At 72.4% G+C, this 57,671-nt stretch carries 51 protein-coding genes and 4 tRNA genes; 36 read left to right on the top strand and 19 right to left on the bottom strand.

Annotated features, from left to right (window positions below; all coding sequences use genetic code 11):
• Nucleotides 1-108: 108 nt before the first annotated feature.
• Entirely contained in the window at nt 109-2,016 is a 1,908-nt protein-coding gene (locus IE99_RS0116530; RefSeq protein ID WP_030170933.1) for a PhoX family protein, read from the top strand.
• Nucleotides 2,017-2,088: 72 nt separating this feature from the next.
• Here IE99_RS0116530 and IE99_RS0116525 read toward each other — a convergent pair.
• Nucleotides 2,089-2,159, bottom strand: a tRNA-Gly gene (locus IE99_RS0116525).
• A gap of 114 nt (nt 2,160-2,273) precedes the next feature.
• Between IE99_RS0116525 and IE99_RS0116520 the strand changes: the two genes are divergently transcribed.
• Nucleotides 2,274-2,347 (top strand) — tRNA-Pro (locus tag IE99_RS0116520).
• Between the two features lie 37 nt (nt 2,348-2,384).
• On the opposite strand, the gene IE99_RS0116515 is transcribed toward IE99_RS0116520, so the two are convergent.
• The 4 genes from IE99_RS0116515 to IE99_RS0116500 all read right to left on the bottom strand — a co-directional run bounded on the left by IE99_RS0116515 (nt 2,385) and on the right by IE99_RS0116500 (nt 6,142).
• On the bottom strand, nt 2,385-2,888 hold the full coding sequence (locus IE99_RS0116515) for a hypothetical protein (protein WP_030170930.1): 504 nt from the start codon (nt 2,886-2,888) through the stop codon (nt 2,385-2,387).
• A 43-nt stretch (nt 2,889-2,931) separates the two neighbouring features.
• A complete protein-coding gene (locus IE99_RS0116510) occupies nt 2,932-3,615 on the bottom strand; it encodes an HAD family hydrolase (protein WP_030170927.1) in 684 nt (227 codons plus the stop codon).
• A gap of 55 nt (nt 3,616-3,670) precedes the next feature.
• Nucleotides 3,671-5,497 (bottom strand): glycosyl hydrolase family 18 protein, encoded by a 1,827-nt coding sequence (locus tag IE99_RS0116505; protein ID WP_030170924.1) that lies wholly within the window; start codon nt 5,495-5,497, stop codon nt 3,671-3,673.
• 174 nt (nt 5,498-5,671) lie between these two features.
• Nucleotides 5,672-6,142, bottom strand: a complete 471-nt coding sequence (locus IE99_RS0116500; protein WP_030170922.1) for a MarR family winged helix-turn-helix transcriptional regulator — start codon at nt 6,140-6,142, stop codon at nt 5,672-5,674.
• A 61-nt stretch (nt 6,143-6,203) separates the two neighbouring features.
• Between IE99_RS0116500 and IE99_RS0116495 the strand changes: the two genes are divergently transcribed.
• Nucleotides 6,204-6,617: a cupin domain-containing protein gene (locus IE99_RS0116495; protein WP_030170918.1), complete on the top strand. Its 414-nt coding sequence runs from the start codon at nt 6,204-6,206 to the stop codon at nt 6,615-6,617.
• A 26-nt stretch (nt 6,618-6,643) separates the two neighbouring features.
• On the opposite strand, the gene IE99_RS0116490 is transcribed toward IE99_RS0116495, so the two are convergent.
• Entirely contained in the window at nt 6,644-7,288 is a 645-nt protein-coding gene (locus IE99_RS0116490; protein ID WP_030170916.1) for a LuxR C-terminal-related transcriptional regulator, read from the bottom strand.
• Complete coding sequence (locus IE99_RS0116485) at nt 7,240-8,538, bottom strand: sensor histidine kinase (RefSeq protein ID WP_245623232.1); 1,299 nt, start codon at nt 8,536-8,538, stop codon at nt 7,240-7,242. The genes IE99_RS0116490 and IE99_RS0116485 overlap by 49 nt, the downstream gene beginning before the upstream one ends.
• Nucleotides 8,539-8,724: 186 nt before the next feature.
• Between IE99_RS0116485 and IE99_RS0116480 the strand changes: the two genes are divergently transcribed.
• Nucleotides 8,725-11,214: a Tex family protein gene (locus IE99_RS0116480; RefSeq protein WP_030170901.1), complete on the top strand. Its 2,490-nt coding sequence runs from the start codon at nt 8,725-8,727 to the stop codon at nt 11,212-11,214.
• 22 nt (nt 11,215-11,236) lie between these two features.
• On the opposite strand, the gene IE99_RS0116475 is transcribed toward IE99_RS0116480, so the two are convergent.
• Entirely contained in the window at nt 11,237-12,394 is a 1,158-nt protein-coding gene (locus tag IE99_RS0116475; RefSeq protein WP_030170898.1) for a DMT family transporter, read from the bottom strand.
• Between the two features lie 276 nt (nt 12,395-12,670).
• Here IE99_RS0116475 and tig point away from each other — a divergent pair, with 276 nt between their 5' ends.
• The 6 genes from tig (at nt 12,671) to IE99_RS0116445 (ending at nt 18,151) form a co-directional block, all read left to right on the top strand.
• Nucleotides 12,671-14,104 (top strand): trigger factor, encoded by a 1,434-nt coding sequence (gene tig / locus IE99_RS0116470; protein WP_030170895.1) that lies wholly within the window; start codon nt 12,671-12,673, stop codon nt 14,102-14,104.
• A 212-nt stretch (nt 14,105-14,316) separates the two neighbouring features.
• Nucleotides 14,317-14,949: a ClpP family protease gene (locus IE99_RS0116465; RefSeq protein ID WP_084219548.1), complete on the top strand. Its 633-nt coding sequence runs from the start codon at nt 14,317-14,319 to the stop codon at nt 14,947-14,949.
• 63 nt (nt 14,950-15,012) lie between these two features.
• Nucleotides 15,013-15,675, top strand: coding sequence for an ATP-dependent Clp protease proteolytic subunit (locus IE99_RS0116460; protein ID WP_084219567.1), 663 nt, complete (start codon nt 15,013-15,015; stop codon nt 15,673-15,675).
• A 178-nt stretch (nt 15,676-15,853) separates the two neighbouring features.
• The gene (clpX, locus tag IE99_RS0116455) at nt 15,854-17,128 is read left to right on the top strand and encodes an ATP-dependent Clp protease ATP-binding subunit ClpX (RefSeq protein WP_030170887.1); all 1,275 of its coding nucleotides are present in this window, start codon (nt 15,854-15,856) and stop codon (nt 17,126-17,128) included.
• Between the two features lie 160 nt (nt 17,129-17,288).
• Nucleotides 17,289-17,681: a helix-turn-helix domain-containing protein gene (locus tag IE99_RS0116450; protein WP_030170885.1), complete on the top strand. Its 393-nt coding sequence runs from the start codon at nt 17,289-17,291 to the stop codon at nt 17,679-17,681.
• Between the two features lie 59 nt (nt 17,682-17,740).
• The gene (locus IE99_RS0116445) at nt 17,741-18,151 is read left to right on the top strand and encodes a VOC family protein (protein WP_030170883.1); all 411 of its coding nucleotides are present in this window, start codon (nt 17,741-17,743) and stop codon (nt 18,149-18,151) included.
• Here the strand turns inward: IE99_RS0116445 and IE99_RS0116440 are convergent.
• Nucleotides 18,132-19,301, bottom strand: coding sequence for an MFS transporter (locus IE99_RS0116440; RefSeq protein ID WP_030170881.1), 1,170 nt, complete (start codon nt 19,299-19,301; stop codon nt 18,132-18,134). The two genes, IE99_RS0116445 and IE99_RS0116440, sit on opposite strands and share 20 nt — an antisense overlap.
• Nucleotides 19,302-19,360: 59 nt before the next feature.
• Between IE99_RS0116440 and IE99_RS0116435 the strand changes: the two genes are divergently transcribed.
• Nucleotides 19,361-20,353: a helix-turn-helix domain-containing protein gene (locus IE99_RS0116435; protein ID WP_030170879.1), complete on the top strand. Its 993-nt coding sequence runs from the start codon at nt 19,361-19,363 to the stop codon at nt 20,351-20,353.
• Here IE99_RS0116435 and IE99_RS0116430 read toward each other — a convergent pair.
• From IE99_RS0116430 to IE99_RS0116415, 4 genes are read right to left on the bottom strand one after another with little or no spacing between them, the layout of a single operon-like run.
• On the bottom strand, nt 20,337-20,642 hold the full coding sequence (locus IE99_RS0116430; protein ID WP_030170877.1) for a DUF6191 domain-containing protein: 306 nt from the start codon (nt 20,640-20,642) through the stop codon (nt 20,337-20,339). The genes IE99_RS0116435 and IE99_RS0116430 overlap by 17 nt on opposite strands.
• 18 nt (nt 20,643-20,660) lie before the next feature.
• Entirely contained in the window at nt 20,661-21,515 is an 855-nt protein-coding gene (locus IE99_RS0116425) for an SCO6745 family protein (RefSeq protein ID WP_030170875.1), read from the bottom strand.
• 40 nt (nt 21,516-21,555) lie between these two features.
• A complete protein-coding gene (locus IE99_RS0116420; RefSeq protein ID WP_030170872.1) occupies nt 21,556-22,209 on the bottom strand; it encodes a response regulator transcription factor in 654 nt (217 codons plus the stop codon).
• Nucleotides 22,206-22,991, bottom strand: a complete 786-nt coding sequence (locus IE99_RS0116415) for a sensor histidine kinase (RefSeq protein WP_051712581.1) — start codon at nt 22,989-22,991, stop codon at nt 22,206-22,208. The genes IE99_RS0116420 and IE99_RS0116415 overlap by 4 nt, the downstream gene beginning before the upstream one ends.
• A 190-nt stretch (nt 22,992-23,181) precedes the next feature.
• On the opposite strand from IE99_RS0116415, the gene IE99_RS0116410 reads away from it, so the two are divergent.
• Entirely contained in the window at nt 23,182-25,800 is a 2,619-nt protein-coding gene (locus tag IE99_RS0116410) for a valine--tRNA ligase (RefSeq protein ID WP_030170865.1), read from the top strand.
• 83 nt (nt 25,801-25,883) lie between these two features.
• Nucleotides 25,884-26,777: a hypothetical protein gene (locus IE99_RS0116405; RefSeq protein ID WP_030170863.1), complete on the top strand. Its 894-nt coding sequence runs from the start codon at nt 25,884-25,886 to the stop codon at nt 26,775-26,777.
• Here the strand turns inward: IE99_RS0116405 and IE99_RS0116400 are convergent.
• Nucleotides 26,734-27,945 (bottom strand): folylpolyglutamate synthase/dihydrofolate synthase family protein, encoded by a 1,212-nt coding sequence (locus tag IE99_RS0116400; protein ID WP_030170860.1) that lies wholly within the window; start codon nt 27,943-27,945, stop codon nt 26,734-26,736. The genes IE99_RS0116405 and IE99_RS0116400 overlap by 44 nt on opposite strands.
• Before the next feature lie 115 nt (nt 27,946-28,060).
• On the opposite strand from IE99_RS0116400, the gene IE99_RS0116395 reads away from it, so the two are divergent.
• The 18 genes from IE99_RS0116395 to IE99_RS0116310 all read left to right on the top strand — a co-directional run bounded on the left by IE99_RS0116395 (nt 28,061) and on the right by IE99_RS0116310 (nt 50,774).
• Nucleotides 28,061-29,434, top strand: coding sequence for a bifunctional folylpolyglutamate synthase/dihydrofolate synthase (locus IE99_RS0116395; protein ID WP_051712628.1), 1,374 nt, complete (start codon nt 28,061-28,063; stop codon nt 29,432-29,434).
• Nucleotides 29,431-29,781, top strand: a complete 351-nt coding sequence (locus IE99_RS0116390; protein ID WP_030170853.1) for a DUF4233 domain-containing protein — start codon at nt 29,431-29,433, stop codon at nt 29,779-29,781. Before IE99_RS0116395 ends, IE99_RS0116390 begins: the two co-directional genes overlap by 4 nt.
• Before the next feature lie 54 nt (nt 29,782-29,835).
• Entirely contained in the window at nt 29,836-31,233 is a 1,398-nt protein-coding gene (locus tag IE99_RS29280; protein ID WP_037559570.1) for a hypothetical protein, read from the top strand.
• A gap of 108 nt (nt 31,234-31,341) precedes the next feature.
• Complete coding sequence (gene ndk / locus IE99_RS0116380) at nt 31,342-31,752, top strand: nucleoside-diphosphate kinase (protein WP_030170851.1); 411 nt, start codon at nt 31,342-31,344, stop codon at nt 31,750-31,752.
• A gap of 184 nt (nt 31,753-31,936) precedes the next feature.
• On the top strand, nt 31,937-32,971 hold the full coding sequence (locus IE99_RS0116375; RefSeq protein ID WP_030170848.1) for a rod shape-determining protein: 1,035 nt from the start codon (nt 31,937-31,939) through the stop codon (nt 32,969-32,971).
• 36 nt (nt 32,972-33,007) lie between these two features.
• Entirely contained in the window at nt 33,008-33,958 is a 951-nt protein-coding gene (mreC, locus tag IE99_RS0116370; protein ID WP_030170845.1) for a rod shape-determining protein MreC, read from the top strand.
• 1 nt (nt 33,959) lies between these two features.
• Nucleotides 33,960-34,559: a rod shape-determining protein MreD gene (gene mreD, locus IE99_RS0116365; RefSeq protein ID WP_030170842.1), complete on the top strand. Its 600-nt coding sequence runs from the start codon at nt 33,960-33,962 to the stop codon at nt 34,557-34,559.
• Nucleotides 34,556-36,628 carry a penicillin-binding protein 2 gene (gene mrdA, locus IE99_RS0116360; RefSeq protein WP_030170839.1) on the top strand — a complete coding sequence of 691 codons (2,073 nt, stop codon included), beginning with the start codon at nt 34,556-34,558 and terminating at the stop codon, nt 36,626-36,628. The genes mreD and mrdA overlap by 4 nt, the downstream gene beginning before the upstream one ends.
• Entirely contained in the window at nt 36,625-37,791 is a 1,167-nt protein-coding gene (gene rodA / locus IE99_RS0116355) for a rod shape-determining protein RodA (protein ID WP_030170825.1), read from the top strand. The genes mrdA and rodA overlap by 4 nt, the downstream gene beginning before the upstream one ends.
• 55 nt (nt 37,792-37,846) lie before the next feature.
• The gene (locus IE99_RS0116350; protein WP_030170822.1) at nt 37,847-39,769 is read left to right on the top strand and encodes a TIGR03960 family B12-binding radical SAM protein; all 1,923 of its coding nucleotides are present in this window, start codon (nt 37,847-37,849) and stop codon (nt 39,767-39,769) included.
• Between the two features lie 150 nt (nt 39,770-39,919).
• Nucleotides 39,920-40,780, top strand: a complete 861-nt coding sequence (locus IE99_RS0116345; protein ID WP_157610346.1) for a TIGR03936 family radical SAM-associated protein — start codon at nt 39,920-39,922, stop codon at nt 40,778-40,780.
• Nucleotides 40,781-40,988: 208 nt separating this feature from the next.
• Nucleotides 40,989-44,108, top strand: coding sequence for an Rne/Rng family ribonuclease (locus IE99_RS0116340; protein WP_030170817.1), 3,120 nt, complete (start codon nt 40,989-40,991; stop codon nt 44,106-44,108).
• A 293-nt stretch (nt 44,109-44,401) separates the two neighbouring features.
• Nucleotides 44,402-44,716 (top strand): 50S ribosomal protein L21, encoded by a 315-nt coding sequence (rplU, locus tag IE99_RS0116335; protein WP_030170815.1) that lies wholly within the window; start codon nt 44,402-44,404, stop codon nt 44,714-44,716.
• Nucleotides 44,717-44,728: 12 nt separating this feature from the next.
• The gene (gene rpmA, locus IE99_RS0116330; RefSeq protein ID WP_030170813.1) at nt 44,729-44,986 is read left to right on the top strand and encodes a 50S ribosomal protein L27; all 258 of its coding nucleotides are present in this window, start codon (nt 44,729-44,731) and stop codon (nt 44,984-44,986) included.
• Between the two features lie 94 nt (nt 44,987-45,080).
• Nucleotides 45,081-46,478, top strand: coding sequence for a GTPase ObgE (obgE, locus tag IE99_RS0116325; protein ID WP_037559567.1), 1,398 nt, complete (start codon nt 45,081-45,083; stop codon nt 46,476-46,478).
• Between the two features lie 35 nt (nt 46,479-46,513).
• Nucleotides 46,514-47,638: a glutamate 5-kinase gene (gene proB / locus IE99_RS0116320; RefSeq protein ID WP_030170809.1), complete on the top strand. Its 1,125-nt coding sequence runs from the start codon at nt 46,514-46,516 to the stop codon at nt 47,636-47,638.
• Nucleotides 47,635-48,903 (top strand): glutamate-5-semialdehyde dehydrogenase, encoded by a 1,269-nt coding sequence (locus IE99_RS0116315; protein WP_030170806.1) that lies wholly within the window; start codon nt 47,635-47,637, stop codon nt 48,901-48,903. Before proB ends, IE99_RS0116315 begins: the two co-directional genes overlap by 4 nt.
• A gap of 107 nt (nt 48,904-49,010) precedes the next feature.
• Nucleotides 49,011-50,774 carry a TIGR03767 family metallophosphoesterase gene (locus IE99_RS0116310; protein WP_030170804.1) on the top strand — a complete coding sequence of 588 codons (1,764 nt, stop codon included), beginning with the start codon at nt 49,011-49,013 and terminating at the stop codon, nt 50,772-50,774.
• 63 nt (nt 50,775-50,837) lie between these two features.
• Here the strand turns inward: IE99_RS0116310 and IE99_RS0116305 are convergent, their stop codons facing one another.
• Nucleotides 50,838-51,875: a M48 family metallopeptidase gene (locus IE99_RS0116305; protein WP_037559607.1), complete on the bottom strand. Its 1,038-nt coding sequence runs from the start codon at nt 51,873-51,875 to the stop codon at nt 50,838-50,840.
• Between the two features lie 74 nt (nt 51,876-51,949).
• On the opposite strand from IE99_RS0116305, the gene nadD reads away from it, so the two are divergent.
• The 5 genes from nadD (at nt 51,950) to IE99_RS0116280 (ending at nt 54,294) form a co-directional block, all read left to right on the top strand.
• Complete coding sequence (gene nadD / locus IE99_RS0116300) at nt 51,950-52,552, top strand: nicotinate-nucleotide adenylyltransferase (protein WP_030170798.1); 603 nt, start codon at nt 51,950-51,952, stop codon at nt 52,550-52,552.
• Nucleotides 52,553-52,713: 161 nt separating this feature from the next.
• The gene (gene rsfS, locus IE99_RS0116295) at nt 52,714-53,127 is read left to right on the top strand and encodes a ribosome silencing factor (protein ID WP_030170796.1); all 414 of its coding nucleotides are present in this window, start codon (nt 52,714-52,716) and stop codon (nt 53,125-53,127) included.
• Complete coding sequence (locus tag IE99_RS0116290; RefSeq protein WP_030170794.1) at nt 53,120-53,788, top strand: histidine phosphatase family protein; 669 nt, start codon at nt 53,120-53,122, stop codon at nt 53,786-53,788. Before rsfS ends, IE99_RS0116290 begins: the two co-directional genes overlap by 8 nt.
• Nucleotides 53,789-53,877: 89 nt before the next feature.
• Nucleotides 53,878-53,950: transfer RNA gene (locus tag IE99_RS0116285), tRNA-Ala, on the top strand.
• A 271-nt stretch (nt 53,951-54,221) separates the two neighbouring features.
• A tRNA-Ala gene (locus IE99_RS0116280) sits at nt 54,222-54,294 on the top strand.
• 63 nt (nt 54,295-54,357) lie between these two features.
• Here the strand turns inward: IE99_RS0116280 and IE99_RS0116275 are convergent.
• The 4 genes from IE99_RS0116275 to IE99_RS0116260 are packed head-to-tail and all read right to left on the bottom strand — an operon-like array spanning nt 54,358 to nt 57,074.
• Nucleotides 54,358-55,461 (bottom strand): baeRF2 domain-containing protein, encoded by a 1,104-nt coding sequence (locus tag IE99_RS0116275; protein ID WP_030170792.1) that lies wholly within the window; start codon nt 55,459-55,461, stop codon nt 54,358-54,360.
• Between the two features lie 58 nt (nt 55,462-55,519).
• The gene (locus IE99_RS0116270; protein ID WP_030170790.1) at nt 55,520-56,029 is read right to left on the bottom strand and encodes a DUF1360 domain-containing protein; all 510 of its coding nucleotides are present in this window, start codon (nt 56,027-56,029) and stop codon (nt 55,520-55,522) included.
• A gap of 19 nt (nt 56,030-56,048) precedes the next feature.
• A complete protein-coding gene (locus IE99_RS0116265) occupies nt 56,049-56,306 on the bottom strand; it encodes a DUF7218 family protein (protein WP_030170788.1) in 258 nt (85 codons plus the stop codon).
• 9 nt (nt 56,307-56,315) lie between these two features.
• Nucleotides 56,316-57,074, bottom strand: a complete 759-nt coding sequence (locus IE99_RS0116260) for an MBL fold metallo-hydrolase (RefSeq protein WP_084219546.1) — start codon at nt 57,072-57,074, stop codon at nt 56,316-56,318.
• Nucleotides 57,075-57,671: the final 597 nt, after the last annotated feature.

The raw sequence follows: 57,671 nt of genomic DNA, 5'->3' as shown, positions 1-57,671 counted from the left end.
ACTGTTCACCTTCCTGACCTCGTGGCACCCACCTCGGGGCTCCAGACTGTCGGGCGGTCCGGTCCGGCGTCCGCCGGGTCCGGTTCTTGTCGTGAACGAGGTCCAGACATGTCCGAAACGTTCGTCGCCGATCCCGACGACCAGAGCTCGAACCCCTCGAAGAACGAGGCCTTCCAGCAGATCCTCGAGCGGAGGATGTCGCGGCGCGGCGTCCTCCGCGGCGGCACCGTCGCCGCGGCCGCGGGCTTCCTCGGCACGGCGGCCGGCGGCACCGCGTCCGCCGCGGCGTCCCCCGCCAGGCCGGGGCGCCGCCCGCTGCTCGGGTTCAAGGCGGTGCCGACCAGCACGGACGACACGCTGACGGTGCCCGAGGGCTACACCGCCCAGGTGCTGATCCCGTGGGGCACGCCGATCCGCTCCAGCGGGCCCGCATGGAAGAAGGACGCCTCCAACTCCGCCAAGGAGCAGGAGCAGCAGATCGGCATGCACCACGACGGGATGCACCTGTTCCCGATGGGCCGCGGCGACACCGGGCTGCTGGTGCTCAACCACGAGTACACCGACAACACGCTGCTCTACACCGACGGCAACGCGACGGTCACCCGGGAGAAGGTCGACAAGGCGCTCGCCGCGCACGGCGTGAGCGTCGTGAAGGTGGCCCGGACCAAATCCGGCTGGCAGCGGGTCGACTCCAGGTACAACCGCCGGATCACCGGCAACACCCCGGTGACCTTCTCGGGCCCGGTCAAGCCCGGTCACCCGGAACTGGCCGCGAAGGGCCCGGCGCGGGGCACCCTCAACAACTGCTCCAGCGGGTACACCCCCTGGGGGACGTACATCACCTGCGAGGAGAACTTCAACGGCTACTTCGGCACCGCCGACCCCTCCTGGAAGCCGTCCACCGAGGAGGCCCGCTACGGGATCGGCGCGTCGGGCGGCGACTACAGATGGCACACGGCGGACCCGCGCTTCGACGTGGCGGCCAACCCCAAGGAGGCCAACCGCTTCGGCTGGGTCGTCGAGATCGACCCGTTCTCTCCGCACGGCACCCCGGTGAAGCGCACCGCGCTCGGACGGTTCAAGCACGAGAGCGCGACGGTCACCGAGTCCCGAGGCCGCGTCGTCGTCTACAGCGGCGACGACCAGGACGGCGAGTACGTCTACAAGTTCGTCGGCGACGGCAACTGGCGCCTGCTGCGGGCCCTCGGCAGGAGCCCTTTGGACCACGGCACCCTGTACGTCGCCAAGTTCAACGACGACGGTTCGGGAACCTGGCTGCCGCTGAAGTTCGGCACCGGCCCGCTGACGGCGGCCAACGGCTGGAAGGACCAGGCCGACGTGCTGCTGCGCACCCGCACGGCGGCCGACGCCGTGGGCGCCACCAAGCTCGACCGCCCCGAATGGGTCGCGGTCAACCCCGGCAACAAGGACGTCTACCTGACGCTGACCAACGGCGGTGGCAACGGGGGCAAGGTCAACCCCCGCAAGCCCAACCCGTACGGGCACATCGTCCGCTGGCGCGAGAAGCGGGGCGACAACACCGCCCTGACGTTCGAGTGGGACATCTTCGTCCTGGCCGGCGACCCCGCCTACGACCCGCAGGTCGAACTCGGCCCGGACAACATCTTCGGCTCGCCCGACGGCATCGGCTTCGACAGGGCGGGCCGCCTGTGGATCCAGACCGACATCTCCAACTCGTCGCAGGCCCTGGCGAGCAAGGGCTACGACAACATCGCCAACAACGCGCTGCTCGCGGCCGACCCCCGTACCGGTGAGATCCGCCGCTTCCTGGTCGGGCCGCGCGGCTCCGAGGTCACCGGCTTCACTCTGGCCCCCGACCAGCGGACGCTGTTCATCAACATCCAGCACCCGGGCGAGAGCAGCGCCGCCTGGGGCACCCCGACCCCGCAGAACCCGCGGGCGGTCAGCAACTGGCCGGAGTTCGACCCCAATGGCCGTCCCCGGGCCGCGACCGTAGCCATCCGCCGCAAGGACGGCGGCATCATCGGCACCTGACCCACAGTCAGGCCGGGGCCCCGGGCCCCGGCCTGACCACAGCCGAAGACCACGACCCATTTCCCAAACCGGAGCGGGCGACGGGAATCGAACCCGCGTAGCCAGTTTGGAAGACTGGGGCTCTACCATTGAGCTACGCCCGCGAGCGATCGAGCGCGTCGATCGTCAGGGGTAGCGTACAGGCTTCCGCGTGTGGTCGTGGCGGCGAGCCGGGCTGATCGGGTCTAGACTTCACGAGTCGCCCGCTGGGTGATGTGCGGGCTGTGGCGCAGTTTGGTAGCGCACCGGCTTTGGGTGCCGGGGGCCGTGGGTTCAAATCCCGCCAGCCCGACGTGACGGCCGTCCCGGGTTTCCTGGGGCGGCCTTTCTCAGTTCGGCTCGCGGGCGAGGACGCCCGCGCGGACGTCGCCGAGGACGGTCGTGACCGTGTCGACGAGGTCGGGGGCGGCGTCGCGGATCGCGGTGGCCGCCGGGTCGTGGGGGTCGTCGACGCCGGCGGCCTTGAGGAGGGGCCGGACGTCGGTGAGCCGGCGTTCCAGCCAACCCATGGGGTCGGCGGTGAGGTCGGGGTCGAAGACGCGGCGGCCGGGTTCGTTGTCGGCCATGCCCGGGTGGTGGTGCATCCGGTCCTTGCTGCCGGGGCCGCCGGCGACGGATTCGAGGAAGTCGGCGCGCCAGACGGCACGGTCGACGACGACGGGCTGGGACGCGTTCGGGCTGCCCCGGTGGGGGCGGGGGTCCAGAAGGCGCAGTTCGACGCGGACGCCGCGTTCGTGGCCGCCTCGGTCGGGGTCGGGGTCGGGGTCGGGGTCGACAAGGTAGAGGTCCTCGACGGTGATGCCGAGGGTGGTGAAACAGAACACGCGCAGCACGGCCGCTCCCGTCTGTGGTCCTGTTCCAGCTATACGTCGGGATTCACCGCCGGGCAAGGACGGGTGGCAGCGCGCGCAGGGTCGTGATGCGCGGGACGTCCCGGGGATCGGGGCCGGTGCCGGGGCGGTCCAGCCATATGCCGGTCAGCCCGGCGGACGCGGCGGCCCGTGCGTCGGTGGCGAGGCGGTCGCCCACGTAGGCGACGGTCTCCGGGGCGAGGCCGAGGGCGTCGCAGGCGGTGTGGAAGATGGCGGCGGACGGTTTCGCCGCGGCCGCTTCGCTGGACGCCAGGACGTAGGGGAGGAGCTCGGTCAGCCCCAGGCGTGCGATCTTCGCGCGCTGCTGCGCGGCCTGGCCGTTCGTGATCACGCCCAGGCGGACGCCCGAGGCTGCCAGGGTTCGCAGGGTGCCGAAGGCGTCCGGGTAGGGGCGCCAGGCGTCCTCGTAGCGGCGGACGTAGTCCGCGATCCAGGCGTCGGCGCGGGTGGCGTCCCAGGTGCCGAGGCCCAGTTCCCGCGCCAGCGGGACGATCCGGGCGCGGCGCTGGCCGGTGAAGTCCAGCTCACCGGCGAGGTAGCGGTCGACGGCTTCCTCCGACAGTTCCGCCCAGCGGTGGACGAGCCATTCCGGATCCGCGTCGGGAAAGGACGCCACAATCGCCTCTGAGCAGGCGGTGTCGTGGTCGAGGAGTGTTCCGTCCAGGTCGAAGAGCACGGCGGAGGGCACATGGGGATTACAGCAGACGGGTCCCCGTCCGGAGGCGGGGACCCGTCGCGGAACGTCAGCCGAGGCCGTTCCTGACCGCGGTGATCAGCTCACCGCCGGTCGTGTCGCCGCTCAGCTCCCAGAAGAAGGCGCCGGCGAGGCCCTGGTCCCTGGCGTAGCCCATCTTCCCGCCGATCGTGGCGGGGGTGTCGTAGCTCCACCATTCGGCGCCGCACTTCGCGTACGCCGTTCCGGCGACGGTGCCGGTCGCGGGGCACTTCGACTTGAGGACCTTGTAGTCCTCTATGCCCGCCTCGTACGTGCCGGGCGCGGCGCCGGTGGCGGCGCCGCCCGGTTCGGACTGTGTGACGCCCGTCCAGCCGCGGCCGTAGAACCCGATCCCGAGGAGCAGCTTGCTCGCCGGGATGCCCTTGGCCTTGAGCTTGGCGATGGTCGCGGCCGAGTTGTAGCCGTCCTGGGGGATGCCGGGGTAGGACGTCAGCGGCGAGTGCGGGGCCGTCGGGCCCTTCGCCGCCCAGGCGCCGAAGAAGTCGTACGTCATGGGGTTGTACCAGTCGACGTACTGGGCCGCGCCGCCGTAGTCGGCCGCGTCGATCTTGCCGCCGGACGAGGCGTCCGCCGGGATCGCCGCGGTGACGAGGGCTCCGCCGCCGAAGCGCGCGCGGACGGCCGACATCAGGTTCCGGTATCCGGCGAACCCGCTGGTGTCGCAGGTGAGACCGCAGGCGTTCGGGTACTCCCAGTCGATGTCGATGCCGTCGAACACGTCCGCCCAGCGGGGGTCCTCGACGAGCCGGTGGCAGGACTCGGCGAACGCGGCCGGATTCGCGGCGGCCTGGGAGAAGCCGCCCGACCACGTCCAGCCGCCGAACGACCACAGGATCTTCAGGTGCGGGTGCTTCTTCTTCAGCTTGCGGAGCTGGTTGAAGCTGCCGCGCAGCGCGCCGGTGTCCCACGTGTCGGCGACGCCGTCGACGCTTTCGGCGGCGCTGTAGAAGCGGTCGTAGTCGGCGTAGCTGTCGCCGATGGTGCACTGCCCGTTCTGGACGTTCCCGAACGCGTAGTTGATGTGGGTGAGCTTGGCGGCCGACCCGCTCGTGTCGATGTTCTTGACGTGGTATCCGCGCTGGTAGACGCCCCACTGCGCGAAGTAGCCGATGACCTTGCCGCCGCTCGTGCCGCCTCCCTCGTCGGTGGTGACGGAGACGGGGCCGGACGCGCCGGAGGTGTTGCCCGCCGCGTCGCGCGCCTTGACGGTGAACGTGTAGGCGGTCCTGGGGGACAGGCCGGAGACGGTCGCCGATGTTCCCGTGACCGTGTCCGCCTTGGTGGAGCCGGTGTAGACGTCGTATCCGGTGACGCCGACGTTGTCGCTGGATGCGGTCCAGGAGAGCGTCACGGAGGTGGCCGTCTTACCGGTGGACTTCAGCCCGGACGGGGCGGTGGGAGCCTGCGTGTCGTCCGGGGGAGTGCCGGTGCCGTCGCAGGCGGCGCCGTTGACCTTGCAGCCGGTGAGCCAGCCGGGTCCGGTGCCGCCGAACCCGAACGAGGCGCTGGCGCCGGCGGCGAGCGCGCCGTTCCAGCCGACGTCGGTGAAGGTGTAGTGGCCGCCCAAGACGGTCTTCACCGCGTCCCAGGTGGCGCCGATGGACGTGCCGGACGGGAGGTCGCCCTCGACCTTCCAGCCGTTCACGGCCGCGGCCGTGCCGTTGGTGATCGTGCATTTGCCCTCGAAGCCGGTGCCCCAGTCCGAGGTCTTGGCGCAGGTCGCGGTGAGGGAGCCCGCCGAGGACGCCGGGGGCGCCGCGAGGAGGGTGGTGGCCACCGCGAGGGTCGCCGCGCCGGCGAGCGCGATGGCCCGCCGTCCGCCGGTTCCGGTCATTGATTCTCCGTTCGTTCCGGCCCCCGAAGCAAACAGGAATCCCCGCTCAATTCTTAGGAAAGTTTCCTAAGAATTGTGGGGATCGTAACCTCGCCGAAGGCGCCCAGCAAGGCCCCGGAACGGGCCGGAACGGTGGTCCGGTCGCCTGCCTGGAGACGTACGGGCGGAGTTTTTTCAGGACGTCCCGAACCAGCCCGGCATGTCCAGCCGCCAGAGGTCGGCCGGGGTGATCGCGCGCAGGTCGTCCTCCAGGGCGCGGAGCCGGTCCGGGCCCAGCCGCCCCGCCAGATCGGACCGGATGCGGTCGAAGATCCGCGCGGACCGGGCGAGCGCGTCCACCCCCCGCTCCGTCAGCCGGACGATCTTGCGCCGCGCGTCGTCCGGGTCGGACGTCCGCACCACGTACCCCATCCGCTCCAGGGATTCGACCATCTTTCCGGCCGCCTGCTTGGACACCCCGAGCCGCCTGCCGAGCTCGACCGCCGTGCTGCCGTCCGGGCCGATCGCCTGGAAGACGAAGCCGTGCATCGGGCGCAGGTCGGGATGGCCCTGCGCGTCGAGCTCGGCGTGCAGGTCGTCGATGATCACCCGGAACGCGAGGAAGAGGCGCAGCGGCAACTCGAAGCCCGGCGGATCGCTTGACATAACGGACAACCTCGTTGACTATATGGACAACTTCATTGACCAATCTAGGGGATCGCCCACCATGACGCTCATCCGCGCGGCCGAGAGCCGCCGCACCGAGACGCCCAACGGCGTCATGACCACGCTCGCCACGCCCACGCAGGGCGGCACGTCCGGCCTGGCCGTCTGGCGCGTCGACATGGCGCCCGGACGCACCGGCCCCCGCCACGCCTTCGACACCGAGCAGATCTGGACGTTCCTCGACGGGGCCGCCACCGTGGACCTCGACGGCCGCACGCTCCACGCGGCCCCGGGCGACACCCTCGTCCTGCCCCCGGACGTCCCGCGCCGGATGACGACCGACGGGGGCTTCACCGCCGTCGTCACCGCCCCGGCCGGGTGCCTCGTCTACGACCCGGAAGCGGCCGTCTCCGAGGCCAAGTGCGACCTCGAGCCGCAGGGGAACGAGCGGATCGTCCCGCCCTGGGCAACCTGATCAGACACCGGAGTACCGTGCCGCGATCAGGCGCCGAGGAATTTCAGGACGGCGAGGACGCGGCGGTTGTCGTCCTCCGACCGAGGCAGCCCGAGCTTGCCGAAGATGCTGTTCGTGTGCTTGCTGACGGCCTTCTCGGTGACGAACATCCGGGCGGCGATCGCGGCGTTCGAGCGGCCCTCGGCCATCAGCCCGAGCACCTCGCGCTCGCGGGGGGTCAGCGTCCGCAGCGGCTCCTCGCGGGCGTGCCGGGTCAGCAGCTGCGCCACCACGTCCGGGTCGAGCGCCGTGCCGCCGCCGGCGACGCGGCGGACGGCGTCCACGAACTGCGCGACGTCCGACACGCGGTCCTTCAGCAGGTATCCGAGGCCGCCGGAGCCGTCCGACAGCAGCTCCCGCGCGTAGAGCTGCTCCACATGCTGCGACAGCACCAGCACCGGGAGGCCCGGAACCCGCTTGCGGGCCTCCAGCGCCGCCTTCAGGCCCTCGTCGGTGAAGGTGGGCGGGAGCCGCACGTCCACCACGGCCACGTCCGGACGGTGCGTCGTCAGCGCCCGCAGCAGCGACGGGCCGTTGTCGACCGCCTCCACCACCTCGAGGCCGAACGCCTCGAGCAGGCGGATCAGTCCGTCCCGGAGGAGGGCGAGGTCTTCGGCGAGGACAACGCGCACGGCAGCTCCATGGTCACGACGGTCGGCCCGCCCGGGGGGCTGGACACGATCATGATCCCATCGAACGCGGCGAGGCGCCGCTCGATCCCGCGCATCCCGCCGCCGGACGCGGGGTCGGCGCCGCCCGTCCCGTCGTCGCCGACCAGCATGACGAGCCGGCCGCGCACGTGCTCCAGCCGCACCCGCGCCCGCGTGGCCCCGGAGTGCTTGACGACGTTCGCGAGCATCTCCGCCACGGCGAAGTAGGCCGCCGACTCCACCGGCGCCTCCGCGCGTCCGGGAAGGTCGATCCGGACGTCGACCGGCATCGGCAGGGAGAGCGCGAGCGCCTGCACGGCGCCGTCGAGCCCGCGCTCCGCCAGCACCGGCGGGTGGATGCCCCGGACGAGGTCGCGCAGCTCCGTCAGCGCGGTCCCGCTCGACTCGCGCGCCTCCGCCAGCAGCCGCCGCGCGGTCTCGGGGGCGTGCTTCATCATCTCCTCGGCCAGCCCGATGTTCATCGACAGCGCGACCAGCCGGGCCTGCGCGCCGTCGTGCAGGTCGCGCTCGATGCGCCGCAGCTCCGCCGCCGACGCGTCCACGGTCTGCGAGCGGCTCTCCGCGAGCTGCGCGACCCGCTCCGTCAGCGCCCGCCTCGTCGGCGACAGCAGCGACGCGCCGAACAGCGCGTGCGCCTTCAGCAGCCGCTCACCGACCGGCACCGACACCACCGCGAGGACGGCGCCGAGCACGACCGTCCCCGCGAAGCCGAACGCGCCGAAGTCGGTGATGTGCCAGAACGGCCCCCAGCCGTAGTCGGTCAGCAGCGCGACCCACCACGCCACGAACACGCCCTCCAGCCCGTAGACGAGCAGGCCCGCCGACAGGACGCCGATGACCAGGGCCACCGGCACGTTCAGGAACGACCACAGCAGGTCCCGCCAGGTCGCCGGGTCGCCCATCACCCACTTCAGCCGGGGGATCGGCGCCGCCGCCCCGGCGGGCTCCGGCCGGTACGGCTCGGCGATCCGGACGCCCGACCAGTCCGCCGCAAGCCGCCGCTGAAGGTTCGCGACGGCGCGGGTCGCGAGGACGACCGCCGGCAGCAGCACGATCCCGACCCCGAGCGGGATGAACACGATCGACAGGACGGTCAGGATGAACAGCGGCAGGTTCACCGCGAAGGCCAGCACGATGTGGGTCATGCCGCGGGCCAGGTTCGCGACCGCCCGCCCGGCCGGCCGGCCCGCCGTGTTCCCCTGCTCTTCCACGCGTCCTCCCGAGGTTCCGTCCGGACGCCCAACGCGGCGGCGCCCGGTGCGATCATTGTGTCGCCGGGCCCGGGACGAATCGGTAGGGAAAAGTCCCGGATCCGGAGGGAACGCGGGGGAGTTATCCCTACCATCGCCGCACAGGCGATCCTCAGGGGAAGAAAGCGAAGCCAAGACGTGACGACCATCAGCCAGACGTCCGCCGGGCCGGGGGCGCACGCCGTCCGGCCCATCACCGACCGCATCGCCGGCGAGCTCGGCGTCCGGGAGGGGCAGGTCAGGGTCGCGGTGGACCTGCTCGACGGCGGGGCGACCGTCCCGTTCATCGCCCGCTACCGCAAGGAGGTGACCGGCGCGCTCGACGACGCGCAGCTGCGCGCGCTGGAGGAGCGCCTGCGCTACCTGCGCGAACTGGACGAGCGCCGCGCCGCGATCCTGGAGTCGGTCGAGTCGCAGGGCAGGCTGACCGGCGAGCTGCGCGAGCAGATCATGGCGGCCGAGTCGAAGGCCCGGCTGGAGGACATCTACCTCCCGTACAAGCCGAAGCGGCGCACCAAGGCGCAGATCGCCCGCGAGGCGGGGCTGGAGCCGCTCGCCGAACTGCTGCTGGGCGACCCGTCCCACGACCCGCGCGAGGCCGCCGTCCCCTACGTCGACGCCGAGAAGGGCGTCGCGGACGAGGCGGCCGCGCTGGAGGGGGCCCGCGCGATCCTGGTCGAGCGGTTCGCCGAGGACGCCGACCTCATCGGCGGGCTCCGCGAGCGGATGTGGAACAAGGGACGCGTCGTGTCGCGCGTCCGCGAGGGCAAGGAGGAGGCCGGCGCGAAGTTCGCCGACTACTTCGAGTTCGCCGAGCCGTTCACGAAGCTGCCGTCCCACCGGGTCCTGGCGCTGTTCCGCGGCGAGAAGGAAGAGGTCCTCGACCTGGACCTCGAGCCGGAGGAGGCGCCGGACGAGCCGTCCGCGCGCACGTCCTTCGAGGTGGAGATCGCGCGCCGGTTCCGGATCGCCGACCAGGGCCGCCTTGCGGACAAATGGCTGCTGGACGCCGTCCGCTGGGCCTGGCGCACGCGCATCCTCGTGCACCTCGGCATCGACCTGCGCACGCGGCTGCGCCAGGAGGCCGAGGACGAGGCCGTCCGGGTGTTCGCGGCGAACCTCCGCGACCTGCTGCTCGCCGCCCCCGCCGGGACCCGCGCCACGATGGGGCTCGACCCGGGCCTGCGCACCGGCGTGAAGGTCGCGGTCGTGGACGCTACGGGCAAGGTCGTCGCGACGGACACGATCTACCCGCACGAGCCCCGGCGCCAGTGGGACCAGTCGCTGGCGACCCTCGCGAGGCTCGCGAAGCGGCACGACGTCGACCTCGTCTCCATCGGCAACGGGACGGCGTCCCGCGAGACCGACAAGCTCGCCGCCGACCTCATCGCCCGGCACCCCGAGCTGGAGCTCACGAAGATCATGGTGTCGGAGGCCGGCGCGTCGGTGTACTCGGCGTCCGAGTACGCGGGCCGCGAGCTGCCCGGCATGGACGTGTCGCTGCGCGGCGCGGTGTCGATCGCCCGCCGGCTGCAGGACCCGCTCGCCGAGCTCGTCAAGATCGACCCGAAGTCCATCGGCGTCGGCCAGTACCAGCACGACATCTCCGAGGTGAAGCTGTCGCGCTCCCTCGACGCCGTCGTCGAGGACTGCGTGAACGCCGTCGGCGTGGACGTCAACACCGCGTCCGCGCCGCTGCTCACCCGCGTGTCCGGGATCAGCGAGGGCCTCGCCGAGAACATCGTGGCGCACCGCGACGCCAACGGCCCGTTCCGAAACCGCTCCGGCCTGAAGGACGTCCCGCGGCTGGGCCCGAAGGCGTTCGAGCAGTGCGCGGGCTTCCTGCGCATCCCGGGCGGCGACGACCCGCTGGACGCGTCCAGCGTGCACCCCGAGGCGTACCCGGTCGTCCGGCGGATCCTGGACGCGGCGGGAACCGACGTCAAGGGCCTCATCGGGAACACGGCGGCGCTGCGGTCGCTGCGGCCGGCCGAGTTCGTCGACGACACGTTCGGGCTGCCGACGGTCACCGACATCCTCTCCGAGCTGGAGAAGCCGGGCCGCGACCCCCGGCCGGCGTTCCGGACGGCGACGTTCAAGGAGGGCGTCGACAAGCTCTCCGACCTGGAGCCCGGCATGATCCTGGAGGGCGTCGTCACCAACGCGGCCGCGTTCGGCGCGTTCGTGGACGTCGGCGTGCACCAGGACGGCCTCGTCCACATCTCCGCCATGTCCGACAAGTTCGTCTCGGATCCGCGCGAGGTGGTGAAGCCGGGCGACATCGTCCGGGTGAAGGTCCTGGAGGTCGACCTGCCGCGCAAGCGCATCTCGCTCACGCTGCGGCTGGACGACGAGCCGGGCCGCGCCGGGCAGGAACGCGGCGGCCGGCGCGGCCCCGGCCAGGGCGCGGCTCAGGGCGGCGGCGGTCGACAGGGGCAGCAGGACCGGCAGGGCGGCGGCCGTCGCGGCGGCCGGCAGGGGCAGCAGGGCGGCGGCGGACAGGGCGGCGGTCAGCGCGGGGGAGGCGGCCGCCGCGACGCTCAGCGGGGCGGCGGCGCCCCGGCCGGGGGCGGCGCGATGGCCGAGGCGCTCCGGCGCGCGGGCCTGGACAAGGGACTCCCGGACAAGAAGCGCTGACGGCCCCGCGCCACCGCTCCCGTCACCGTTCCCGGCGCGGCGGCCGGAAGTCCTCCGGCCGCCGCGGCGGGTGCGCGTTCGGCGGGCGGGGCGGCGGCGCGGCGCCGGGCGGGCGGTCGTAGGGGCCGCGCCCCAGCGGATCCTGCGCGTACGGGCCGCGCTGCGGCGGCGGTGGCATCGGCGGCGCGCCGAGGATCGGCCGCGGGTCGGTGAACCGGGGATCGCCGAGGACGGGCCCGCCCCGATGCGGGTCCCCGAACGGGTCCTGCGCGGACGGCGCCTCGTGACCGCGGCCGTGCTCCGGCTCGTCCGGGACGTCGTGGACGGGCCGGTGCCGGGGGAACTGCGCGACGGCGATCGCGCCGAGCGCCAGGGCGGCGAGCCGGACCGCGGAGTTCGCCATGTCGCGCGGCCACGGCTCCGCGTACATGAACGTGCCCATCGTCAGCAGGTACGACTTGGCGCTGACGGTCATGACCGTCGACACGATCGACACGCGGCAGCGCTGGAACGCCGTCACCATGATCCCGAACCCGATCGCGGCGGCGACGACCGTCAGGTACGGCCACGGCGTGGTGAGGATGCGGAGGCTCGTCGCGTACGGGTCGTCGCTCCAGCCCTTGATCGCCAGCTCGGCGGTGCCGACCGGGAAGCCGGAGCTCAGCCCGTAGGCGATGCCGGTGATCGGACGGGCGTGCCGGCCGTCCGGGCGGTGGTCGCCCAGCACCAGGATGAACACCGGCACCAGCACCGCCGGACCGACCACGACGCCGATCTTCCACAGCGGGACGTCCACCGAGCCGATCGGTTCGCTGCCGCCGACCGACGCGGTGAGCAGCAGGATCGCCGAGCCGATGAGCACCAGGCTGAGCCATTCGCGGGCGGTGAGCCGCTCGCCGAAGAACGCCATGGAGATCACCAGCAGCGGGATGATCCCGGACATGAAGATCGGCACCGCGGTCGACAGCGGCAGTTCGCGGAGCGCCACGATCTGCAGGGTGAGCCCGCCGAGGACGAGGGTGAGCGCGATGAGGAAGACCCAGTTGCCGAGGATCGTCCAGATCATGTGGAGGATCCTGTTGCCGCGCAAAGGGGCCATCCGGTCGGCCGCCAGCTTGAAGACGGCGAATCCGACGTAATAGAGAGCGGTCGCGCTGAATGCCGCAGCTATCCCGTTCATCCCGAGTGAGTATGGGGGTTCGCGTGCTATATGTCACTGCCCGTGTGGCGCGGTTGACACCATCTCGCCGGTATGGACCGCTCCGCACCGTCCGGCGGCGGGTTTCCGGACCGACCGGGCCTCCGATGTCCGCAGTCGCCGCCGCTACCCCATAGACTTGACGCGCGAAGGCGCGCGGCCGCATATCGGCATGCCCGCGCCCACCGAAGACTGACTGGCTGAGCACGCGTCGAACGCCGCGGCCGAGACAGCGCCCGATCAAGGAGACCTACCCCAGTGAAGACCGATGTCGAGGAGCTGACCCCCACGCGGGTCAAGCTCACCGTCGAGGTTCCGTTCGACGAGCTCAAGCCGAATCTCGACAAGGCGTACAAGGAGATCTCGCAGCAGGTGCGGATCAAGGGCTTCCGGCCCGGCAAGGTCCCCGCCCCGCTGATCGACAAGTACGTCGGCCGGGGCGCGGTCCTCCAGGAGGCGGTCAACGACGCGCTTCCGGAGCTGTACGGCCGCGCCGTGGAAGAGACCGAGATCTTCGTTCTCGGCCAGCCGGACGTCGAGGTGACCAGGCTCGAGGACGGCGACCAGTTCGCGTTCACCGCCGAGGTCGACATCCGGCCGAAGTTCGACGTGCCCGAGTACGACGGCCTCGAGGTCGTCGTCGAGGACGCCGAGGTCACCGACGAGAAGATCGACGAGGCCCTCGGAAACCTGCGCGAGCGGTTCGCCTCGCTGACCACGGCCGACCGCGCCGCCGCGGAGGGCGACTTCGCCACCGTCGACCTCGTCGCGAAGATCGACGGCGAGGAGGTGGCCGACGCGTCCACGTCCGGCTACTCCTACGAGGTCGGCAGCAAGTCGGCCATCGAGGGCCTGGACGAGGCCGTCACCGGCCTGTCCGCGGGCGAGTCCGCGACCTTCACCGGCACCCTGCCCGGCGGCGAGCACGCCGGCGAGGAGGCCGAGATCACCGTCACGGTGCAGAGCGTCAAGGTCAAGGACCTGCCCGAGCTGGACGACGAGTTCGCCCAGCTCGCCAGCGAGTTCGACACGATCGAGGAGCTGCGCGGCGACGTCCGCGAGCGGCTCGGCCGCCAGGTCCGGCTCCAGCAGCTGTCGGACGCCCGCGACAAGGCGCTCGAGGCCCTCCTGGAGAAGGTCGACATCCCCCTGCCGGACAAGGTCGTCGAGGAGGAGGTCTCCCGCCGCCACCAGCAGCTCGAGCAGCAGCTGATGATGGCGGGCATGACCAAGGAGGCCTACCTCGAGGAGGAGGAGAAGTCCGAGGAGGACTTCGAGACCGAGGTCGCCGACGCCGCCCGGCTCGCGGTCAAGGGCGGGTTCGTCCTCGACCAGCTCGCCGTCCAGGAGGAGCTGGGCGTCGAGAACGAGGAGCTCAGCGAGTACGTCGTCACGCAGGCGATGCAGATGGGCGTGGCGCCGCAGCAGCTCGCCCAGTACCTCACCGAGAACAACCAGCTGCCCGCGATCGTCTCCGAGGTGCTGCGCAACAAGGCGCTGAACCTCATCGTCGAGCACGTCACGGTGAAGGACGAGTCCGGCAACGAGATCGACGTGAAGGCCGTCCAGCGCGAGCTCGGCGGCGAGACCGTCGAGGCCGGCGACGAGAGCGCGGCGCAGGACGCCGCCGACGAGAGCGCCGAGAGCGCCGAGGAGACCCCGGCCGCCGAGTCGGAGAACACCGAGAAGTAGGACATTCTCGACCGTTCGCGGCTGAATCCAGCACACCGGGCACGCCCCGCACCCCCTCCCGGGTGCGGGGCGTCGCACGTTCGGACGATCTTCGTCATGCCCGGGTACGCCCCTGGCGAAAAGCCGCCCCCCTGGGCTTAACCCGGTCGCCGAGCGCGTTACTGTCCAATCATCCGAACCGATCAAAAGGACCGGAGGAACACCCGGTGAGCATGCCTCCGACTTTCGACGAGCCGACGCGGATCATGGGCCGGGTCGCCGAGGCGCCCCAGCTGCCTCTCGGCGACCAGCTGTTCCAGTGGCTGCTGCGCGAGCGGATCGTCTTCCTCGGCCAGCAGGTCGACGACGACATCGCCAACCGCATCTGCGGCCAGCTGCTGCTGCTGTCCGCCCAGGACGGGCGCCGCGACATCACGCTCTACATCAACTCGCCCGGTGGCTCCGTCACGGCCGGCATGGCGATCTACGACATCATGCAGTACGTGCCGAACGACATCGTCACGGTGGGCATGGGCCTCGCCGCGTCGATGGGGCAGTTCCTGCTGTGCGCCGGGACGACCGGCAAGCGGTACGCGCTGCCGCACGCCCGGATCATGATGCACCAGCCGTCCGGCGGCATCGGCGGCACGGCCTCCGACATCAAGATCCAGGCCGAGCAGATGCTCTACGTCAAGAAGACGCTGGCCGAGAAGATCGCCTTCCACACCGGCCAGCCGCTGGACCAGATCGAGGCCGACTCCGACCGCGACCGCTGGTTCACCGCCGACGAGGCGAAGGACTACGGCTTCGTGGACCACGTGGTCCTCAGCGCCAACCAGGTGCCCTCCGAGGGCCCCGTCTCCTGACGACCTGATCAGATATCCGGAGGCACAACAGTGAGCGACCTGATCCGACCCGGCTTCGGTGACCTGATCCGTCCGGGCGTCCAGGCGGGCGGTTCCCCGAGGCCGGTGGACGACCGCTACATCATTCCGTCCTTCGTCGAGCGCACCACGTACGGGGTCAAGGAGATGAACCCGTACAACAAGCTCTTCGAGGAGCGCATCATCTTCCTTGGCGTCCAGATCGACGACGCGTCCGCCAACGACGTGATGGCCCAGCTGATCACGCTGGAGTCGATCGACCCGGACCGCGACATCAGCATCTACATCAACTCGCCCGGCGGCTCGTTCACCGCCATGACGGCGATCTACGACACGATGCAGTTCGTCAAGCCGGAGATCCAGACGGTCTGCATCGGCCAGGCCGCCTCGGCCGCCGCGGTGCTGCTCGCGGCGGGTACGCCGGGCAAGCGCGCCGCGCTGCCGAACTCGCGTATCCTGATCCACCAGCCGGCGACCGAGGGAACCTACGGTCAGTCCAGCGACATCGAGATCCAGGCCCGCGAGATCATGCGGATCCGTGAGCTCCTTGAGGACATTCTCGCCCGCCACAGCGGGAAGACCATCGACGAGGTCCGCAAGGACATCGAACGGGACAAGATCCTGACGGCGGACGAGGCCAAGGAGTACGGCCTCATCGACGACGTCTTCGTCAGCAGGAAGCGCAAACCCGAGGTAGTGTCGTCCTGAGACGGCACGAGGACGAGGGAGTCCCCCAGCCCGGTCGTTGATCTTCCGGGCGGAGGGGCTCACCGACTCCACACGAGACGGTAACGTCGAGTCCAACGTCGAGAGCCCTCGGGACGCAAGACCGAGAACCCGCCGCAACCTCTCAGGGCGGGCGGCCCCACGAAAAGGAGACAGTTGGGTGGCACGCATCGGCGACGGTGGTGACCTGCTCAAGTGCTCGTTCTGCGGGAAGAGCCAGAAGCAGGTCAAGAAGCTCATCGCGGGTCCGGGCGTGTACATCTGCGACGAGTGCATCGATCTCTGCAACGAGATCATCGAGGAGGAGCTGTCCGAGACCTCCGACCTCAAGTGGGACAACCTGCCCAAGCCGCGCGAGATCTACGAGTTCCTCGACTCGTACGTCATCGGGCAGGACACGGCGAAGAAGGCCCTGTCCGTCGCCGTGTACAACCACTACAAGCGGATCCAGTCGGGTGATTCCGGCCGGGACGACCCGGTCGAGATCGGCAAGTCGAACATCCTGCTGCTCGGCCCGACCGGATCCGGCAAGACGCTGCTCGCGCAGACGCTCGCCAAACTCCTCAACGTCCCGTTCGCGATCGCGGACGCCACGGCGCTGACGGAGGCCGGATACGTCGGCGAGGATGTCGAGAACATCCTCCTGAAACTGATCCAGGCGGCCGACTACGACGTCAAGAAGGCCGAGACCGGGATCATCTACATCGATGAGGTCGACAAGGTCGCCCGCAAGAGCGAGAACCCGTCGATCACCCGGGACGTCTCCGGTGAGGGCGTCCAGCAGGCCCTGCTGAAGATCCTGGAGGGCACCACCGCGAGCGTCCCGCCGCAGGGCGGACGCAAGCACCCCCACCAGGAGTTCATCCAGATCGACACCACGAACGTGCTGTTCATCTGCGGCGGCGCCTTCGCCGGCCTGGAGAAGATCGTCGAGTCGCGGGTCGGCAAGCAGGGGATGGGCTTCGGCGCCCAGATCCGCTCCAAGGCCGACTTCGGGGAGTCCTCCGCCGTCCTCGGCGACGTGATGCCGGAGGACCTGCTGAAGTTCGGGATGATCCCCGAGTTCATCGGCCGGCTCCCGGTGATCACGTCGGTCCACAACCTGGACCGCCAGGCGCTGATCAACATCCTGACCGAGCCGAAGAACGCCCTGGTGCGCCAGTACCACCGGCTGTTCGAGCTGGACGGCGTCGACCTGGAGTTCACCGACGACGCCCTCGAGGCGATCGCCGACCAGGCCATCCTCCGCGGCACCGGCGCCCGCGGCCTCCGCGCGATCATGGAGGAGGTCCTCCTCTCGGTCATGTACGAGGTCCCGTCGCGCCATGACGTCGCCCGCGTCGTCATCACCCGCGAGGCCGTCCTGGAGCACGTGAACCCGACCCTCGTCCCGCGCGACCGCCCGAAGCGCGAACCGCGCGAGAAGTCGGCCTGACGAACGGACGAACGCCCCCGGCCCGCCCGGGGGCGTTCCGCTTTCCCGGAAGATGATGACGTCATGGAGTACGTTATCCAGCACGGAGCGTCATCGGTAGTCCTTTCGCCAACTTTCCTTCAAGGACGCCGCACCGCTCCGGACATGGTGAGATGGCGTCGTGAGCCGCGCCACCGAGGACACCAACCGCCGCATGCTCCGCGCGCGGGACGCGATGGACCGCGCCTATGCCGAGCCCCTGGACGTCCCGTCCCTGGCCCGCATCGCCCACGTGTCCGAGGCTCACTTCACCCGCACGTTCCGCGCCACGTTCGGCGAGACCCCGCACCGCTACCTCCAGCGCCGCCGGGTGGAGCGGGCGATGTACCTGCTGCGGCAGACCGACCGCAGCATCACCGACATCTGCTTCGAGGTCGGCTTCGGCAGCCCGGGCACCTTCAGCCGCACCTTCCGCGACATCGTCGGCCGCTCGCCGCGCGAGTACCGCAAGGAGGCGACGGCCAAGCACGTGCCGACCTGCTTCACGATGGCGTGGACCCGCCCGCGGGGCTGACCGCCGACAGAGCAGTTTCGGATAAGTTTTCCGGCGCCGCCCTCGGTAGCGTGATCCACATGTTCAACGCCATCACGCACTCGCAGATCTACGTCCTCGACCAGGACGAGGCCCTCGACTTCTACGTCGGCAAGCTCGGCCTGGAGGTCAAGAGCGACATCGACCTCGGCTTCATGCGCTGGCTGACGGTCAACGTCCCCGACGCCCCGGACCGCGAGATCCTGCTGGAGAAGCCGGGCGGCCCGATGATGTCGGAGGAGACCGCGCAGCAGGTCCGCGAGCTGCTGACCAAGGGCGCGACCGGCGGCCACCTCTTCTTCTCCACGGACGACTGCCGCAAGACGTACGAGACGCTCCTCGCCAAGGGCGTCGAGTTCACCCAGGAGCCGACCGAGCAGCCGTACGGCATCGACGCCGGCCTCCGCGACCCCTTCGGCAACAGCATCCGCTTCACCCAGCCGAAGGCCTGACCCCCGTTCCGCGCAGGATGGACAGGGCGACCAGCGCGGACGCCGCCGCCAGGGCGGCGATCGCCGCCGAGGGTGCGGTGACCTCGGCGAGGCCGCCCGCCAGCGCCGCGCCGCCGCCCTGAGCCGCGAGCATGCCGGACGAGTGGAGCCCGAGCGCGTGCCCGCTCAACTCGTCCGGCGTAGCCTCCATCAGCCGTTCCTGCAGAACGAGCCCGGACGCGTACCCGACGGTGGCGATCGTGACGGCCACCATCGCCACCGCGGGCGCGGGGTTCAGAACGAAGATCAGGTACGGCAGGGCCAGCAGCAGGCACAGCGGGAGGGCGAGCCGCTCCCGCCACCGCCGGGAGACGAAACGGCCGACCCATATGTCGCCGGCCAGCATGCCCGCCGCCCCGCAGGCGAACAGCAGGCCCGCGTGCCGGGGCGAATACGGAACGTAGAGGGATTCGCAACCCACGATCAGCCCGTTCGGCACCCAGAGTGCCATGTAGACGCGACGCCGTGCGGGGCACGACCAGAGCCGCGCGTTGCCGCGCCAGGTCGCCGCCGCGGAGGGGCGTCCCGCCGCGCGCGGTGGCCGTGCGCGCAGGCCGAGCCGAGCGACGGCTGCGCACGCGAGATGCGCCGCGGCCGCGGTGAGCAGCGCGCCGCGCGGCGACAGGACGGCGACGAGCACCCCGCCGCCCGCGAACCCGCAGACCTGCACCACCCCGGACGCGATGTTCAGCACGGAGCGTCCGAGCAGGTATCCGTCCCGCGCGACGATCTCGTTGAGCAGCCCGTACCGTACGCCCCCGCCCAGGGCGCCGGCCGCGCCTAGCGCGAGCGTGACCCCGAAGAGCACCCACAGCGGCAGCCCGGGGACGGCCAGCGCGGCGGTGCCGAGCCCGAAGGCCAGTGAGAGGACCGTCAGGGCGGTGCGCGGCGGCAGCCCGTCGGCGGCCGACAGCAGCGTCGCCGCCCCGAGCACGTGTGCAAGGGCGGGACCGAACATGGCCAGGGACGACAGCAGGGGTGAGCCGGTCGCCGTGTAGACCAGCACGGCCAGCGCCAGGCCGCTCACCGTCTGCGCCGCGACCTGGCCGGCGGACGTGAGGAAAAGCGGTGTGAACTCCGGCGTCCGGAAGAGCCCCTGATATGTGCGCATCCGCGGAGTCTCGGAGAGGGCGCGGGCAGGCGGGTACTGTTTCGCTGGGAGGCGAAACGATGGGGTGGTGGCAGGTCAACGCGGACACGCTCGCGCGCGTACGCTTCGTCGTCTCACCCCTGGCCGAGGTGATCGCGGTCCTCAAGACGCTGGAGCGCGCCACGGCGGCGCACCCCGGCGAGCGCGCCTGGCTCGACGCCCACCTGCCCGCCTACGGAGCGCGCATCGCGGGCGACCCCGTCACCGGCCTGCTGATCCGGGCGGCGTTGGGCAGCACGTGGAACGCCACCTTCCTCACGCCCACCCCCACCGGCGAGGACGAACCCGATTTCGCGCGGGAACTGTCCCGCATACGCAGGACGCCTTCGGACACCGCCCGTGCCGATCTCACCGTGTCGCTCGGTGTCCCGCTCCCCGCCGCACTGCACCGTGATGATCTCGCTGACCGCACCGCCGACCTGCTGCAATGGATCTGGGACACGGCGGTCGCCGCCGACTGGCCGCGCCGCCGCGAGATCATCAAGGCCGACATCGTCGCTCGCACCGCGAGGCTGAGCGAGGGGGGATGGGCGGCGGCGCTGGACGGCATGCGTCCTGGCATGCGGTGGCTGGGGGACGGGCGGCTGCAGATCACCGCGCACGACCATCCCCCGCGCGAACTCTCCGCGGCTCAGCTGATGTTCGTTCCCGTGACGCTGTGTCAGAGCTGGCTCTGCTGGGATAGCACAGATCGGAACGCCGTTGTCTATCCCTGCTCGGGGACGCTCGCCGGGGTGGGGAGGGCGCCGCTCCCGGACGGTCTTGGGCGGCTGCTCGGGTCGGCGCGGGCGGGTGTTCTCGTCCTTCTCGGCAGTCCCATGACCACGACGGAGCTGGTCGCCGTGACCGGTCAGGGCCTCGGTTCGGTGGGCCGCCACCTCAGGGTCCTGTTCGACGCGGGCCTGGTCCACCGTCGCCGTACCGGCCGTTCGGTCCTGTACTACCGGACGGAGGCCGGTGACGTCCTCGTGGCGGCACGTCGCGGCGGCGGGGGGCTCAGCGCGGGGGCCTGATCGTCGCCTTTCCGCCGTCCAGGTCGACGGTCGTGCGGGGCGCGCCGTCCTCCTCGTCGTCGCGCTGGAGGAGCGCGGAGTGGCGTTCCTTCAGCTCGTGGGCCTTGCCCGGGGAGAAGGACGCGTGCAGGTGCTCGAAACCGGTCGCCGACACCTGGCCTTGGCGCGCGCCGGAGCGCCACGGGAGGACGCCGGTGCGTCCGGCGCGCAGCATCAGCTGGTCGACGAAGGCGACGGCGGTCAGCAGCAGGACGAGGCCCGGCAGGGTCACGAAGACGATGAGCGCCATACCGTCGAGTATCCGGTATCAGCGGGGCGGCGCTTGCACCTTTCCGATGCCGAGGGCGTTCTCCGTCGGCAGGTGGCCCGTCTTCAGCACCCTCACCAGGAGGGGGCGGATCAGCTCGGCCAGGCGTTCGGCCTTCACCTCGCCCAGGGCCTCCCACGGGCGCCGGGCCAGGTCGTCCGTGACGCGCTCGACGGAGTCGCGGAGGTCGCGGCAGGCGTCGGTGGCGGTGCCGTCGGGGTTCAGCAGGCCGCGGGAGACGAGGCGTTCCCGCGCGGCGTCCCATTCCTCGTCCGTCCAGCCGCGGGTGGAGAGGGTCTTGCGGGAGGCGGCGTCGATGGCGGTGAAGGAGACGAGCGCCTCGACCGGGTCGAGGCCGGCCGCGAGGAGCGCCGCGAAGTGGCCGTCGCCGCGGTGCTCCCGGAGGATGCCGAGGGCGTGCCAGAGGGCGAGGTGGGGCTCGTCCGGCCAGGGCAGTTCGGCGTTCGCGGCGGAGAGGGCGCGGCCCGCGAGGTCCGCCGCCCCGGCGGCCTCCCGCGCCAGGGCGGCCGCCTCGGTCGGGTCGCCTTCGAGGAGGGGGCGGTACACGTCGTCCACGGCGCGCAGCCGGGCGTCCAGGACGTGGTCGGGCGAGGCGATCGCCCAGGCGGCCGGGATGTGCTCGGCCACCAGCCGGGGGCTGAAGACGTAGAACGCCGACGCGACGCGCTCCACGCCGGCGGCTCCGAGGGGAGCGGCCCGCCACGCGAAGTAGTGCGGCCACATGGTGTCGGTCTTGTAACCGAGCGCGGCGGCTGCGGCGGACGTCTCGGGGGCGTACCAGAACAGGGCGTGGACGGCTTCGAGCTGGTGCCACATCCGACGGGCGACAGACATGGATCTCCTTCCGCAAGGTGCGGCAAGTCTGTCATTCCGGTCAGGTGCGGGAGTCGCCCAGCCCCGCCTCGCGCGCCAGGACGATCGCCTGCGCCCGGTCGGCCACGTGCAGCTTCATGAAGATGTTCGACACGTGGTTGCGGACGGTCTTCTGGCTCAGGAAGAGCGTCGCGGCGATCTCCGCGTTGCTGCGGCCCTGCGCGATCAGTTCGAGGACCTCCCGCTCCCGCTCCGTGAGCTGCGGGAACGCGGCCTGGCGCGGGTCGGGCATGTCGGTGAAGTAGGTCAGGACGCGGCGCGCGATCTCCGGCCCGTAGATCGCCTCGCCGGCGGCGACGGCCCGGACCGCGCGGGCGATCTCCTCGGCGCCCGACTCCTTCAGCAGGTAGCCGCGGGCGCCCGCGCGCATGGCCGCGAAGACGGAGTCGTCGTCGCGGAACATCGTCAGCACGAGGACGCCGATGCGCGGCGACGTGCGGGTGATGGTGCGGGTCGCCTCGATGCCGTTGCCGCCGGGCATGTGGAGGTCCATGACGACGACGTCCGGCTGGAGCTCGGCGGACAGCTGCACGGCGTCCGGGCCGCATTCGGCCTCACCGACGACCTCGACGCCGAGCGCCTGGAGCAGGCCCTTCAGCCCTTGCCGGAACACCGGGTGGTCGTCGGTGATCAGGACCCTGATGGTGTCGGTCACTTCCTGTGCCTGCCTCGTGCGTGTGCGGGGGGAACCCGATCGTACTGGTCGGGGAGGGGCAGCCGGGCGGTCACGACGGTGCCGCCGCCGACGCGGGGCGTGATGCTGCAGGAGCCGCCGAGCTCGGCCGCCCACTCCTTCATCGCCGCGAGGCCGCGCCGGGGCCTCGGGTGGCCGTTGAGCGGCGGTCCCGGTCCGGAGTCGGCGACCATCACGTGGAGGTCGGCGTCGTCGCGGCCGAGGTGGACGAGCGCGGTGCCCTTCGGGGCGTGCAGCCGGATGTTCGTCAGGGCCTCCTGGACGATCCGGTACGCGGCGACCTCGACGGCGGCGGGCAGGTCGGCGGCGTCGCCGTCGAACCGGACGTCGACGCGCTCGCAGCAGCCCTCGGCGAACGACTCGATCGCGGCGACGAGGCCGAGGTCGTCCAGCGCGGGCGGGCGCAGCCCGTGCGCGAGGTCGCGGATCTCGCCGACGGCGGTCGCGATCCGGTCGCGGACGTCGGACAGGACGGGGTCCATCCGCTCGGGCTCGCCCGCGAGGGTGAGGCGCGCCGCGTCCAGGGACATCGCGAGGCTGGCGAGCGTCGGGCCGAGGCCGTCGTGCAGGTCGTTGCGCAGCCGGCGCCGCTCCTCCTCGTGGCTGGCGAGGATCCGCTCGCGGGACCGCTGCAGGTCGGACGTGAGGCGCAGGAGATGCGGGATGGTCGCGACGTGCGCCGCCACCGCGCCCGCGGTGAACGCGCCGGCCAGCACGGCGACGCGTGCCACTAGCGCTCGCATCCCGTTTTCCTCTCCGCTCGGCGTCCGGCCGTCCACAGCTTTGCGGGTGGGGCGACCCGATGTCAGGTGACCGGTGTCCCGCCCCCACCGGGAAAGCCCGCTCCGATCAGCCCTCCACGTCGGCACGTACGCGGCGGGACGGGTGGTGCGGCGGGGCGTTCCGGGTCGGGGGCCCGTAGAATCTACCGGCGTGACACAGCCTGGTAACGAGCGCGGCCACGGTGCCGCCGACGTCGATCTGCCCACCCAGTACCGTCCGGCCGAGGTCGAGGGCCGGCTCTACGAGCGCTGGGTATCGGCGGGGCTGTTCACCGCCGATCCCGGGCGTGATCCGGGACGTCCCGCGTACTCGATCGTGATCCCGCCGCCGAACGTGACGGGGTCCCTGCACATGGGGCACGCGCTCGACCACTCGATCCAGGACACGCTGATCCGGCGCCGCCGCATGCAGGGGCACGAGACGGTGTGGGTGCCCGGCATGGACCACGCGGGCATCGCCACGCAGAACGTCGTGGAGCGGGAGCTGGCGAAGGAGGGCCTGTCCCGGCACGACCTGGGGCGGGAGAGGTTCGTCGAGCGGGTCTGGAAGTGGAAGGGCGAGTCCGGCGGACGGATCCTCGGCCAGATGCGGCGGCTCGGCGACAGCGTCGACTGGTCGCGCGAGGCGTTCACGATGGACGACGACCGCGCCCGCGCCGTACGGACGATCTTCAAGCGGCTGTTCGACGACGGCCTGATCCACCGCGCCGAGCGGATCATCAACTGGTGCCCGCGCTGCCTGACGGCGCTGTCGGACATCGAGGTGGAGCACGCGGACCGGGAGGGCGAGCTCGTCTCGATCCGGTACGGGAACGGAGCGGACGAGATCGTCGTCGCGACGACCCGGGCGGAGACGATGCTCGGCGACACCGCCGTGGCCGTCCATCCCGACGACGAGCGGTACCGGCACCTGGTGGGGCGGGAGATCGAGCTGCCGCTGACCGGCCGCCGCATCCCCGTGGTCGCGGACGAGCACGTCGACCCGGAGTTCGGCACCGGCGCGGTCAAGGTGACCCCGGCGCACGACCCGAACGACTTCGAGATCGGCCGCCGGCACGGCCTGCCGTCCCTGTCGGTGATGGACGAGCGGGGGGTCGTCACCGCGCACGGCCCGTTCGAGGGCCTGGACCGGTTCGAGGCGCGCCCGGCGGTCGTGGCGGCGCTGCGGGAGGAGGGCCGGATCGTCAAGGAGGTCCGCCCGTACGAGCACTCGGTGGGGCACTGCCAGCGCTGCGCGACGGTCGTGGAGCCGCGGGTGTCGCTGCAGTGGTTCGTCAAGGTGGCGCCGCTGGCGAAGGCGGCGGGCGACGCCGTCCGGGACGGCCGGGTCGCGATCCACCCGCCGGAGATGGCGGCCCGCTACTTCGAGTGGGTCGACGACATGCACGACTGGTGCATCAGCCGCCAGCTGTGGTGGGGGCACCGCATCCCGGTCTGGTACGGGCCGGACGGCGAGGTCGTGTGCCCGGGTCCGGACGAGGAGCCGCCCGCCGGGTACACGCAGGACTCCGACGTCCTCGACACGTGGTTCTCGTCGGCGCTGTGGCCGTTCTCCACGCTCGGCTGGCCGGACAAGACCCCGTCCCTGGAGCGCTTCTACCCGACGTCGGTGCTGGTCACCGGGTACGACATCCTGTTCTTCTGGGTCGCCCGCATGATGATGTTCGGGCTGTACGCGATGGACGGCGCGGTCCCGTTCCGGACGATCGCGCTGCACGGCATGGTCCGCGACCAGTTCGGCAAGAAGATGTCGAAGTCGTTCGGCAACGTCATCGACCCGCTCGACTGGATCGACGAGTACGGCGCGGACGCGACCCGCTTCACCCTGCTGCGCGGCGCGAACCCCGGCGGGGACGTCCCGGTGGCGGAGGACTGGGCGCAGGGCTCCCGCAACTTCTGCAACAAGCTGTGGAACGCGACCCGCTTCGCGATGATCAACGGCGCGCATGTGCGGGGTGACCTGCCCACCGAGGTCACGACCGTCGACGCGTGGATCCTGTCGCGGCTGCAGACGGTGATCGCGGAGGTCGACGCGCATCTGGAGGCGTTCGACTTCGCGAAGGCGTGCGAGACGCTCTACCACTTCGCGTGGGACGAGGTGTGCGACTGGTACGTGGAGCTGGCGAAGGTCCAGCTCGCGGACGAGCGTGCCGAGAGCACGCGGCGGGTGCTGGGCGAGGTGCTCGACAACCTGCTGCGGCTCCTGCACCCGGTGATCCCGTTCGTCACCGAGGAGCTGTGGACGTCGCTGACGGGCGGCGACACGATCGTCACCGCGCCGTGGCCGGCCGCGGACGCCGGACGCGCCGACCGGGGCGCCGAGGAGATCGTCGAGTCGCTGCAGCGGCTCGTCACGGAGGTCCGCCGGTTCCGCGCCGACCAGGGGCTGAAGCCGGGCCAGAAGGTCGCCGCCGCGCTGGAGTGGGGCGACTCTCCGCTCGCCGCGCACGAGGAGGGCGTCCGGGCGCTGCTGCGGGTGACCGTCCCGGGCGACGGGTTCGCGGCGACGGCGTCGCTGCCCGTGGAGGGCGTGACGGTCAGGCTCGACACCGCCGGGGCGATCGACGTCGCGGCCGAGCGGAGGCGGCTGGAGAAGGACCTGGCCGCGGCCCGGAAGGAGGCGGGCCAGATGCGCGCCAAGCTCGGCAACGAGGGGTTCCTCGCGAAGGCGCCGGAGGCCGTCGTCGCGAAGAACCGCGGCCGGCTCGCGCAGGCGGAGGCGGACATGGCCCGTCTGGAGGCGCAACTCGCGGCGCTGCCGGCGGGCTGAACCGGCCGGACGCGCCCGTCCCCGGGCTACCATCCCTGTGACCAATGGGGCATTGGCGGCAAATGGAATCTTCGGGGAGTGCAATGGCCGAGTCACCGCCGCGATCCGACGCGCAGGTCCCCGCGCCCGGTGACGAGCTGGAGGCGTCCCGCGCGATCGAGGGCGGCGCCGCGACGGCACCCGTGCCGTGGGGTTCGTCGCGGCCCTGGTGGCTGACATCCGACGGCGAGGGCTCCGGCGCCCACCCGGCCGTCGGGACCGGCCCGCACACCGCCGTGGGGACGGGCCCGCACCCCGCCCTGGGGACCGGGCCGCACCCCACGGCCGCGCCCGTCCCGGCGGGCTGGGACGGGCAGGCTCCGCCGGCGGCGTCCCGCAGGCCGCCCGTCCTGCTTCTGGGGGCGGCGGCGGGCGCGGTGCTGCTCCTCGTCCTGGTGGCGGGGGTGGTCGTGCTCCGGACGGGCGGCGGCGAGAAGAGCGGGGCCTCCGGCGGGCCCGCCGCGTCCACGCGGCGGATCGCCGCGGCGGCGACGGCCGGCGGCCTGGTCCGCGGCCAGACGCCCCCGGCGGCGACCGCCGCGTACCCGTTCGTCGAGGGAGCGGTCCAGGCGGGCGGTGTCCCGGCCGCGAAGGACGGCGTCGCCGTGTACGCGCAGCCTCCGGCGGGGCCGATGCAGATCCTGTTCATGGGCGGGACGGGCCGCGTCGGCGAGCCGGGGGCGTTCCTCGCCAGGATGCGCCCCACGACGGTCATCACGTCGGCGGCGGACGATCCCGGGCAGGGCGGCGGGAAGGCGATGTGCGGCACGTTCGCCGTCCTCGGCGACGTCCACGCCTACTGCGCGTGGGCCACCCGCGACTCGTTCGGGATCGTGGCGTCGGACGTCCCCCTGCCCGACCCCGCGAACGCGCGGGCGGCGGAACTCGCGCACCTCATGCGGGCGATCCGCCGGGACGTGGAGAAGCCTCGGCGCTGAACAGACGCTCCGTGTCGGCGTCCACCAGGTCGAGGACGCGCCCGACGAAGTAGACGGTCCCGAGGACGGCGACGCGGTGACCGAGGGTGGCCAGCGACTCGGGGGTGAGGGCGCCGGCGTCCACGACGTCCCAGGCGGGCGGCAGCGGACGGGTGAACCGCAGGTGCGGAATCGGCAGCCGCACGAACGTCACGGGCAGGTCGCCGAGGGCGGCGATCGCGCCGGTGAGGTCCTTGTGGTCGGGCAGGCAGACGACGGCGTGGTCGATGGCGCCCCACCGGCCGCGGGCGGCGGCGACGCCGGTTCCGTCGATGGCGCAGTCGGCGAGGATGGTCGTGGCCGTGCCGGGGACCGGATGCCACGAGAGCCGCCCCGGCAGGGTGAGCGACTCCAGTACCGCGTGGAGCCGCGCTTCCGGCGGCGGGTCCCCGGTGAGGCGGCGGGCGGCGACGACCCCCAGTTCGGCACTGGCCCGCCCCAGCCCGGGAGGCAGCAGCCGGGACGGCACGCCGCCGTCGCCGTCCGCCACGAACTCGACGCGCCCGCGCAGGGCCGCGCTCACGTCCGGGGACTGCGGCGCGGACAGGACCGCGCGCGTCCGCGCCCCCACCACGCCCAGCTTCTCCTCGGCGATCTCCGCGACCGTGTCGCCGAGAACTCCCACATGCTCCGCGAACACCGGCGTGAGGGCCGCGACGTCCGGCGGGAAGAGGCTCACCTCGTCCGACCGCCCGCCCATCCCCGCCTCCAGCACCAGGACATCGGCCGAAGCCCACCGGGCGAACAGCACCCCCGCGACGGTGAAGGCCCCGGACGGCGACAGGTAGCCCTCATCCGGCGGCAGCATCCCGGCGGCCTGCGACAGCGCGTCGGCCAGCGCTTTCAGATCGGCCTCGGAGACGGCATGCCCGTCGAGCCGGATCCGGTCCCGGTTCGTCCGGAGCCCGGGGGACGTGACGGTGCACACCCGCCGGCCGCCCGCCGCGAGCGCGGCCGACGCGAACGTCGCCGCCGTCCCCTTCCCCTTGGACCCGACGACGGTCAGTACCGGGACGCCGGGAACCGCCGCCCCGAGGAGCTCCGCCAGGGCGCGGGCCCGCGCGAGGCTCCGCCGCGCCCCCGGCGCGCGCCGCCGCCACTCCCGGAAGAACACCTCGTCGGCACCCACGGACCCATGCTTCCACGCCGGTGCGCGGGCACGACCTCCCGGACACGCCCAGTAGGCTCGGACCGTGAGTGAGGCATCAGAACCGCTCGACTACCGCGGCGCCGTCGCGGCGATCATGGGCCGGGGCGTCGAGTGGGAGATCGATCCCACGCTCGACCGCGTCCGCGACCTCATGGACGTCCTCGGCGAGCCGCAGCGCGCGTATCCGGTCATCCACGTGGCGGGCACGAACGGCAAGACCAGCACCGCCCGGCTGATCGAGGCGCTGCTGCGCGAGCGCGGGCTCCGCACCGGCCTCTACACCAGCCCCGAGCTGACGACCCTGCGCGAGCGCATCGCGATCGACGGGGAGCCGCTCGGCGAGGAGGCGTTCACCGAGACCTTCCGGGACGTCCTGCCGTACGTCCAGCTCGTCGACGGCAAGCACGAGAACCGGCTGTCGTTCTTCGAGGTCCTCACCGCGATGGCGTTCGCGGCGTTCGCGGACGCGCCGGTCGACGTCGCCGTCGTCGAGGTCGGCATGGGCGGCACCTGGGACGCCACCAACGTCGCGGACGGCACCGTCGCCGTCGTCACCCCGATCGGCCTCGACCACACCCGCTACCTCGGCGACACCATCGAGGAGATCGCCGGCGAGAAGGCGGGCATCATCAAGCCGGGCGCGGTGGCGGTCCTCGCGCAGCAGCCGGTCGAGGCCGCCGAGGTGCTGCTGCGCCGCATCGCGGAGACGGGCGCCGCGGCCGCCCGCGAGGGCCTGGAGTTCGGCGTGCTGAACCGGGACGTCGCCGTCGGCGGGCAGATGCTCGCGCTGCGCGGCCTGCACGGGACCTACGACGAGATCTTCCTGCCGCTGTTCGGCGATCACCACGCGTCCAACGCCGCGACCGCGCTGGCGGCCGTGGAGGCGTTCGCGAGCGGGACGGCGAGCAGGGGCGAGGTCGACCTCGAGGCCGCGACCCGCATCGCCAAGGGCGAGACGTACATCGGCGGCGCCGAAGGGCAGCTGGACCCCGCCCTCGTGCGGGCCGGGTTCGCCGGCTCGGCGTCGCCCGGACGGCTGGAGGTCGTCCGCACCGGCCCGACCGTCCTGCTGGACGTGGCGCACAACCCGTCCGGGATGGCGGCGTCCGTCGCCACCATCACCGAGTCGTTCGGCTTCACCCGGCTGGTCGGCGTCCTCGCCATCGCCGCCGACAAGGACATCGCGGGCGTCCTCGACCAGCTGGAGCCCGTTCTCGCCGAACTCGTCGTGACCCGCAACTCGTCCCCGCGCTCCCTGCCGCCCGAGGAGCTGGCGGAGGAGGCCGAGGGCGTCTTCGGAGCGGAGCGCGTCCATGTCGCGGAGCGCCTGGACGACGCCATCGACCGCGCCATCGGCCTCGCCGAGGAGACCGGCGAGTACCGCGGCGCCGGAGTCCTGATCACCGGTTCGGTGGTCACCGTGGGCGACGCGCGAACGCTGCTGAGAGTGGACGGGGGACGGCGATGAGCGCCGCCGCCGAGCGGGCGGCGAATCCGGCCGTGCGCCTGCTGTCGGCCGTGCTGGGGTGCGAGGCGATCGTGATCGCGCTGGCGATCCCGGTGGCGATCACCGTCATGAAGGTGGACGCGGCCGTCGCCGGCGGCGTGTGCGGGGGGCTCGCGGTGGCGTGCCTCCTCATGGCGGGCCTGCTGCGGTTCTCGTGGGCGGTGCCCGCCGGGACCGTGCTCCAGGTGCTCGTCATCGCGGTCGGGTTCATGGTGCCGTCCATGTTCTTCCTCGGTGTCGTTTTCGGGGCGCTCTGGGGCACGGCGATTTGGCTGGGACGCAAGGCGGCGCGGGCGCAGGAGCGCTAGATTCGCGGAGTCGTCCCGTGTGAACCGCTACGCCGACTCCCCGGAGGAACGGGCGTGCTCTCCAGCCCCTCGCCCGACGCGTCCGCCGCGCCGTCCGAACGCGGCGCGCGGAGATGGAGCGCGGCGCTCGTCGCGCTGGCGGCCACGGCCGTCGCGGTGCCCGCCGCCGTCCTCACCGTTCCCGACGCGACCCCCGAGGTCGTCCCGTCGGCCGTGGGCGACCTCGGCTCGCTGGACGTCGCGGCGCTGCTGCGCGCGACCGGGCTGGCGCTGCCCGCCCTGCTCCTCGCGGTCCCGGTGGGGTCCGTCGCGGCTCGCCGGTGGCCGCCGCCGCTCGTGCTGGCGGCGGGCGGCGCGCTGCTGCTCGGCGGCTGCGCGGCGGCGCGGATCGCCGGCACGGTGCCGCAGGTCGCGGCCGCCCGCACGGTGCTGGGCGCCGGGGCGGGGCTGCTTCTGCCCGCCGCGCTCGTCCTGGTCCGGGAGCGGCGCAGCCCGGCGCTCGCCGCCGTGTGGGCCGGCGTCCTCGCCGGGGCGCTGCTGCTCGCGGCGCCGCTCGCGCTCAACGCCGTCCCCGCCCCCGGAAACGACGGCTGGCGGATCGCGCTCGCGCCCTTCCCGTGGACCGCGCCGCTCGTGCTCGCCGTCGCCGCGGCCTGCGCCGTGCCGCGGTGGCGGGCCGACCCGCTGCCGCCGCCGCGCGGTGCCGAGCGGGCGCGGCTCGTGCTGCCGCTCGTCCCCGCGGCGGGCCTCGCGCTGCTCGCCGTCGTCGCCGCGCACGGCTGGTCGCCGGGCGCGCGGCTCGTCGTCGCGGCGGTGGGCCTCGCCGCCCTGCTCGGCCTGGCGCTCGCCGCGGGCCGGGACGCGACGGCGGGCGACCCGTCCGGCTGCGCGGTCGCGATGGTCGCCGCCGGACTGCTGTGCCATCCCGTCGCCGGGCCGCTCGCCGGTCTCGCCGCCGCCGGCCCTCCGGGCGGCGGGACGGTCCCCGTCGCGCCGTTCGCCGCGGCCGCCGGCGCCGCGCTCGCCGGCGCGCTGGCGGCGGTCGTGCCGTCCCGCCCACGCACCGGCGTCCTCGCCGGATACGCGCTGATCGTCGCCGCGTTCCCGGCCGGGCTCGCGGTCGGCGGGGACGCCGGGCGCTGGGCGCTGCTCGTCCCGCTCGGCGCCGGGACCGGCCTCGCGCTCGCCGCGTCCCTTCGCGACGCGACCCCCGGCGCGGCGCTGTTCGGCCTCACGCTGTGCTTCCCCGCCGTGCTGACCGGGCAGCTCCTCGTCCTGTCGCTGCAGGCGTCGCAGCTGCAGCGGGCACGGCCGCTGACGCACGCGCGGCAGGTCGCGGCGCTCACCGCCGGCCACCGCGAGTGGCTCGTCGCGGCCGGGGCGGCCGCGCTGCTGCTCGCCGCCGCGTCCCTCCTGCCCGGCCGGGCGCCTAGGAACGCCCGGGACGGGTAGGATTCGCGGCGCAGTGGTGTGCAGGCCGTGCCGTGACAGAACGCCCGGCCGGAACCCCGCGGGGCGGGGTGCGCCACCCGTACCGATACTTCCTGAGGAGAATCACCCGTGTCCGAGCGCACTCTCGTCCTTGTCAAGCCCGACGGTGTCCGCCGCGGCGTCGTCGGCGAGGTCATCTCCCGGATCGAGCGCAAGGGCCTGAAGCTCGTCGCGCTGGAGCTGAAGACGCTGCCCCGCGAGACCGCCGAGGCGCACTACGAGGAGCACGCCAGCAAGCCGTTCTTCGGCGAGCTGGTCGACTTCATCACCGGCGGCCCGCTCGTCGCCATGGTGGTCGAGGGCCCGCGCGCCATCGAGGCGTTCCGCGCCCTGGCCGGCGCCACCGACCCGGTGAGCGCGGCGCCCGGCACGATCCGCGGCGACTTCGCGCTGGAGATCGGCGAGAACATCGTGCACGGGTCGGACTCCACCTACTCGGCCGACCGCGAGATCAAGCTGTTCTTCCCCGGGCTCGGCTGACGCCCGTCCGACACACGCGGGCCGGACGCTTCCGGCCCGCGTCACATTCCGTGATACAGGGCAGGTCAGCGCCCGATCCCAGGGCGAATCCCGGCATCGTACCGACTGCCCGCCGACGTCCCGGCACGTTACGATGGACGCGCCGCTGCACACGCCCGTCAATCGTGAAGGGCTCCCTTTCTCCATGGGTAACAAGCTGTCGTTCCTTGGCCGTGACATGGCGGTCGACCTCGGCACCGCGAACACGCTGGTGTACGTCCGGGGCCGCGGGATCGTCCTGAACGAGCCGTCCGTCGTCGCGATCAACACCAACACCGGCAAGATCGTGGCGGTGGGGATCGAGGCGAAGCGGATGATCGGCCGCACGCCGGGGAACATCGTGGCGGTCCGGCCGCTGAAGGACGGCGTCATCGCCGACTTCGACGTCACCGAGCGGATGCTGCGGTACTTCATCCAGAAGGTGCACAAGCGGCGGCACTTCGCCAAGCCGCGCATCGTGGTGGCGGTGCCGAGCGGCATCACCGGCGTGGAGCAGCGCGCGGTGAAGGAGGCCGGCTACCAGGCCGGGGCCCGGCGCGTGTACATCATCGAGGAGCCGATGGCCGCCGCGATCGGCGCCGGGCTGCCCGTGTACGAGCCGACCGGCAACATGGTCGTCGACATCGGCGGCGGCACGACCGAGGTCGCCATCATCTCGCTCGGCGGCATCGTCACCAGCCAGTCCGTCCGCGTCGGCGGCGACGAGCTCGACCAGGCCATCATCGCGTTCTCCAAGAAGGAGTACTCCCTGATGCTGGGGGAGCGCACCTCCGAGGAGATCAAGATGGCGATCGGGTCGGCCTATCCCGGCGGGGAGAAGGAGCCGCACGCCGAGATCCGCGGTCGCGACCTCGTCAGCGGCCTGCCGAAGACCGTCGTCATCTCCGCCGAGGAGGTGCGGCGCGCGATCGAGGAGCCGGTCAACTCCATCGTGGACGCGGTGAAGACGACGCTCGACAAGTGCCCGCCGGAGCTGTCCGGCGACATCATGGACCGCGGGATCGCCCTCACCGGCGGCGGCGCGCTGCTGCAGAACCTCGACGAGCGGCTCCGCGAGGAGACCGGCATGCCGATCCACCTCGTCGACACCCCGCTCGACTCCGTCGTCCTCGGCACGGGCAAGTGCGTGGAGGACTTCGAGTCCCTCCGGCAGGTGCTCGTCCCGGAGCCGCGGCACTGAGCTCCCGGTCATGACCACGAGACGGGAGGCCGCCGCGTGAAGGACACCCGGCGCAGCCGCATGGTCCTCGGGGTGCTGCTCGCCGCGGCGCTCACGATGATCACCGTGGACTACCGCGGCGGCGAGGACTCCCCGCTGCGCGGGCTCCGCGGTGTCGGCGCGGCGGTGTTCGGGCCCGTGGAACGGGCGTCGGCGGCCGTCGTCCGGCCGGTCGGCAACACCTTCGACGCGATCACCGACGCGCCCGGCGAGCGGCGCCGCGCGGACCGCCTGCAGCGCGAGAACCAGCGGCTGCGCGAGCAGCTGCGCGCCGCCCGCCTCGACGAGGACCGCTCCGCCGAGCTGCGGCGGCTGCTCGGCACCGCAGGGATGGGCGGCTACACGATCCGCGCCGCGCACGTCATCTCCGCCGGCCAGGGCTTCGAGGACACCGTCACCATCGACGTCGGCAGCCGCAGCGGCGTCCGCGCCGACATGACGGTGCTGTCCGCCGACGGGCTCGTCGGCCGCGTCACCCGCGTCGGCCCCGCCACCGCGACCGTGCTGCTCGCCACCGACCAGGCGTCCACGGTCGGCGCCCGGCTGGAGGGCTCCAAAGAGATCGGCTACATGCGCGGCCGGGGCCGCCGGGGCCTGCGCGGCGACGGGTCGCCGCTGCGGTTCCAGCTGCTCGACGCGAACGCGCCGATGCGGGTCGGGCAGCGCCTCGTCACGCTCGGCTCGCAGGGCCAGCGCCCGTACGTGCCGGGCGTCCCGATCGGCGTCGTCGAGAGGATCGAGGACGCCGGAGCCGGCCTGACCCGCACCGCGCACGTCCGCCCGTTCGTCCGGTTCACCAGCCTCGACGTCGTGGCCGTCGTCGTCGCGCCGCCGCGCAGCGACCCGCGCGACGCGGTGCTCCCGCCGAAGCCGTCGCCCGCGCCGACCCCCCGGGCGACGCCGAGCGGCGCGCCTCGCCCGTCCACCAAGCCGACCTCGGGGAACTGACGTGCTGAACCCACCAGAGGTGTCCGGTACCCGCCGCAACGTCACCGCCGCCGCCGTGATCGCCGTCGCGCTGATCCTGCAGGTGTCGGTGGCGAACCGGCTCCCGCTGCCGGGCGGCGTCCAGCCCGACCTGGTGCTGCTCGCCGTCGTCGCGCTCGCGCTGGTCAGCGGCTCCATGACCGGGATGGTCACCGGTTTCGCGGCCGGGCTGTGCGCCGACATCATCCCGCCCGCCGACCACACCCTCGGCCGGTACGCGCTGGTGTACTGCCTGATCGGGTTCGTGTGCGGGATCGCGTCGGCGGAGATGGACCGGCAGTCCCTCGTCCCGTTCTTCGCCGTCGCCGCGGGCGCCCTCGCCGGGACCGTGCTGTACGCGGGGACCGGCATGATCCTCGGCGATCCGCGGGCCGGCTGGGACACCGTGGTCGGCATCGTCCCGCTGCAGCTCCTCTACGACGTGATCGCCAGCCCGTTCGTGGTGTGGGCGGTGCTGCGCGTGACCCGCCGCTTCGAGCGCGGGGAGCGCGCCCGGGGCGATCGGCTGTCGTTGCCCGTCGCCCGCTACCGCGCGATGTCGGGGCGGGGCGGGGGGCTGTGAACCCGCGGACCCATTTCCGCCTCGTCGTCCTGTACGTGCTGGTCGGTGCGCTGCTGCTCGTCCTGATCGGGCGGCTCTGGACGCTCCAGGTGCTGGACGGCGAGCGGTACCGGCAGACCGCCGCGCAGAACCGCACCCGCGACATCGTCGTCCCGGCGATCCGCGGCATGATCCTGGACGACCGGGGCGTCGCGCTCGTCCGGAACAGGTCGGCGCTGGTCGTGTCGGTCGACCGGACGTCGCTGTCGCGGCAGGGGGACGGCGGCGACGCCGTCCTGAAGCGGCTCGCGGGGGTCCTCGGCGTCTCCCACGCCTCGATCCTGCAGCGGATCCGGCTGTGCTCGCCCACGGTGAAGCGGCCGTGCTGGCCCGGGTCGCCGTACCAGCCGATCCCCGTCGCCGACAACGTCGACCCGAAGCGCGCCCTGCAGATCATGGAGCGGCAGGAGGACTTCCCCGGGGTGACCGCGCAGGTCCAGGCCGTCCGGGAGTACCCCCACCCGTCGGGCGCGAGCGCTCCGCAGACCCTGGGCTATCTGCAGCCGATCACGCAGGAGGAGCTCGACGAGCGCAAGGGCCTGAAGGTCACCGGCTACAGCGGCGTCGACCTGATCGGCCGCGCCGGGCTGGAGGCGCAGTACGACGCGGACCTGCGCGGCGAGCCCGGCTTCCGGCGCGTCCTCGTCGACAGCCAGGGCCGCGTGACCGGCACGGCCGAGGAGAAGCGGCCGGTGACCGGCGGGAACCTCGTCACCAGCATCGACGCGGGGGTGCAGGGCGCGGCCGAGAGCGCCCTGAAGAAGGCGATCGAGGACGCCCGCAAGGCCGGCCACAAGGCCGACTCGGGCGCCGTCGTCGTGATGGACGCGACCGACGGCCGCATGATCGCCATGGCCAGCCATCCGACGTACGACCCGGCGATCTGGACGGGCGGCATCTCCCAGGACGACTACGACGCGCTGCTCGGCAAGAAGCGCGGCGAGCCGCTCATCTCCCGGGTCACGCAGGGTCAGTTCGCCCCCGCGTCCACTTTCAAGATCTCCTCGATCGCGGCGGCCGTCCGGGACGGCTACGACCTGCACGGCACCTACCCGTGCCCCGGCTCCTACAACGTCGGCAGCCGCGCGTTCACGAACTACGAGGCGCAGGGCCACGGGAACATGAACCTGCACGAGGCCCTCGTCGTCTCCTGCGACACCATCTTCTACCGGTTCGCGTACGAGGCGTGGCTGCGCGACGGCGGAACCGACCCGAAGAAGAACCCCTCCGACCCGATGGTGGGCATGGCCCGCGAGTTCGGGTTCGGTGCGAGGACCGGGATCGACCTGCCGAACGAGTCCGCCGGGCGGATCCCCGACCGCGCCTGGAAGAAGGCGTTCTGGCAGGCCACCCGCGCGTCGAACTGCAAGGCCGCCAAGGAGGGCTACCCGGACGTCGCCCGCACCGACCCGTCCCGCGCCGCGTACCTGAAGGCGATCGCGACGGAGAACTGCACCGAGGGGTTCATGTGGCGCGCCGGTGACACGGCCAACTTCTCCGTCGGGCAGGGCGACGTGCTCGCCACGCCCCTTCAGCTCGCCCGCGCGTACGCGGCCGTCGCGAACGGCGGGAGGCTCGTCACCCCGCGCCTCGGCATGGCCGTCACGCGGCCGGACGGGTCGCTCGTCCGGCGGCTCCCCGACCCCGCCGACCCCAGGCTCAAGGTCGACCCGAAGGTGCTGAAGTACATCCGGGGCGGCCTCGCCGACGTCACCAAGCGCGGCACGGCGGCGGGCGCCTTCTCGGGGTTCGACTTCAAGCGGGTGGACGTGGCGGGCAAGACCGGCACCGCCGAGGTGTACGGCAAGGACGACACGTCCTGGTTCGCGTCGTTCGGTCCGGTGAGCAAGCCCCGGTACGTCGTCGTCGCGATGGTCTCCCAGGGCGGCACGGGAGCGTCCACCGCCGCCCCGGCCGTCCGGAGCATCTGGGAGGCGATGTACGGGACGGACGACAGAAAGCCCATCCTCAAGAACGGCCGCCTCCCCACCGGGCTCCCCGGTCCCCCCGTGAGCAGGACCTCGCAGTGAACCGGCTGAAGGGGTACCGCGGGCCGGGGCCGTGGCGCGGCCGCGCCGCGGGGCTGCGGCGGCTCGACTGGACGCTGATCCTCATCGTCCTGGTGCTGTCGGTCGCCGGCGCGGTGCTGGTCCGGTCCGCGACCTTCCAGCTCATGATCGAGCAGGGCAAGGACCCCGAGTCCTACCTCAAGCGGCACATCCTGAACCTGCTGATCGGGTTCGTGCTCGGCGGTCTCGTCACGGTTCTGGACTACCGGCTCCTGCGCGCCTACGTGCCGATCCTGTACGCGGTGGCCTGCGTGGGGCTCGTCGCCGTCCTCACCCCGCTCGGATCCACGATCAACGGCTCGCACTCGTGGATCGTGCTCGGCGGCGGGTTCCAGGTCCAGCCGTCGGAGTTCGCGAAGGTCGGCCTGGTCGTCCTGCTCGCCATGATCCTCGGGGAGCCGCGGGACGGCGAGATCGGGCCCGGCCGCCGGGACGTGCTGCTCGCGCTCGCCCTCGCCGGGCTGCCCGCCGTCCTGATCCTCATGCAGCCCGACCTCGGCACCACGCTCGTGTTCGGCGCCGTCGTCCTCGGCATGCTCGCCGTCTCCGGCGCGCGGAAGCGCTGGCTCGCCGGGCTCGTCGCGGGCGGGGGCGCGGCCGCGACCGCCGCGTGGGCGTTCGGGGTGCTCAAGCCGTACCAGATCGCCCGGTTCACCGCCTTCCTCGACCCGTCCGCCGACCCGCGCGGCGCCGGGTACAACGCGCAGCAGGCCCGCATCGCGATCGGGTCCGGCGGCGCGTTCGGCAAGGGCCTGTTCGAGGGCGAGCAGACCGGCGGGCATTTCGTCCCCGAGCAGCAGACCGACTTCATCTTCACGGTCGCGGGAGAGGAGCTCGGCTTCGCCGGCGGCGCCGCGATCATCGTCCTGCTCGGCATCGTGCTGTGGCGGGGCCTGCGGATCGCGCTGCAGGCGGCCGACCTGTTCGGCACGCTCGTCGCGACCGGCGTGGTGTGCTGGCTCGCGTTCCAGACGTTCGAGAACGTCGGGATGACCCTCGGCATCATGCCGATCACGGGGCTGCCGCTGCCGTTCGTGTCCTATGGAGGCTCGGCGACGTTCGCCAACATGATCGCCTTCGGGCTGCTGCAGGCCGTCCATGTACGGCGCCGCGCCTTCGACTGACCGGTAGGCTGGACGTTCAACTCCCCCCACGTCGTGCAGCACGGAGGACATCGTCATGCCGGTGGAGTCGATCTTCCCGCGCCTGGAGCCGCTGCTCCCGCGCGTGCAGAAGCCGATTCAGTACGTGGGCGGTGAGCTGAACTCCCAGATCAAGGACTGGGACGAGGCCGACGTCCGATGGGCGCTCATGTATCCGGACGCCTACGAGGTGGGGCTCCCGAACCAGGGCGTCCAGATCCTCTACGAGATCCTCAACGAGCGGGACGGGGTCCTCGCGGAGCGCACCTACTCGGTGTGGCCCGACATGGAGGCGGTCATGCGGGAGCACGGCATCCCGCAGTTCACCGTGGACGCCCACCGCCCCGTCGGCGCCTTCGACGTGTTCGGCGTGTCGTTCTCCACCGAACTCGGGTACACCAACCTGCTGACGGCGCTGGACCTCGCGGGCATCCCGCTCGAGGCCGCCGACCGCACCGGCGAGCACCCGATCGTCCTCGCGGGCGGGCACGCCGCGTTCAACCCCGAGCCCATCGCCGACTTCATCGACGCCGCCGTCCTCGGCGACGGCGAGGAGATCGCCCTCGCGATCACCGAGGTGATCCGCGAATGGAAGGCCGAGGGCCGCCCGGACGGCCGGGACGGGCTGCTGATGCGGCTCGCGGCGTCCGGCGGCGTGTACGTTCCCCGCTTCTACGACGTCTCCTACCTGCCGGACGGCCGCATTCAGCGGGTCGCGCCGAACCGGCCGGGCGTCCCGTGGCGGGTGGAGAAGCACACCGTCATGGACCTCGACCAGTGGCCCTACCCGAAGAAGCCCCTGGTCCCGCTGGCGGAGACCGTGCACGAGCGGTTCAGCGTCGAGATCTTCCGGGGCTGCACCCGGGGCTGCCGGTTCTGCCAGGCCGGCATGATCACCCGTCCGGTCCGGGAGCGGTCGATCACCACGATCGGCGCGATGGTCGACCAGGGCCTCAAGGAGTCCGGCTTCCAGGAGGTCGGCCTGCTCAGCCTCTCCAGCGCCGACCACAGCGAGATCGCCGAGGTCGCGAAGGGCCTCGGCGACCGCTACGAGGGCACCAACACGTCCCTCTCCCTGCCGTCCACGCGCGTCGACGCCTTCAACATCACGCTCGCGAACGAGTTCTCCCGGGGCGGCCGCCGCTCCGGCCTCACGTTCGCGCCGGAGGGCGGCTCCGAGAGGATGCGCAAGGTGATCAACAAGATGGTCACCGAGGACGACCTGATCCGCACGGTCACCACCGCGTACGAGAACGGCTGGCGGCAGGTCAAGCTGTACTTCATGTGCGGCCTCCCCACCGAGGAGGACGCCGACGTCCTCGCCATCGCCGACATGGCCAGGCGCGTCATCAGGGCGGGCCGCGAGGCGACCGGCCGCAAGGACATCCGCTGCACCGTGTCCATCGGCGGGTTCGTGCCCAAGCCGCACACCCCGTTCCAGTGGGCCGCCCAGTGCGACCACGAGACCGTCGACCGCCGCCTCCGCGCCCTCAAGGACGCCCTGCGCGGCGACAAGGAGTACGGCCGGGCCATCGGCCTGCGCTACCACGACGGCCGGCCCTCCATCATCGAGGGCCTGCTGTCGCGCGGCGACCGCCGCGTCGGCAAGGTCATCCGCGCGGTCTGGGAGGACGGCGGCCGCTTCGACGGCTGGAGCGAGCACTTCTCCTACGAGCGCTGGACGGACTGCGCCGCCAAGGCGCTCGCCGGCGAGCCCGTCGATCTCGGCTGGTACACCGTCCGCGAGCGCGACGAGGTCGAGGTCCTCCCGTGGGACCACCTCGACGCCGGCCTCGACCGCGAATGGCTCTGGCAGGACTGGCAGGAAGCGGTCGACGGGACGGAGGTCGAGGACTGCCGCTGGACGCCCTGCTACGACTGCGGCGTCTGCCCCACCATGGGCACCGAGATCCAGATCGGCCCGACCGGCAAGAGGCTCCTGCCGCTGTCCGTCGTGTGATTGTGAAACACCCGGAACCCCCTGGCCACAGGGGGTTCCGTCGGCTCGGGGCGAGGTGCCCGGCGCGGGGCGGCCCGGGGGGCCGTACTCTATAGGGAGACCTCATATTTCGACTCGGCACGAGTAGGAAGGAACAGAGCCCTGGCACCCATGCCGGAGGGTCCGGCGCCGGCACCCGTGAGCCAGCGACTGCGCGTCCGCTATGCCAAGCGGGGCAGGTTGCGGTTCACGAGCCACCGCGACATTTCCCGGGCCGTGGAACGCGCCGTCCGGCGCGCCGGGATTCCTGTCGCGTTCAGCGCCGGGTTCACCCCTCACCCGAAGATCTCGTACTCGGGTGCGGCGGCGACAGGGGTGGCCAGCGAGGCCGAGTACCTCGAGATCGGGCTCACCGAGCCCCGCGACCCTGCGCGGGTGCGGGCCGATCTGGACGCGGCGCTGCCGCCCGGGCTCGACATCCTCGATGTCGTTCCCGTCGCGACGGCTCCCGGAGAGGCGCGCGCGGCCCGGCCGAGCGCGTTCGCCGATCGGCTCGAGGCGTCCGAATGGCGGATCCGGCTGGACGGGGTGTCGCCCGGCGACGCCGCCGCTGCCGTGGCCGCCTTCATGGCCGCCGAGGAGATCGAGGTCGAGCGCCTCACCAAGAAGGGGCGCCGCACGTTCGACGTGCGCGCCGCCGTGTCCACCATCGAGCCGGACCGGCGCGCCGCGGAGGCGGCGGATGCCCCTTGTGCGATACTTCGAATGGTTGTTCGGCATTCCACACCCGCCGTACGACCCGACGACATCCTCACCGGACTGCGCCAGGTCGCCGACCTCGCGCCGCCGTCACCGCCCTTGGTGACCAGGCTGGCGCAGGGGCCCCTTGACGCGGCCACCGGTGGCCTCGCGGATCCCCTGGATCCGGACCGGGAGACCGGCCCGCCGCACGGCGAAGACGCCGCGACCGGCGTCGGCCGGGAGCCCGCGCTACCCGGGGACGCCACGAGCGCGGATGCCGTCAGCGCCTGACCGGGGAACCGAAGCCGTGGCGACACGGAACCGGTTCCGCAGGGTACGGCCGGCGCACCCCCGACGACTTCGTCGTCACGACCGGACATCCGTCCGGCGGTGACGACGCCGACGACTGATGGAGCGCTCTCGCGCGGCGCACCGCACCGGCCCGCCCTCCGGCGGAGCGGGGCGGTCGCGCCCGGGAGCCCGACGGGAGACTGCCCGAATGCTTGAGAACGAAGCCGATCCGGCCACCGCCGAAGGCACCGGTAACACGACCGACGACACCACCGCCCCGGAGGCGGCGCGAGCCGATGCGACGGGCGAGGAGACGGCGAGCGGGGTGACCGGCGTGACATCGCGTCCGCGCCGCCGCGCCAGCCGCCCGGCTGGGCCACCGCCGGACGTGGAGGAGGCCCCGGCGACCGCGGCGCCCCCCGAGGCGGCCGAAGAGGCCGCCCCCGAGGCGGCCGCTGAGCCGGTCGTGGCCGAGCCGGCCGCCGAGAAGGCGGCCCCGCCGAAGAGGGCCGCGCGGACGCGCACCCGTGCCAAGAAGGCCGAGACCGCCGAGCCGGTGCCGATGACCGGCGCCGAGACGTCCCCGGAGAAGGCGGCCGCCGAGAGCGTCCCTGAGACCGCCACGGCGCCCGCCCCCGAGACCGCGGCCACGGCTCCCGGCGAGCCCGCCGCCGAGGTCGCCGCCGCGCCCGCCGCCGAGCAGGCGCCCGTGACCCGCACCCGCACCCGCCGCCGGGCCGCCACCGCCGGGCCGATCACGCCGCCCGAGCCGGACGAGACCGCCGTCCCGTCCGTGCCGCGGGTGCCGGTCGTCCCGACCGTGCCCGTCGCGGCGGCGGAGCCGGTCGCCGGCGAGGCGCCGGAGATCGAGTCGATCGGGATCCCGGGCGTCACGTTCCAGCCGCCCATGGTGGTGTTCCAGCCGCCGACGCCCAGCGCCGAGCCGCCCGCCCGCCCGCAGGCCGAGCCCGCCGAGCCCGCCGAGCCCGCCGAGAGCGAGGCCGAGGCCGTCGCGGACGAGTCCGACGAGGACGAGGACGAGGACCGCCCGTCCCGCCGCCGCCGCCGTCGCGGCGGTCGCGGCCGGGGACGCGGCAAGGACGCCGCCGACGAGGGCGCGGACGACGAGCAGGAGGAGCCCGCCGAGGCCGAGGAGCCGGAGGAGCCCGCCCGCCCCGCGAAGGGCGCGAAGTCCGCGAAGTCCGCCAAGGCCACCAAAGCCGCCAAGGCCGCGAAGGCCGCGGAGGAGGCCGAGTCCGACGAGGACGAGGACGACGACGAGGAGGGCGGCGCCGGATCGAGCCGCCGCCGCCGTCGCCGTCGCCGGCGCTCCGGGGGCGACGGCGAGCAGGGGACGTTCGCCGACGACCCGCCGAACACCGTCGTGCACGTCCGGTCCGGGCGGGCCGCGGAGCCGCGCGCCGCCGAGGACGAGGTCCAGTCCGTCCGGGGCTCGACCCGCCTGGAGGCCAAGAAGCAGCGCCGCCGCGAGGGCCGCGAGCAGGGCCGCCGCCGCCCGCCGGTGATCACCGAGGCGGAGTTCCTGGCGCGCCGCGAGGCGGTCGACCGGGTCATGGTGCTCCGGCAGGAGGGCGAGCGCACCCAGATCGCCGTCCTGGAGGACGGGGTGCTCGTCGAGCACTACATCAACCGGTCCACGCACCAGTCGTACGTGGGCAACGTGTACCTCGGCAAGGTGCAGAACGTGCTGCCGTCGATGGAGGCGGCGTTCGTCGACATCGGCAAGGGCCGCAACGCCGTCCTGTACGCGGGCGAGGTGAACTGGGACGCGTCCGGCCTGGAGGGGCAGCCGCGCCGGATCGAGTCGGCGCTGAAGTCCGGCCAGTCGGTGCTCGTGCAGGTCACGAAGGACCCGCTGGGCCACAAGGGCGCGCGCCTCACCAGCCAGGTCTCGCTGCCCGGCCGCTACCTCGTGTACGTGCCGGACGGCTCGATGACCGGTATCAGCCGCAAGCTCCCCGACAAGGAGCGCAGCCGCCTCAAGTCGATCCTGAAGAAGATCATGCCGGACAACGCCGGTGTGATCGTCCGGACCGCGGCGGAGGGCGCGACCGAGGAGGAGCTGTCGCGGGACGTGTCGCGCCTCGCGGCCCAGTGGGAGAGCATCCAGAAGAAGGTCAAGACGGCGTCGGCGCCCGCCCTGCTGCACGGCGAGCCCGACATGACGATCCGGGTCGTCCGCGACATCTTCAACGAGGACTTCGGCAAGCTGGTCGTGTCCGGCGCGGAGGCGTGGGACACGGTGTCGGAGTACGTCGAGTACGTGGCTCCGCACCTGGCCGACCGGGTCGAGCGGTGGACGGACGAGCAGGACGTCCTGACCGCGTTCCGCATCGACGAGCAGATCGCCAAGGCGCTGGACCGGAAGGTCTGGCTGCCCTCCGGCGGCTCGCTGGTCATCGACCGCACCGAGGCGATGATCGTCGTGGACGTGAACACCGGGAAGTTCACCGGGCAGGGCGGCAACCTCGAGGAGACCGTCACCCGCAACAACCTGGAGGCGGCGGAGGAGATCGTCCGGCAGCTCCGGCTCCGCGACATCGGCGGCATCGTCGTGATCGACTTCATCGACATGGTGCTGGAGAGCAATCGCGACCTGGTGCTCCGCCGGCTCGTGGAGTGCCTGTCGCGGGACCGCACCAAGCACCAGGTCGCCGAGGTCACGTCGCTGGGCCTGGTGCAGATGACCCGCAAGCGGGTCGGGCAGGGCCTGGTGGAGGCGTTCTCGGAGGTCTGCGAGAGCTGCAACGGGCGCGGGATCCACGTCCAGCTGACGCCGGTCGAGATGAAGACGGACAAGGCCGCGGCGAAGGAGGGCGGGGCCGGCGGCGGCCGCCGCCGCAAGCGCAAGGGCGAGGTCGAGAAGGCCGTCGAGGAGAAGATCACCCGCCAGGAGAAGACCAGGGAGGCGCCCGAGCCGGAGCCCGCCGCCGAGGCCGCCCCGGAACCGGCGCCCGAGCCCGAGCCCGCGCCGGCGGTCCGGACGCGGCCGCGCCGCTCCGGCCCGGCGAAGCGCCCGGCGGGCCCGCCGCCGGACGTCGAGGCCGAGGAGCCCCCGGTTCAGGCGGCGGTGGAGGCCGAGGACGCGGCGGCCGAGGTGGCCGGCACGTCGCCGGGCATCCTGGACGACGAGACGGAGGCGGTCCCCGTGACCGCCGAGGCCAACGGCGCCGCGCCGGCGCGGAAGCCCGCCGGGGAGCCCGCGGCGGACGCGGAGGAGGAGACCGGCAACGGCCGGCGCCGCCGCAGCCGCCGCACGCGAGCCGTCCAGGTCGCGAGCGCCGGCGAGGCCGGCGACCCGGAGTAGACGGTCCCGGATGGCCCGTCCCCGCGCGTTCGCGAAGGGGCCGGGCCGTCCAGTACACTTGCTCTTCGGCGCGCTTTGCGCGCCGTCCGAAGATGCGCTGCCGGTCCCCGGGAGGGGGCCCGTTCAGCGCACTCCTCGCCGGACCGGCGGGGACATGCACAGAGCGCCGGGGTCCTCCCCGGGCGTGCCGCTCCCGGCCTCGTGCCGGGGGTAGGCCCTCAACCGAGGGCTGGTGTGAACCACGCGCGGGGCCGGCTCATCCCGGAAGCGCGCGCAGACGAAGGGTATCCGCGGTGTACGCGATTGTCCGCGCAGGCGGCAGGCAGGAGAAGGTGGCCGTCGACGACGTGCTCACCGTCGACAAGCTGGCCGGTGAGGTCGGTTCGACCGTCACGTTCCCGGCCGTTCTGGTGGTGGACGGCGACGACGTCGTCAGCGCCGCCGAGGCCCTGGCCCGCTACGAGGTGACCGCCGAGATCGTCGGCGCGGTCAAGGGCCCCAAGATCAACATCATGCACTACCGGAACAAGACCGGTTACAAGCGGCGGATGGGCCACCGCCAGCCGTACACCGAGGTCAAGATCACCGGTATCAAGGCCGGGAAGTAAGGGAGCGGACCCATGGCACACAAGAAGGGCGCATCGTCCAGCCGGAACGGTCGCGACTCCAACGCCCAGCGGCTCGGAGTGAAGCGCTTCGGCGGCCAGGTCGTCAAGGCGGGCGAGATCATCGTCCGGCAGCGCGGCACCCACTTCCACCCCGGCCCCGGCGTCGGCCGCGGCGGCGACGACACGCTGTTCGCGCTCGTCGCGGGTGCGGTGCAGTTCCGCCGCTACCGCGGGCGCAACGCGGTGAGCATCGTCCCGCCGGCGGAGTAGTCCGCCTGCGACAGACGTGAGTGAGGGGCGGACCGATCGAGGTCCGCCCCTTCGCCCTTTCCAAGGGCGTGAAGACAAGCTGAGGAGACACACCGTGGCCGCTGGAGCGGGATCGGGCGCGCAGTTCGTCGACCGGGTGGTGCTGCACGTCGCCGCCGGCAACGGCGGCAACGGCTGCGCGTCGATCCACCGGGAGAAGTTCAAGCCGCTGGGGGGACCGGACGGCGCGAACGGCGGGCGCGGCGGCGACGTGATCCTCGTCGTCGACTCGGGCACGGCGAGCCTTCTCGATTACCATCGGCGCCCGCACCGCAAGGCGGGGAACGGCAAGCCGGGGCAGGGCAGCCTCCGCACCGGCGCGGACGGCGCGGACGTCGTCCTGACCGTCCCCGACGGCACGGTCGTGAAGGAGGGCGACACCGTCCTCGCCGACCTGGTGGGGGAGGGCACCCGCTTCGTCGTCGCGCGCGGCGGCCACGGCGGCCTCGGGAACGCGGCGCTGGCCTCGGCGAAGCGGAAGGCGCCCGGGTTCGCGCTGCTCGGCGAGCCGGGCGAGGCGCGCGACGTGGTGCTGGAGCTGAAGAGCGTCGCGGACGTGGCGCTCGTCGGGTTCCCCAGCGCCGGGAAGTCGTCGCTGATCGCGGCGCTGTCGGCGGCCAAGCCGAAGATCGCCGCCTATCCGTTCACGACGCTGATCCCGAACCTCGGCGTGGTGAGCGCGGGCGACACGACGTTCACGGTCGCGGACGTCCCGGGCCTGATCGAGGGCGCCAGCGAGGGCCGCGGCCTCGGCCTGGAGTTCCTGCGGCACATCGAGCGGTCGTCGACGCTCGCGCACGTCCTGGACTGCGCGACCCTGGAGCCGGGCCGCGACCCGGTCAGCGACTTCGAGGTCATCGAGAAGGAGCTGCAGGCGTACGACCGGGTCCTCGGCGACCGCCCGCTGTCGGACCGGCCCCGCATCGTCGTCCTGAACAAGGTCGACGTGCCGGACGGCCGCGACCTCGCCGACATGGTGCGGCCGGAGTTCGAGGCGCGCGGGCTGAAGGTGTTCGAGGTGTCCGCGGCGAGCCACGAGGGCCTGCGGGAGCTGTCGTTCGCGATGGCGGCGATGGTCGCCGAGTACCGGGCGTCGCTGCCCCCGGCGGAGCCGACCCGCCTCGTCATCCGGCCGGCGCCCGTGCGCGGCGCCGCCGACTTCGAGGTGAAGGCGGTCGGCGACGACACCTTCCTGATCACCGGTGCGAAGCCCGTCCGGTGGCTGCGGCAGACCGACTTCGCCAACGAGGAGGCCGTCGGCTACCTCGCCGACCGGCTCGCGCGGCTCGGCGTCGAGGAGGCGCTCGCCGAGGCGGGCGCCGAGCGCGGCGCGACCGTCCTGATCGGCACGCAGGACGAGTCGATCGTGTTCGACTGGGAGCCCGACATCCCGGCGGGCGAGGCGGGCCTCGGCCCCCGCGGCACCGACCGCCGCCTCGACGGCCACTACTGACCCCTCTTCGCGTCCCCCTGAGGAGTGACCCGTTCATGAGCGAGCGCGAGGCCGTCGTCAAGGCCCGCCGGATCGTGGTGAAGGCGGGGTCGTCGTCGCTGACCACCTCGCAGGGCCGGATCGACGAGGCCCGCATCGACGCGCTCGTGGACGTCCTCGCCGACCGGCGCGCCGCCGGCGTGGAGATCGTGTTCGTGTCGTCCGGCGCGATCGCGGCGGGCCTCGGGCCGCTGCGGCTGACCGGCAGGCCGGCCGACCTCGCGACGCAGCAGGCGGCGGCGAGCGTCGGGCAGGGCCAGCTGCTCGCCCGCTACACCTCCTCGTTCGCCCGGTACGGGGTGACCGTCGGGCAGGTGCTGCTGACGGCGGACGACATGATGCGCCGCTCCCACCACCGCAACGCGCAGCGGACGCTCGCGCAGCTCCTCGCGCTCGGCGTCCTGCCGATCGTGAACGAGAACGACACCGTCGCGACCGACGAGATCCGGTTCGGCGACAACGACCGGCTCGCCGCGCTCGTCGCGCACCTGACCCGCGCCGACGCGCTCGTCCTGCTGTCGGACGTGGACGCCCTCTACACCGGTGATCCCCGCGTCCCGGGCGCCCGCCGCATCGACGAGGTGCGCGGTCCCGCCGACCTCGCGGACGTCGAGCTCGGCGGATCCGGGCGGGTCGGCACCGGCGGCATGGTCACGAAGGTGGAGGCGGCGCGGATCGCGGGCATCCCGGTCGTGCTGACCAACGCGGCGTCCGCCGCCCGCGCCCTCGCCGGCGACGCCGTCGGCACGCTGTTCCACCCGGGCGACGGCCGCCGGCTGTCCACCCGGCATCTGTGGCTGGCGCACGCCACGACCGGGCAGGGCCGGATCGTCCTGGACTCCGGCGCCGTCGACGCGATCGTCGAGCGGCGCAAGTCGCTGCTGCCCGCCGGGGTCACCGGCGTCACCGGCGACTTTTCCGCCGGCGATCCGGTCGATCTCTGCGACGGCGACGGCCGGGTCGTCGCGCGCGGGCTCGTGAACTACGACGCGTCCGAGCTGCCCGACCTGATGGGCCGCTCCACCCGGTGGCTGGCGCGCGAGCTCGGCCCCGAGTACGAGCGCGAGATCATCCACCGCGACCACCTCGTGGTCCTGAACAGCCGAGAGGAACCCCGATGAGTGAGCAGGACCGGGAACGCGAGGAGTTCCTGCGCGTGGCGCGAAGCGCCAGGGACGCCGCCGCCGGCCTCGCCCCGCTCCCGCGCGCGGCCAAGGACGCGGCGCTGCACGCCATCGCGGACGCGCTGGTCGCCGCCGCCCCCGAGATCGTCAAGGCGAACGCCGGCGATGTCGAGCGCGCCCGCGCGGACGGCACGTCCGAGTACATGATCGACCGGCTGAGCCTCAGCGACGCGCGGATCGCCGCGATCGCCGACGCCGTCCGCGCGGTCGCCGCGCTGCCCGACCCGGTGGGCGAGACGGTGCGGGGGAACGTCCTGCCGAACGGGCTGGACCTGCGGCAGATCCGGGTGCCGCTCGGCGTCGTCGGGATCATCTACGAGGGCCGCCCGAACGTCACCGTGGACGCCGCCGCGCTCTGCCTGAAGAGCGGCAACGTGGCGATGCTGCGCGGCTCCTCGTCGGCGCACGACTCGAACACGGTGCTGGTGCGGGTCATGCAGGACGCCCTGCGCGGCACCGCGGTGCCCGCCGGCGCGGTGCAGCTCGTCCCCGGCACGTCCCGCGAGTCGGTGAAGCACCTGATGCGGGCGCGCGGCCTGGTGGACGTGCTGATCCCGCGCGGCGGCGCGTCCCTCATCAACGCCGTGGTGGAGGGGGCGACCGTGCCCGTCATCGAGACGGGCGTCGGGAACTGCGCCGTCTACGTGGACGCGGAGGCCGACGTCGACATGGCGGTCGACATCCTGATGAACGCGAAGACGCAGCGTCCGTCCGTCTGCAACGCGGCGGAGACCTTCCTGGTGCACGCGGACATCGCGGACGAGTTCCTCCCGCGCGCGCTCGACGCCCTGCGGGAGGCGGGCGTGACCGTCCACGGGGACGAGCGCGTCCGGTCCTACAGCGACGCCGTGGTGGAGGCCACCGACGACGACTGGTACGCCGAGTACCTCTCGCTCGACATCGCCGCCCGGGTCGTCGACACCCTGGAGGACGCGGTCGCCCACATCCGCGCCTACGGCTCGGGCCACACCGAGGCCATCGTGACGCGGTCGCAGCCCGCCGCGAAGCGGTTCGTCGCGCTCGTCGACTCCGCCGCCGTCATGGTGAACGCCTCCACGCGGTTCACCGACGGCGAGGAGTTCGGCTTCGGCGCCGAGATCGGGATCTCGACGCAGAAGCTGCACGCGCGCGGCCCGATGGGGCTGCCGGAGCTCACGTCCACCAAGTACGTCGTGACGGGCGAGGGCCATACGCGCGGCTGAACCCGCGGTGGCGCCGGGATGACCGGTACGGGGCATTTCGTCCGTGAACTCGGTTGTGACACTTTTGCCATTGATGTCACGTGATGGCTGTGGTCTGATTCACTGTTGTGACCCATGACCTCAGCCGCCGCCGTGTACTGAAGGGCGCCGCGCTCGGCGCCGGGATCGCCACCACCGGACTCGCCACGGGCGGGCTCACCGCCTTCCCCGCGCGTGCCGCCGCCGCGCCCGCCCTCCGCGGCCCCCTCGCCGGGACCACCCTCGACCGGACGTACGTGCTCGGCGCGCCGGGCGCCGGCGGCTACCGCAAGGTCGTCGCCGCGCCGGGGGAGCCGCACCTGCTCCGCCGCGACCTCGGCGGGAGGGCGTCCGCGGCCCGCGCCGCCCGCCGCCGCGGCATCATCGCGTTCGGGCAGCTCACCGACGTCCACGTCATCGACGCCCAGTCCCCGGCCCGGGTCGAGTTCGTCGACCGGTTCAAGGACGGCATCGCCCTTCTGCCCGTCGAGGGCGCGTACCGTCCGCAGGAGATCCTCTCCACTCAGGTCGCCGAGGCGATGGTGCAGGCGATGAACAGGGTCGGCCGAGGCCCCGCCACCGGCCTGCCGCTCGCGTTCACCGTCAACACCGGGGACGCCGCCGACAACGTCCAGTACAACGAGGTCCGCTGGATCATCGACGTGCTCGACGGGGGCCGCGTCCACCCCGACTCCGGCGACCCGAGCAGGTACGAGGGCGTCATGGACTGGGCCGCCTACGACGGCCGGTACTGGCACCCCGACGGCCCGCCGCCCGGCGGCAAGGCCGATGTGGCGCTCACCAGGTACGGCTTTCCCCAGGTCAAGGGCCTTCTCGACGCGGCCAGGCGGCCCTTCCAGGCCACCGGCCTGAAATCGCCGTGGCTCGCCGTGTTCGGCAACCATGACGGACTCATCCAGGGCAACCTCCCGGTCAACCCCCTCGTGAACGGCCTCGCCACCGGCGGCATCAAGATCGGCGCCCCGGCCGACGACGCCCAGGCCGAGCGCCTCGCCCGGATGCTCACGACCGGCGACGGCCGCGAACTCGTCCGGCTCAGCCGCGAGCAAAGCTCCGGCGGCCTGTTCCGGCCGGTCACCCCGGACCTGCGCCGCCGCCTGCTGACCCGCGCCGAGGTCGTCCGGGAGCACTTCACCACGAGCGCCGCGCTGCGCGGCCACGGCTTCACCCCGAAGAACCTCCGCGACGGGACGGCCTACTACACGTTCGACCGCGGCCCCGTCCGGGGCATCTCCCTCGACACCGTCAACCCGAACGGGTACTCCGAGGGCTCCCTCGACAAGCAGCAGTTCGCCTGGCTCGAATCCCAGCTCAAGGCGGGCAGCAGCCGCTACTTCGCGGCCGACGGCACGGTCGTGCGGCACAACGCGAAGGACCGGCTGTTCGTCCTGTTCAGCCACCACCCCATCGCGTCGCTGGAGAACCCCCTCGGCGGCGACCGCGTCCTCGGGGACGAGATCAAGGCACTGCTGCTGCGCTACCCGAACGTCGTCCTGTGGGTGAACGGCCACACCCACCGCAACGAGGTCATCCCGCACGCCCGCACCGGAGGCGGCGGCTTCTGGGAGGTCAACACCGCCGCCCACATCGACTTCCCGCAGCAGAGCCGCATCGTCGAACTCGCCGACAACGGCGACGGCACCCTGTCCATCTTCGCGACCGTGCTCGACTCCGCCGCGCCCGCGTCCTTCGGCGGCCGCCTCGGCGACCCCGTCCGCCTGGCGTCCCTGTCCCGCGAGCTGGCGGGCAACGACTGGCAGGACCGCGAGGAGAACCGCCGTGGCGACGCCGCCGACCGCAACGTCGAACTCCTCCTCCCCGCCCCCTTCTGACGCCGGGCATGAGAAAGGGGGCCGCCGTGTCCGTGGCACGGCGGCCCCCCGGCCTGCGCTCTCTCAGTTGGAGCCGTCGGTGGGGCCGGCGTCCCGCCGGGTGATCCGGTCGAAGAGCCCGCCCGCCGCGCCCGCCGCCGCGTCCGCCATGTCGCGGACCTTCCCGACGAACGGGTCGGCCGTCCGCTCCCACGACTCCCGGTACGACCGGGCCGCGTTGCGGATCTCGTCCGTCACCGACGCGCTCCCGTCGTCGGCGCGGCGCGGATAGTCGCCCGCCATGATCCGCGCGTACTCGCCGCCGCGCGCCCACCGGTCGAGCTCCGCGAACCGGATCACCGCGAACGGGTGCGACTGCGGCAGCAGGTTCAGGAACTTCAGCAGGCCGTCCCGGACGTCCCCCGCCGCGTCGTAGTCGCGGGCCTGGGCCAGGAACGCCTCGCTGCTCATCTCCCGCAGCCGGACGCCGCCGGCCAGCTTCATCATCGTGCGCTTCGCCGCGTCCACGTCCTGCCCCGCGAGCAGCCCCGCCCGGTCCGACGACAGCTCGGCCTTCCGGAACCACTCCTGCAGCCCGATGATGATCGCCGCGATGCCGACGTTGCCGAGCGGCAGCCACGCCAGCCGCGCCCCCAGGCTGATGAGGATCTGCATCATCGTCCGGTACACGGCGTGCCCCGACAGGACGTGCCCCACCTCGTGCCCGATGACGAACCGCAGCTCCTCGTCGTCCAGCAGATCGAGCAGCCCCGTGTTCAGGACGATGAACGGATGGTCCGAGCCGATCGCCATCGCGTTCGGCGTCGGGTCCTGCTTCACGTACAGCTCGGGGACCTCCGCGAGGTCCAGGATGTAGGCCGCGTCGCGGAGCATGTCGTGGACGTGCCGGAACTGGTCCTCCCCGACCCGCACCGTCCCGCCCAGGAACATCAGCCTGAACGCCCGCTCGTTGATCAGCCCCGACATCTTCCGCAGCACGACGTCGAACCCCGAGAGCGAGCGCAGCGCGACCAGCGCCGAGCGGTCCGCCGGGTGTTCATAGGCCCGGGAGCTGATCCCGGGGAAACGCGTCCGTGCCCGATCCGGTGTGTTCTCCGTCATGTTCGACACGATACTTCCGACGAACCACCGTGCCCCCGGGTTCCCGCTGGGGCCGGCTGGCTATTCTCGTCGCCATGACGCAAAAGCGGCGGTTGGGGATCATGGGCGGCACGTTCGACCCGATCCACCACGGCCACCTCGTCGCCGCCAGCGAGGTCGCCCACTTCTACTCCCTCGACGAGGTCGTGTTCGTCCCCACCGGCCTCTCCGCCCACAAGTCCGGACGCAAGGTCGCCGCCGCCGAGGACCGCTACCTCATGGCCGTGATCGCCACCGCGTCCAACCCGCGCTTCTCCGTCAGCCGCGCCGACATCGACCGGCCCGGCGCCACCTACACCGTCGACACCCTCCGCGACATGCGCGCCGTCCACGGCCCCGACGCCGACCTGTTCTTCATCACCGGCGCCGACGCCCTCGAGACCATGCTCGGCTGGCACGACACCGAGGAACTGTTCGAACTGGCCCACTTCATCGGCGTCACCCGGCCCGGCCACCGGCTCGCCGACCCCGGCATCCCCAACGGCCGCGTCTCCCTCATGGAGGTGCCCGCCCTGTCGATCTCCTCCACCGAATGCCGCGAGCGCGTCGCCGCCGGCGAACCCATCTGGTACCTCGTCCCGGACGGGATCGTGCAGTACATCAACAAGCGCGACCTGTACCGCGCGCACACCGCCTGAACCGGCGCCTCCGTCCGGGCGGGACGCTCCCGCGGCGGCATACCCTGATGGGAGAAGGGGCCGTCCGCGATACGGCCGAACCACGACGAACGGGATCGTCGGGCGCCGTCCGTGAGAAGGTGGAGCCCAGACGACCCCTACAGGGAGGATCGCGAGCGCACGTGACCGCATCCGACAGGGCCGAGCAGCTGGTCCGCCTCGCCGCCGAGGCGGCCGGGGACAAGCTGGCCGACGACATCCTTGCCTACGACGTGAGCGAGCAACTCGTCATCACCGACGCGTTCGTGCTCTGCTCCGCGCCCAACGACCGGCAGGTCCGCGCGATCGTCGACGAGATCGAAAAGCGCCTCCGCGAAGAGGCCGACGCCAAACCCGTCCGCCGCGAAGGCGAACGCGAAGGCCGCTGGGTCCTCCTCGACTACGCCGACATCATCGTGCACGTCCAGCACGAAGAGGACCGCCTCTTCTACGCGCTCGAACGGCTCTGGAAAGACTGCCCCCTCATCGACCTGCCCGAGGCCGTCACCGCCCACCAGGCCCAGCGTGCCCGCACCGTCAGGAGCGGCGGTGAGTGACACCCCCACCCGCGAGCCCGGCAAGCGGCGGCTCGTCCTCTGGCGGCACGGGCAGACCTCCTGGAACGTCGAACGGCGCTTCCAGGGCAAGACCGACATCCCCCTGGACGAGACCGGCCTCCGGCAGGCCCGGCACGCCGCCCGCCTCCTCGCCGGCCTCCGGCCCACCGCGATCCTCGCGTCCCCCCTCATAAGGGCCGCCGACACCGCCCAGGCCCTCGCCGACATCACCGGACTCCCCGTCCGCCACGACCGCGACCTCATGGAACGCGACGGCGGCGGCTGGGAGGGCCTCACCGCCCACGAGATCCGCCAACGCTACCCCCAGGAGCACGCCAACTGGCAGCCCCCCGGCGGCGAGACCAGCGCCCAGGTCGCCAAGCGCGTCGGCGCCGCCCTCGAACGCGCCCTCGACGACCTGCCCCCCACCGGTCAGCTCGTGGTGGCGTCCCACGGCGCCGCCCTCAGGCTCGGCATGTCCCACCTCCTCGGCCTCCCCGAAGAGACCTGGGAACGCCTCGGCGGCCTCTCCAACTGCTGCTGGTCCGTCCTCGCCGAGATGCGCGACGGCGGCTGGCGCCTCATCGAGCACAACGCCGGCACCCTCCCCGAACCCGTCCTCGGCGACGACCGGCCCGAAGCCGGTGCCTCAGGCGCCTGACCCCCACCGCCGCAAACCGATTCGTGACCCGACCCCGGCGTCCGATACACTGGGCAGGCGCTGCGGGATGAACGTCCACGCAGACGCACGGGGCTATGGCGCAGTTGGTAGCGCGCCTCCATGGCATGGAGGAGGTCTGGGGTTCGAATCCCCATAGCTCCACTCGGAGTTGGGAGTGGTGTGCCCGCGGAGAGCGCGGGCCGCCACTCCTTCGTCATTTCGCCCAGGGGGACGACCCCCTGGAACCCCCGAGGCGGGGGCTCCGCCCCCACACCCCCTTTGGGGCTTCGCCCCTTGCCCCCTGTCGGTTGCGCGTTGTGGTCTTGTGCCGGGTGGTGGGGCTTCGCCCCTTGCCCCCTGTCGGTTGGGCAGCGCGGTTTGTGCGGGGGATGGTCGAAGTGGGGGGTGGGGTGCACTAAGCTTTTCTTCGCACGGGGCTATGGCGCAGTTGGTAGCGCGCCTCCATGGCATGGAGGAGGTCTGGGGTTCGAATCCCCATAGCTCCACAGCGCAAGTGCGAAAGAGGGATCGCGGTCATCGACCGCGATCCCTTTTTCTTTGGCGCGCCGTCAGGTCGTGTAGCGCAGGACGGCGCCCACATGGAGGTCGTTGTCCCTCGGCAGGACGATCAGATCGCCGTCGGTGGCGGCGACCGCCCGCACCAGCGCCGCGTCCGCTCGGGCCTGGGTGGGGTCCTCTACGCCGAACTCGGTCTTCAGCTCGTCGGCCGTCGCCGCGACGTGGCGGGGCTCCGGACCGATCCAGAGGCGAGCGGGGAAGTCCGGGTCGTCGTCCAGAAGCAGCGTCTCCACCTGGCCGTGGCGCGCCGCCTTCACCGTGTCCGCCAGACCGGACACGGCGCGCTGGCCGTTCGCGAGCTCCCGCTCGAAGCGCTCCGCCACCGTCATCACGCGCTCGACCGCCTTGAGCTCGAGGAGGCGGTCCAGCTCCGACTCCAGATCGGGGTCGCGGACGCCGACGTTCTTGTCGATGTTCCGGTCCGACTCCACCGTGTGCTCCAGGACGGTGTCCGAGATCTCCTCCAGGACGGCGACCCTCGCGTGGGTGTCGCCGGCGATCACGACGGCTTCCGGATGCCATCGTTCGGCGGCCCGGTCGATCTCCTGGGCGACCTTCTTCGCGTTCGACTTCCACACGTTCTCGGCCGACCGCTGGAAGCGCGACTGGTTCCAGTCGCCCGCCTTCACCTTGCGGATCGGGTATTCCTCGTCCCCCGGAACGTCGATGTGGAGGTGCTCCCCATCGGCGGACACGCACTCGATCTGCCCCCCGCACCGGTCCACCACGGCGAGCATGTGCGCGAACCGCTCACCGCGCTCCGCCAGGTAGGGCAGGACGTGGGGGAGCGGCCCCACATGGGCCTGCGGATTCCGCGGGGCGTACGCGAGCCGCTCCGCGTACACCACCTCATCGCCGGCCGCGAAGAGCACGAGGCCGGTGGAGTTGCGTGCCGCCAGCTCCCCGGTGATGAAGTCATCGATCGCGCGCAGCGAGGCCGCCGGGGCCCCCTGCTCCACCAGTTCCTCCCGCAGCGCCCGCCAGCGCAGGTCGGCCGCCTTGATCGCGTCCTCCGTCGTCCGGGTGAGGTCCGCGTACACGGACGTGTACGGACCTGGACGTTCGTACAGCGTCTTGAGGAATGACAGATCCATGCGGTGGCCGTACCCGCCCCACCCGGGGCAAACGTTAAAGGAAGTGACGCGGGAGGCGTCAGTCCTCGGCGGCCTGCTGCAGCCGGGCGTACAGCAGTTGCAGCCAGTCCGACCCCGCCACGGCCGTCATCGTCGCCCCCGCCAGGCGCGTCGCCTCGGGCGCGAAGACCAGGCCCGCCGCGTACGCCGTCGCGACCCACTGCCCGATGCAGAACGGGCACGTGAGCAGCTCGCCGACCGCGTGCCGGACGCCGTGCCCGCGGACCTCCTCCGACAGCTCCGCGGGCCCGGCCGTGCCCGAGTACCGGGTGAACGGGGCGCGCAGCGGACTCGTCACCGGATCTTTGGCGATCAGGCGGGACAGCTTGTGCGTCGTCACCGTCATCAGGGCGAGATCGGCCGCCCCGACCGCCGGAGGCCGGTCGCGCAGCCTGCGCGCGAGCAGCGCCACCGCCCCGGTCGTCACTCCGTAGACGGCGAGGGTTCCGAGATAGGCGCCGAGCGGCCGATCGGCGCCGTCGGTGTACTCCGCCTTCGCGCGGCGAGCGGTGTCGACGACCGAGTTCATGAGGGGCTCCTTGCGGGTCTCAGTGGTTCCTCAGCGCGTCGACGAGTTCCGACTTGCTCATGGACGACCGTCCACCGATGCCGATCTCGCGGGCGCGCTTCATGAGGTCGTCCTTGGTCCAGTCGTCGTAGGACGGGCTCTCGCCGCCCTTGCGGCCGACCGTCTTCTTTCCCTGAGCCGCTGACGCGTTGGCGATCCGAGCCGACTTCTCCTTGCTCTCACCCTTCTCGCGGAGCTTCTGGTACGTCTTCTCGTCCTTGATCTGTGCTCTGGGCATGACGGACCCCTACCCGATGGGCGTCGTCCACACATCCTTGGGAGTGACGAAGGGCACGGGCAGATGGGGCGCGGCAAGGACGCCGCCGCCGTGGCGAAGACGACCGAGCAGCTCGGCCCGGGTGACGGCCGCCGTCTCAGGGTCCTCGTCGTAGACGTAGTGAACGGCGGGGTCGATCATCTGCACCGGATGCAGGACGACGTCACCGGACACGACCACGCGGTCATCCCCCACGACGACCGATTGATGCCCCGGTGTATGCCCGGGGGTGGGCATGATCAGGACATCCGGGGCCAGCCGCGCCGGTCCGTCGATGGCGTCCAGGAGGCCGTTCCGCCGCAAGGGCTCGACCACCTCGTCCAGCAGGGCGCCCTGGAGCCAGTCCAGTTCCGTGCTCTGGACGAGGTGCCGCGCGTTCCCGAACACCGGCTCACCACCGACGACCGCCCCGCCGGCGTGGTCGCTGTGCAGGTGCGTGAGGACGACCGTGTCGATGTCGTCCGGCGCCAGAGTCACGGCGTCGAGCGCCGCGACCAGGTCGCCGGGGACCGGCGCCCATGAGGCCGCGGGGGAGCCCTCCGGTCCGATCCCCGTGTCGACGAGAACGGTGGGGCCGGACGGGACGCGGAGCACGAAGCAGTGGAAGTGCAGCAGCCAGGATCCGTCGTCGGCGAAGACCTCGGGCACCTCGTTGCGAAGCCGAGCCCACTGCTCCGGACTGGATCCCGGGAACAGCTCGGAGAGAGGTCGCCGGATCGATTCGCCCATGGGCCCCACCGCGTCGCGGAGGGGAATGATCTCTACACCTGACACGGTCAACGGGTTCACCATGACGCCCACGATCCCAGAGGGAGCGCCCTGATCGCCTGCCACGGACGAACCGATGACGGGCGATGCTGTGACCAGCGGCTTCCAAGAGCGAGCCATGCCGATTTGACGGGTCGTCCGGGACTGCTTAATGTTCCTTCTGCCCCGAGGGGATGCGGGACGCCGACAGGCGGACGGCCCTGGGGACACCCACTCTGGAAAACGGTTCGAAGCTTGCTTCGAGCGGATGTATCCTGGAGTGGAGAGCCCGGAGCAGGGATGCAGGACGCCGACAGGCGGCCGGCCCTCGGGACTCCTTCGCAAGATCCGCTACAGGCGTCTTTGGTCGCCTGCACCGGCGCGCGGAGGGCGGGCGACGATTCTGAAGATCTACTCCACGGAGCGGGTTGACAGGGGCGAAGATCCTGGTAAGGTAGAAGGGTTGCCCCGGGGCGAGATTCGCGGATGCGGGTCGAGCGCGGTGGGTGTCCGTTTCTTGAGAACTCAACAGCGTGTTAAAAGCCAGTGCCTTTATCGATCCGGTCTTTTGGGGCCGGG

The sequence above is a fragment of the Spirillospora albida genome, from assembly GCF_000718255.1.
GTDB lineage: Bacteria > Actinomycetota > Actinomycetes > Streptosporangiales > Streptosporangiaceae > Spirillospora > Spirillospora albida.
The sequence above is the reverse complement of the archived record's forward strand: the minus strand, read 5'-3'. Positions and strand labels throughout refer to the sequence as shown.

Coding starts and splice junctions, on each gene's coding strand:
- IE99_RS0116530 (WP_030170933.1), top strand. CDS start 109: ATGTCCGAAACGTTCGTCGCCGATCCCGACGACCAGAGCTCGAACCCC.
- IE99_RS0116505 (WP_030170924.1), bottom strand. CDS start 5,497: ATGACCGGAACCGGCGGACGGCGGGCCATCGCGCTCGCCGGCGCGGCG.
- IE99_RS0116500 (WP_030170922.1), bottom strand. CDS start 6,142: ATGTCAAGCGATCCGCCGGGCTTCGAGTTGCCGCTGCGCCTCTTCCTC.
- IE99_RS0116495 (WP_030170918.1), top strand. CDS start 6,204: ATGACGCTCATCCGCGCGGCCGAGAGCCGCCGCACCGAGACGCCCAAC.
- IE99_RS0116475 (WP_030170898.1), bottom strand. CDS start 12,394: ATGAACGGGATAGCTGCGGCATTCAGCGCGACCGCTCTCTATTACGTC.
- IE99_RS0116465 (WP_084219548.1), top strand. CDS start 14,317: ATGCCTCCGACTTTCGACGAGCCGACGCGGATCATGGGCCGGGTCGCC.
- IE99_RS0116445 (WP_030170883.1), top strand. CDS start 17,741: ATGTTCAACGCCATCACGCACTCGCAGATCTACGTCCTCGACCAGGAC.
- IE99_RS0116440 (WP_030170881.1), bottom strand. CDS start 19,301: ATGCGCACATATCAGGGGCTCTTCCGGACGCCGGAGTTCACACCGCTT.
- IE99_RS0116435 (WP_030170879.1), top strand. CDS start 19,361: ATGGGGTGGTGGCAGGTCAACGCGGACACGCTCGCGCGCGTACGCTTC.
- IE99_RS0116430 (WP_030170877.1), bottom strand. CDS start 20,642: ATGGCGCTCATCGTCTTCGTGACCCTGCCGGGCCTCGTCCTGCTGCTG.
- IE99_RS0116425 (WP_030170875.1), bottom strand. CDS start 21,515: ATGTCTGTCGCCCGTCGGATGTGGCACCAGCTCGAAGCCGTCCACGCC.
- IE99_RS0116415 (WP_051712581.1), bottom strand. CDS start 22,991: ATGCGAGCGCTAGTGGCACGCGTCGCCGTGCTGGCCGGCGCGTTCACC.
- IE99_RS0116405 (WP_030170863.1), top strand. CDS start 25,884: ATGGCCGAGTCACCGCCGCGATCCGACGCGCAGGTCCCCGCGCCCGGT.
- IE99_RS0116395 (WP_051712628.1), top strand. CDS start 28,061: ATGGGCCGGGGCGTCGAGTGGGAGATCGATCCCACGCTCGACCGCGTC.
- IE99_RS0116390 (WP_030170853.1), top strand. CDS start 29,431: ATGAGCGCCGCCGCCGAGCGGGCGGCGAATCCGGCCGTGCGCCTGCTG.
- IE99_RS0116375 (WP_030170848.1), top strand. CDS start 31,937: ATGGGTAACAAGCTGTCGTTCCTTGGCCGTGACATGGCGGTCGACCTC.
- IE99_RS0116350 (WP_030170822.1), top strand. CDS start 37,847: ATGCCGGTGGAGTCGATCTTCCCGCGCCTGGAGCCGCTGCTCCCGCGC.
- IE99_RS0116345 (WP_157610346.1), top strand. CDS start 39,920: ATGCCGGAGGGTCCGGCGCCGGCACCCGTGAGCCAGCGACTGCGCGTC.
- IE99_RS0116340 (WP_030170817.1), top strand. CDS start 40,989: ATGCTTGAGAACGAAGCCGATCCGGCCACCGCCGAAGGCACCGGTAAC.
- rpmA (WP_030170813.1), top strand. CDS start 44,729: ATGGCACACAAGAAGGGCGCATCGTCCAGCCGGAACGGTCGCGACTCC.
- proB (WP_030170809.1), top strand. CDS start 46,514: ATGAGCGAGCGCGAGGCCGTCGTCAAGGCCCGCCGGATCGTGGTGAAG.
- IE99_RS0116315 (WP_030170806.1), top strand. CDS start 47,635: ATGAGTGAGCAGGACCGGGAACGCGAGGAGTTCCTGCGCGTGGCGCGA.
- IE99_RS0116305 (WP_037559607.1), bottom strand. CDS start 51,875: ATGACGGAGAACACACCGGATCGGGCACGGACGCGTTTCCCCGGGATC.
- nadD (WP_030170798.1), top strand. CDS start 51,950: ATGACGCAAAAGCGGCGGTTGGGGATCATGGGCGGCACGTTCGACCCG.
- IE99_RS0116275 (WP_030170792.1), bottom strand. CDS start 55,461: ATGGATCTGTCATTCCTCAAGACGCTGTACGAACGTCCAGGTCCGTAC.
- IE99_RS0116270 (WP_030170790.1), bottom strand. CDS start 56,029: ATGAACTCGGTCGTCGACACCGCTCGCCGCGCGAAGGCGGAGTACACC.
- IE99_RS0116265 (WP_030170788.1), bottom strand. CDS start 56,306: ATGCCCAGAGCACAGATCAAGGACGAGAAGACGTACCAGAAGCTCCGC.
- IE99_RS0116260 (WP_084219546.1), bottom strand. CDS start 57,074: ATGGGCGAATCGATCCGGCGACCTCTCTCCGAGCTGTTCCCGGGATCC.